At 42.3% G+C, this 57,671-nt stretch carries 55 protein-coding genes (2 of these 55 cut by a window edge); 16 read left to right on the top strand and 39 right to left on the bottom strand.

What is annotated here, in order from left to right; genetic code table 11:
• Together pta and HQQ94_RS14850 are read left to right on the top strand one after the other, a co-directional pair.
• Positions 1–846, top strand: the 3' portion of a protein-coding gene (pta, locus tag HQQ94_RS14845) for a phosphate acetyltransferase (protein ID WP_173295147.1). Its footprint begins 213 nt before the window's first position; 846 of the gene's 1,059 nt are visible here — the last part of the coding sequence; its start codon lies off the left edge, out of view; it ends in the stop codon at positions 844–846.
• Between the two features lie 52 nt (positions 847–898).
• The gene (locus HQQ94_RS14850; protein ID WP_173295148.1) at positions 899–1,660 is read left to right on the top strand and encodes a sulfite exporter TauE/SafE family protein; all 762 of its coding nucleotides are present in this window, start codon (positions 899–901) and stop codon (positions 1,658–1,660) included.
• Here HQQ94_RS14850 and HQQ94_RS14855 read toward each other — a convergent pair.
• Positions 1,643–3,454: a cobalt chelatase gene (locus tag HQQ94_RS14855; RefSeq protein ID WP_173295149.1), complete on the bottom strand. Its 1,812-nt coding sequence runs from the start codon at positions 3,452–3,454 to the stop codon at positions 1,643–1,645. The genes HQQ94_RS14850 and HQQ94_RS14855 overlap by 18 nt on opposite strands.
• Positions 3,455–3,458: 4 nt before the next feature.
• On the bottom strand, positions 3,459–4,427 hold the full coding sequence (locus HQQ94_RS14860; protein ID WP_217274044.1) for a MoxR family ATPase: 969 nt from the start codon (positions 4,425–4,427) through the stop codon (positions 3,459–3,461).
• Between the two features lie 267 nt (positions 4,428–4,694).
• On the opposite strand from HQQ94_RS14860, the gene xsc reads away from it, so the two are divergent.
• The 8 genes from xsc (at position 4,695) to HQQ94_RS14900 (ending at position 12,865) form a co-directional block, all read left to right on the top strand.
• Complete coding sequence (gene xsc / locus HQQ94_RS14865; RefSeq protein ID WP_173295151.1) at positions 4,695–6,506, top strand: sulfoacetaldehyde acetyltransferase; 1,812 nt, start codon at positions 4,695–4,697, stop codon at positions 6,504–6,506.
• 68 nt (positions 6,507–6,574) lie between these two features.
• Positions 6,575–6,733, top strand: coding sequence for a hypothetical protein (locus HQQ94_RS14870; RefSeq protein ID WP_173295152.1), 159 nt, complete (start codon positions 6,575–6,577; stop codon positions 6,731–6,733).
• 160 nt (positions 6,734–6,893) lie between these two features.
• Complete coding sequence (locus tag HQQ94_RS14875) at positions 6,894–7,310, top strand: nuclear transport factor 2 family protein (protein WP_217274045.1); 417 nt, start codon at positions 6,894–6,896, stop codon at positions 7,308–7,310.
• Between the two features lie 39 nt (positions 7,311–7,349).
• Positions 7,350–8,789 carry an FAD-binding oxidoreductase gene (locus HQQ94_RS14880; RefSeq protein ID WP_254304066.1) on the top strand — a complete coding sequence of 480 codons (1,440 nt, stop codon included), beginning with the start codon at positions 7,350–7,352 and terminating at the stop codon, positions 8,787–8,789.
• Positions 8,790–8,903: 114 nt separating this feature from the next.
• On the top strand, positions 8,904–9,911 hold the full coding sequence (locus HQQ94_RS14885; protein WP_173295154.1) for a TRAP transporter substrate-binding protein: 1,008 nt from the start codon (positions 8,904–8,906) through the stop codon (positions 9,909–9,911).
• 123 nt (positions 9,912–10,034) lie between these two features.
• Positions 10,035–10,586 (top strand): TRAP transporter small permease, encoded by a 552-nt coding sequence (locus tag HQQ94_RS14890; protein ID WP_173295155.1) that lies wholly within the window; start codon positions 10,035–10,037, stop codon positions 10,584–10,586.
• Positions 10,587–10,588: 2 nt separating this feature from the next.
• Positions 10,589–11,929 (top strand): TRAP transporter large permease, encoded by a 1,341-nt coding sequence (locus tag HQQ94_RS14895; protein ID WP_173295156.1) that lies wholly within the window; start codon positions 10,589–10,591, stop codon positions 11,927–11,929.
• Positions 11,930–11,983: 54 nt separating this feature from the next.
• Positions 11,984–12,865 (top strand): cache domain-containing protein, encoded by an 882-nt coding sequence (locus HQQ94_RS14900; RefSeq protein ID WP_173295157.1) that lies wholly within the window; start codon positions 11,984–11,986, stop codon positions 12,863–12,865.
• Between the two features lie 84 nt (positions 12,866–12,949).
• Here the strand turns inward: HQQ94_RS14900 and HQQ94_RS14905 are convergent, their stop codons facing one another.
• Positions 12,950–13,312: a nuclear transport factor 2 family protein gene (locus tag HQQ94_RS14905; RefSeq protein WP_173295158.1), complete on the bottom strand. Its 363-nt coding sequence runs from the start codon at positions 13,310–13,312 to the stop codon at positions 12,950–12,952.
• A 177-nt stretch (positions 13,313–13,489) separates the two neighbouring features.
• On the opposite strand from HQQ94_RS14905, the gene HQQ94_RS14910 reads away from it, so the two are divergent.
• Complete coding sequence (locus HQQ94_RS14910; RefSeq protein WP_173295159.1) at positions 13,490–14,302, top strand: transporter substrate-binding domain-containing protein; 813 nt, start codon at positions 13,490–13,492, stop codon at positions 14,300–14,302.
• A 598-nt stretch (positions 14,303–14,900) separates the two neighbouring features.
• Here the strand turns inward: HQQ94_RS14910 and HQQ94_RS14915 are convergent.
• From HQQ94_RS14915 to HQQ94_RS14995, 17 genes are all read right to left on the bottom strand, one after another.
• Positions 14,901–15,656, bottom strand: a complete 756-nt coding sequence (locus HQQ94_RS14915) for an enoyl-CoA hydratase-related protein (RefSeq protein ID WP_173295160.1) — start codon at positions 15,654–15,656, stop codon at positions 14,901–14,903.
• Between the two features lie 174 nt (positions 15,657–15,830).
• The gene (locus tag HQQ94_RS14920; RefSeq protein WP_173295161.1) at positions 15,831–16,730 is read right to left on the bottom strand and encodes a hypothetical protein; all 900 of its coding nucleotides are present in this window, start codon (positions 16,728–16,730) and stop codon (positions 15,831–15,833) included.
• A gap of 75 nt (positions 16,731–16,805) precedes the next feature.
• The gene (locus HQQ94_RS14925) at positions 16,806–17,237 is read right to left on the bottom strand and encodes a hypothetical protein (protein WP_173295162.1); all 432 of its coding nucleotides are present in this window, start codon (positions 17,235–17,237) and stop codon (positions 16,806–16,808) included.
• Positions 17,212–17,628 carry a hypothetical protein gene (locus HQQ94_RS14930; protein WP_173295163.1) on the bottom strand — a complete coding sequence of 139 codons (417 nt, stop codon included), beginning with the start codon at positions 17,626–17,628 and terminating at the stop codon, positions 17,212–17,214. The genes HQQ94_RS14925 and HQQ94_RS14930 overlap by 26 nt, the downstream gene beginning before the upstream one ends.
• A 12-nt stretch (positions 17,629–17,640) precedes the next feature.
• Positions 17,641–18,972, bottom strand: a complete 1,332-nt coding sequence (locus HQQ94_RS14935; RefSeq protein ID WP_173295164.1) for an EscN/YscN/HrcN family type III secretion system ATPase — start codon at positions 18,970–18,972, stop codon at positions 17,641–17,643.
• 80 nt (positions 18,973–19,052) lie between these two features.
• Complete coding sequence (locus tag HQQ94_RS14940; RefSeq protein WP_173295165.1) at positions 19,053–21,107, bottom strand: EscV/YscV/HrcV family type III secretion system export apparatus protein; 2,055 nt, start codon at positions 21,105–21,107, stop codon at positions 19,053–19,055.
• Positions 21,104–21,466, bottom strand: coding sequence for a type III secretion apparatus (locus HQQ94_RS14945; protein ID WP_173295166.1), 363 nt, complete (start codon positions 21,464–21,466; stop codon positions 21,104–21,106). The genes HQQ94_RS14940 and HQQ94_RS14945 overlap by 4 nt, the downstream gene beginning before the upstream one ends.
• A 123-nt stretch (positions 21,467–21,589) precedes the next feature.
• On the bottom strand, positions 21,590–24,814 hold the full coding sequence (locus tag HQQ94_RS14950; RefSeq protein WP_173295167.1) for a SicP binding domain protein: 3,225 nt from the start codon (positions 24,812–24,814) through the stop codon (positions 21,590–21,592).
• A 5-nt stretch (positions 24,815–24,819) separates the two neighbouring features.
• The gene (locus HQQ94_RS14955) at positions 24,820–25,008 is read right to left on the bottom strand and encodes a hypothetical protein (protein ID WP_173295168.1); all 189 of its coding nucleotides are present in this window, start codon (positions 25,006–25,008) and stop codon (positions 24,820–24,822) included.
• Between the two features lie 320 nt (positions 25,009–25,328).
• Positions 25,329–26,360: a TyeA family type III secretion system gatekeeper subunit gene (locus tag HQQ94_RS14960; RefSeq protein ID WP_254304067.1), complete on the bottom strand. Its 1,032-nt coding sequence runs from the start codon at positions 26,358–26,360 to the stop codon at positions 25,329–25,331.
• A gap of 50 nt (positions 26,361–26,410) precedes the next feature.
• Complete coding sequence (locus HQQ94_RS14965) at positions 26,411–27,070, bottom strand: type III secretion protein (RefSeq protein ID WP_173295169.1); 660 nt, start codon at positions 27,068–27,070, stop codon at positions 26,411–26,413.
• The gene (locus HQQ94_RS14970; RefSeq protein ID WP_173295170.1) at positions 27,067–27,750 is read right to left on the bottom strand and encodes a type III secretion system domain-containing protein; all 684 of its coding nucleotides are present in this window, start codon (positions 27,748–27,750) and stop codon (positions 27,067–27,069) included. The genes HQQ94_RS14965 and HQQ94_RS14970 overlap by 4 nt, the downstream gene beginning before the upstream one ends.
• A gap of 40 nt (positions 27,751–27,790) precedes the next feature.
• Entirely contained in the window at positions 27,791–28,513 is a 723-nt protein-coding gene (sctJ, locus tag HQQ94_RS14975) for a type III secretion system inner membrane ring lipoprotein SctJ (RefSeq protein ID WP_173295171.1), read from the bottom strand.
• Entirely contained in the window at positions 28,510–28,896 is a 387-nt protein-coding gene (gene sctI / locus HQQ94_RS14980) for a type III secretion system inner rod subunit SctI (protein WP_173295172.1), read from the bottom strand. Before sctI ends, sctJ begins: the two co-directional genes overlap by 4 nt.
• On the bottom strand, positions 28,886–29,194 hold the full coding sequence (locus HQQ94_RS14985; protein ID WP_173295173.1) for an EscG/YscG/SsaH family type III secretion system needle protein co-chaperone: 309 nt from the start codon (positions 29,192–29,194) through the stop codon (positions 28,886–28,888). Before HQQ94_RS14985 ends, sctI begins: the two co-directional genes overlap by 11 nt.
• Positions 29,195–29,246: 52 nt before the next feature.
• Positions 29,247–29,459 (bottom strand): type III secretion system needle filament subunit SctF, encoded by a 213-nt coding sequence (sctF, locus tag HQQ94_RS14990; RefSeq protein ID WP_173295174.1) that lies wholly within the window; start codon positions 29,457–29,459, stop codon positions 29,247–29,249.
• A gap of 10 nt (positions 29,460–29,469) precedes the next feature.
• Positions 29,470–30,168, bottom strand: a complete 699-nt coding sequence (locus HQQ94_RS14995; protein WP_173295175.1) for a helix-turn-helix domain-containing protein — start codon at positions 30,166–30,168, stop codon at positions 29,470–29,472.
• Between the two features lie 325 nt (positions 30,169–30,493).
• On the opposite strand from HQQ94_RS14995, the gene HQQ94_RS15000 reads away from it, so the two are divergent.
• Positions 30,494–31,279, top strand: coding sequence for a hypothetical protein (locus HQQ94_RS15000; RefSeq protein ID WP_173295176.1), 786 nt, complete (start codon positions 30,494–30,496; stop codon positions 31,277–31,279).
• Positions 31,280–31,317: 38 nt separating this feature from the next.
• Here HQQ94_RS15000 and HQQ94_RS15005 read toward each other — a convergent pair whose 3' ends face one another.
• The 14 genes from HQQ94_RS15005 to HQQ94_RS15070 all read right to left on the bottom strand — a co-directional run bounded on the left by HQQ94_RS15005 (position 31,318) and on the right by HQQ94_RS15070 (position 43,157).
• Positions 31,318–32,448 (bottom strand): hypothetical protein, encoded by a 1,131-nt coding sequence (locus HQQ94_RS15005; RefSeq protein WP_254304068.1) that lies wholly within the window; start codon positions 32,446–32,448, stop codon positions 31,318–31,320.
• Positions 32,449–32,487: 39 nt separating this feature from the next.
• Positions 32,488–32,973, bottom strand: coding sequence for a CesD/SycD/LcrH family type III secretion system chaperone (locus tag HQQ94_RS15010; RefSeq protein WP_173295177.1), 486 nt, complete (start codon positions 32,971–32,973; stop codon positions 32,488–32,490).
• Positions 32,974–33,038: 65 nt separating this feature from the next.
• Complete coding sequence (locus HQQ94_RS15015; protein ID WP_173295178.1) at positions 33,039–34,673, bottom strand: hypothetical protein; 1,635 nt, start codon at positions 34,671–34,673, stop codon at positions 33,039–33,041.
• Between the two features lie 51 nt (positions 34,674–34,724).
• Positions 34,725–35,108 (bottom strand): secretion protein, encoded by a 384-nt coding sequence (locus HQQ94_RS15020; protein ID WP_173295179.1) that lies wholly within the window; start codon positions 35,106–35,108, stop codon positions 34,725–34,727.
• 139 nt (positions 35,109–35,247) lie between these two features.
• Positions 35,248–35,850: a pathogenicity island effector protein gene (locus HQQ94_RS15025; protein ID WP_173295180.1), complete on the bottom strand. Its 603-nt coding sequence runs from the start codon at positions 35,848–35,850 to the stop codon at positions 35,248–35,250.
• Between the two features lie 12 nt (positions 35,851–35,862).
• Positions 35,863–37,323 carry a type III secretion system translocon protein gene (locus HQQ94_RS15030; protein ID WP_173295181.1) on the bottom strand — a complete coding sequence of 487 codons (1,461 nt, stop codon included), beginning with the start codon at positions 37,321–37,323 and terminating at the stop codon, positions 35,863–35,865.
• Complete coding sequence (locus tag HQQ94_RS15035; RefSeq protein WP_173295182.1) at positions 37,313–37,783, bottom strand: SycD/LcrH family type III secretion system chaperone; 471 nt, start codon at positions 37,781–37,783, stop codon at positions 37,313–37,315. The genes HQQ94_RS15030 and HQQ94_RS15035 overlap by 11 nt, the downstream gene beginning before the upstream one ends.
• 10 nt (positions 37,784–37,793) lie before the next feature.
• Complete coding sequence (locus tag HQQ94_RS15040) at positions 37,794–38,594, bottom strand: secretion protein EspA (protein ID WP_173295183.1); 801 nt, start codon at positions 38,592–38,594, stop codon at positions 37,794–37,796.
• Positions 38,595–38,634: 40 nt separating this feature from the next.
• Positions 38,635–39,231: a secretion protein EspA gene (locus HQQ94_RS15045; protein ID WP_173295184.1), complete on the bottom strand. Its 597-nt coding sequence runs from the start codon at positions 39,229–39,231 to the stop codon at positions 38,635–38,637.
• Between the two features lie 39 nt (positions 39,232–39,270).
• Positions 39,271–39,663 (bottom strand): hypothetical protein, encoded by a 393-nt coding sequence (locus HQQ94_RS15050; RefSeq protein WP_173295185.1) that lies wholly within the window; start codon positions 39,661–39,663, stop codon positions 39,271–39,273.
• Positions 39,664–39,879: 216 nt separating this feature from the next.
• Positions 39,880–40,068 carry a hypothetical protein gene (locus HQQ94_RS15055; RefSeq protein WP_173295186.1) on the bottom strand — a complete coding sequence of 63 codons (189 nt, stop codon included), beginning with the start codon at positions 40,066–40,068 and terminating at the stop codon, positions 39,880–39,882.
• Positions 40,069–40,088: 20 nt separating this feature from the next.
• A complete protein-coding gene (sctD, locus tag HQQ94_RS15060; RefSeq protein ID WP_173295187.1) occupies positions 40,089–41,294 on the bottom strand; it encodes a type III secretion system inner membrane ring subunit SctD in 1,206 nt (401 codons plus the stop codon).
• Position 41,295: 1 nt separating this feature from the next.
• Positions 41,296–42,771: an EscC/YscC/HrcC family type III secretion system outer membrane ring protein gene (locus tag HQQ94_RS15065; RefSeq protein ID WP_173295188.1), complete on the bottom strand. Its 1,476-nt coding sequence runs from the start codon at positions 42,769–42,771 to the stop codon at positions 41,296–41,298.
• Positions 42,768–43,157, bottom strand: a complete 390-nt coding sequence (locus HQQ94_RS15070; RefSeq protein WP_254304069.1) for a hypothetical protein — start codon at positions 43,155–43,157, stop codon at positions 42,768–42,770. Before HQQ94_RS15070 ends, HQQ94_RS15065 begins: the two co-directional genes overlap by 4 nt.
• Positions 43,158–43,443: 286 nt before the next feature.
• On the opposite strand from HQQ94_RS15070, the gene HQQ94_RS15075 reads away from it, so the two are divergent.
• Positions 43,444–46,236 carry a two component system sensor kinase gene (locus tag HQQ94_RS15075; RefSeq protein ID WP_217274046.1) on the top strand — a complete coding sequence of 931 codons (2,793 nt, stop codon included), beginning with the start codon at positions 43,444–43,446 and terminating at the stop codon, positions 46,234–46,236.
• A 34-nt stretch (positions 46,237–46,270) separates the two neighbouring features.
• Here HQQ94_RS15075 and HQQ94_RS15080 read toward each other — a convergent pair whose 3' ends face one another.
• Complete coding sequence (locus HQQ94_RS15080; protein ID WP_173295189.1) at positions 46,271–46,912, bottom strand: two component system response regulator; 642 nt, start codon at positions 46,910–46,912, stop codon at positions 46,271–46,273.
• Positions 46,913–47,279: 367 nt separating this feature from the next.
• On the opposite strand from HQQ94_RS15080, the gene HQQ94_RS15085 reads away from it, so the two are divergent.
• On the top strand, positions 47,280–49,913 hold the full coding sequence (locus HQQ94_RS15085; RefSeq protein WP_173295190.1) for a parallel beta-helix domain-containing protein: 2,634 nt from the start codon (positions 47,280–47,282) through the stop codon (positions 49,911–49,913).
• 172 nt (positions 49,914–50,085) lie between these two features.
• Here the strand turns inward: HQQ94_RS15085 and sohB are convergent, their stop codons facing one another.
• Together sohB and HQQ94_RS15095 are read right to left on the bottom strand one after the other, a co-directional pair.
• The gene (gene sohB / locus HQQ94_RS15090) at positions 50,086–51,117 is read right to left on the bottom strand and encodes a protease SohB (protein ID WP_173295191.1); all 1,032 of its coding nucleotides are present in this window, start codon (positions 51,115–51,117) and stop codon (positions 50,086–50,088) included.
• A gap of 152 nt (positions 51,118–51,269) precedes the next feature.
• Positions 51,270–53,669 (bottom strand): VolA/Pla-1 family phospholipase, encoded by a 2,400-nt coding sequence (locus tag HQQ94_RS15095; protein ID WP_173295192.1) that lies wholly within the window; start codon positions 53,667–53,669, stop codon positions 51,270–51,272.
• 265 nt (positions 53,670–53,934) lie between these two features.
• On the opposite strand from HQQ94_RS15095, the gene HQQ94_RS15100 reads away from it, so the two are divergent.
• Complete coding sequence (locus HQQ94_RS15100; RefSeq protein ID WP_173295193.1) at positions 53,935–54,672, top strand: YciK family oxidoreductase; 738 nt, start codon at positions 53,935–53,937, stop codon at positions 54,670–54,672.
• A gap of 68 nt (positions 54,673–54,740) precedes the next feature.
• Here the strand turns inward: HQQ94_RS15100 and HQQ94_RS15105 are convergent, their stop codons facing one another.
• Positions 54,741–55,652: an exo-alpha-sialidase gene (locus HQQ94_RS15105; protein WP_173296669.1), complete on the bottom strand. Its 912-nt coding sequence runs from the start codon at positions 55,650–55,652 to the stop codon at positions 54,741–54,743.
• 148 nt (positions 55,653–55,800) lie between these two features.
• A complete protein-coding gene (rluB, locus tag HQQ94_RS15110; protein ID WP_173295194.1) occupies positions 55,801–56,670 on the bottom strand; it encodes a 23S rRNA pseudouridine(2605) synthase RluB in 870 nt (289 codons plus the stop codon).
• 940 nt (positions 56,671–57,610) lie between these two features.
• Here rluB and HQQ94_RS15115 point away from each other — a divergent pair.
• On the top strand, positions 57,611–57,671 hold the 5' end (the start) of the coding sequence (locus HQQ94_RS15115) for a DUF1778 domain-containing protein (protein ID WP_173295195.1). It continues 209 nt past the right edge of the window; 61 of the gene's 270 nt are visible here — the first part of the coding sequence; it begins with the start codon at positions 57,611–57,613; its stop codon lies beyond the right edge, outside the window.

Consider the following 57,671-nt stretch of genomic DNA (forward strand, 5'->3'; position numbering starts at 1 on the left):
GACCCTGCTCACTCACCTCTGATTGATGAATTTAGTCAGGCACTTTTTGCTAAAAGAAAGCACAAAGGAATGACCTTAACCACCGCACAGCAAGAGGTCCATAAACCGCTGTGCTTTGCTAATCTCTTGGTGGATCTCGGCTATGCCGATGGCTCTGTGGCAGGTGCGGTAAATAATACTGCAGACGTGGTTCGTAGTGCGATTCAAGTGATCGGGATTAGCCCTCAAGCTAAGTTGGTGTCGAGCTTTTTTCTAATGATCATGTGCCAGCCATTTCATCAACTTAAAGGGGGGATCATTTTTTCTGATTGTGGGCTGGTTATCGACCCAAACGCCGAAGAGCTGGCTGACATCGCTATGGCTGCAGCTCGCAATGCTCAAGCCTTACTCGGTGAAGACCCAAAAGTCGCCATGTTGTCGTTTTCGACCAATGGTAGCGCTAAACATTCAGCCGTCGATAAAGTGGTCAACGCCTCAAATATTGTCAAAGCGGCCATGCCTAACTTAGCCATAGACGCTGATGTTCAACTCGATGCAGCAATTGTTGCCGATATTGCCGAGAAAAAAGGCCCTAATTCCAAAGTGAAAGGCCAGTCAAATGTATTAATATTTCCCAATCTAGAGGCCGGTAATATCGGTTATAAACTGGCTGAGAGAATGGCTCAAGCTCTCGCAATTGGTCCTCTACTCCAAGGATTAGCAAAACCTGCCAATGATCTGTCTCGTGGCTGTAATGCCAACGACATCTTTTTAGTCATTGCGGTAACGGTAGTACAAGCACAAGCATTGACACCTGTAACGCCAAGAGATCAACTGACACCTATCGCAATACCATTACACTCGTGACACCAACTCAAGATGCAGAGTTGAGCATATTATATCATCAACGGAGAGAGCGATGACAAGTACCGTAGTTTTACTGTTGTTAATCATTGTCGTCGGTACTTATTTTCAAACCGCTACGGGCTTTGGTCTGGGGATCATCGTCACCGGTGCCACCACAGCATTTGGACTGGCAGACCTTAATTTTATCGCTGCTGTGGTCAGTTTAATCACGTTAGTTAATTGCGCGTTTTCTCTACCTGGTTGCCTCAAACAACTAGATTGGCGCGCCATGTGCGCTGCTGGAATCGCGGTATGTCCAGGGGTCATTATTGGGGTGGTATTACTTGCTTACTTAAGCGATTTTGCAACTAACATACTGCAAATTTTACTCGGGATTATGATCATAATCAGTGGCGTAAGCTCGATGCTCAGTGCAAAAAACCGTGAACATCAATCTCGTAGTCATGACGCCAGTTTTTTCGTCAGTGGCCTTGCATCGGGCTTTACTGGTGGCTTATTTGGCATTGCGGGACCACCACTGGTCTTTCACTTTTATCGTCAGCCTTTTTCCATCGTCACTATTCGTAACATGCTACTTATGTTATTTGCCTGCATTTGTGCAATTCGCAGTGGCTACCTCGCATTTTATGGTCTCCTCACCGATGAGATCTTAATACTATCAGTATTCGCTATCCCATTAGTTTCTGTTACCACTTTACTGGTGCGGCGTTTTCCGCCAGCTTTAAGCCCCCAGCACATGCGCTATGTGGTGTTTACTTTATTAATACTAATTGGCGGGCATCTGCTGATATCAGGTCTATGGTCTCTGCTGTAACTTGGTGATCATCTCAATCACCTGAGTAAACATAGCCGCATTAAGCGCCTGTGTTAGATCCATGCCCAAATTGTTAGGATAATAAGGACTCAAGTCAATTCCCACCCCTAACCCCACGATATCCACCCCAGCTCTTTGTTGCTCAGCAACTACCGCTTTGAGATGATTATCGAGATAATACGTATCGTTTGCTTGATTCGTTGCCGTATCCATAGGGCAACCATCAGAGATCACCACTAAAATTTTGCGTGTAGACTCCTGGGTTAACAGTCGCTGACAGGCCCATTGCACCGCTTCTCCATCTATTCCTTCGCGAAATAAATCCAATTTAAACATGGAAGCCAACCCCAATCGTGCACGCCTCCAACTTTGTTTTGCGTGTTTAAAGATCAAATGCCACACTGGATTTAAGCGGCCAGGATCCGTTGGACAACCTTGCCTGCGCCATTGTTTCAGTGCAGCTCCCCCATTCCAAGCCCCAGTGGTAAACCCTAAGACTTCGGTGGCGGTACCCGCCATATCAAATGCACGTACTAAAATATCAAGTACTGTTGCCACTTGCCTAATATGCGTCTTCATCGAACCTGAACAATCGACTAAAAAACTCACATGACAATCAATGTTAGGTTTAGCATCAGCTTGATAGAAGAGGGCTGTCTCACTTGGTGAGCTAATTAATAAAGGTAAGCGTCCGCCATCGATATACCCTTCATCTCTCGATGATCGCCAATCATCAACTTTAAGTCGACTCAATCTGGTTGAGATTTGACGCGCCAATTGATTAATATTAATTTTCTGTTGCGCAACCAGCTTATCAAGCTGATCCCTATATTCCTGCAGTAACTCAATACGAACGAGATTAGCAGGAAATATCACCTTATCAAATTGAGTGGTAAACACCTGATAAACCTGACTCGCTGCAACAAGAACACGACTGGTACCCGTATTGACGATGGGAAATTCAACACTCTCATGGTTCTCAATTTCAAGTAAAATCGTAAAACCCTTGACCACTTTATCACGATTATCTCTTTGTTCATCAGCCGTTAATTCGCATGATTCCACTTCAATCATCGACTCAATAATACTGGCAATATCCAGTGCATAATCCCCATACAGGCTTTGATCATGTCGACTTTGACGTAAACCAGATAGTTGGGTACCTATGGAGGTGGCAAGCGCCAAACGCGTGTGTTCTATCACGCTTTCTGTTTCAGCAAGCACAGCTTGAGCCATTAATTTTGCTCTACTTACCTGCCCTAAGGTATAAAGCAGTATACCTATCGCTGTATTGGTGAGCCCTGAATAATAGAAACTCTGTGACCAATGCGTAAATAAGCTATCAACATTGAACCTCATTCCAGGCCATTGTCTTGGGATCAGGCTTTCCACTCTAAATTGCTCTAACATTTCATACACGAGTGCCGCTATTTGCGTGGCAGGTTGGCGACTCTGGTGCACATTAAGATCTGAATAGAGCAGCCTTAATGACAATGCATCGATTCTGCCTCGTGGATCGGGGGCTAATGTTACTGCTATGGGGGGTAAATTAACCTCTTTTTCCAGTTCATGGCATGCAGTCTTTGACCAATACACCTGTATATGTGGCGCATAAAATGGCATGACACGCGTATGGCTATAAAGTGTAAAATTACGATACGAATAAGCCATTGGTAAGCCCGTTTGAGCATCACATTGACTGCTGAAAGTGTTTAGCAAAGCAGTGGCCACTTTATCCGTTTTTTTAGCGTGTTCTTCACGCTGAACAGCATCTACTATATTGAAAAAAGTCATTATCTTACTCAATTAAGCTCAATTCTTGTGTAAAACACCGCTGAAAATATTCAGCAACTAGCCCTTTCTCTTGCTGTTCACATTTATTCAAAAAAGACAGCCTAAAGGCCAAATGAAGATCATCAAATATGTCATAATTCTCTGCCCAAGTGATCACTGTACGAGGCGACATCAAGGTAGACAGTTCTCCTGCAACAAAGCCTTTTCTGGTCAAGTTAGCTAATGACACCATTGCATCGATTAAACTTCGACACTCCCCTTTTAAATTAGTCACTTGATCTAATACCATGCTCACTTCCTCATCCTGAGGTAAATAGTTAAGCGATGCTAAAATATTCCAGCGATCAATTTGCGCATGGTTCAATACTTGGACACCACGATACATACCAGAAAAATCCCCTTGCCCTATGGTATTGGCTGTCGCAAATAAACGAAAATCGGCATGAGGAGAAATCACTTTATTCTTATCTAATAATGTCAGTTTTCCATCCCGCTCCAAAATCCGTTGGATCACAAACATCACCTCTGGCCGTCCAGCATCATATTCATCAAAAATAAGTGCGATAGGGCGCTGAATAGACCAAGGTAAAATCCCCTCTTGAAATTCAGTCACCTGCTTGCCTTCTCTAATGACGATAGTGTCTTTACCCACTAGATCTAATCGACTGATATTGCCATCTAAATTAACCCGTAAACATGGCCAATTGAGTCTCGCAGCGATTTGCTCTATATGCGTCGATTTGCCTGTGCCATGCATCCCTTGCAACATGACACGTCTGTTATGCTCAAAACCGGCCAAAATAGCCAATGTCACTTCTTTATTAAAGTGATAACCCACATCAATGTCTGGCACATAAGCATCGGGATCCCTAAAGCCAGTAACCACTAAATCAGAATCTATGTTAAAGACTTCACGCACACTAATCTCGACCTTTATTGGATGCACAATTGATGTATTTATGGGCTCATTCATTATATTTAATCCACTCAACATTTAATTTTAAATGACATGTTAACTCTTCTCATTCTGTCAATTGATGGAGATAAACCAGTGTCAATACTTACTTGCTGACCATGAAACTAACACGTAAAAACAAAAATCAGAACAAAAAGTACCATTTTATAAAATAATTGTTTGACAGGATGTTTTATAGCTCATAATGTAAGTGCAGTTCAATTAGTGGAACCTTTCATTCCATAAAACAAATTTATTTGATAAGCATTAGAGGAATTACTCATTATGAGCAAACAAAATGACCGAGCTGTTGTTGAAGGTCCAACTATGATGACCCCATCCGAGGCCTTCGTAGAAACTATGGTCGCCAATGATGTCACAAATATATTCGGTATTATGGGATCAGCATTTATGGATGCCATGGATATATTTTCTCCAGCAGGTATCCGCCTTATTCCCGTCGTACACGAACAAGGTGCAGGCCATATGGCCGATGGCTTCTCTCGAGTCTCTGGGAATCATGGTGTAGTGATAGGTCAAAATGGGCCAGGAATAAGCAACTGTGTCACCGCCATTGCGGCTGCATATTGGGCCCATAGCCCTGTGGTGATTATCACACCAGAAACCGGCACGATGACTCAAGGATTAGGTGGATTTCAAGAATGTAATCAACTTCCAATGTTCCAAGAATTCACTAAATATCAAGGGCATGTTACCCATCCTAATCGTATGGCTGAATACACGGGCCGTTGTTTTGATCGTGCATTAAGCGAAATGGGTCCCACTCAACTTAATATTCCACGGGATTATTTCTACGGTGAGAGCACGGTAGAAATCCCTAAGCCTTCACGCCTTGACAGAGGGCCTGGTGGAGAATCTAGCCTCAATGAAGCAGCAGATTTACTCGCTAAAGCTAAATTCCCAGTCATTATTTCCGGTGGCGGCGTTGTCATGGGTGATGCCATTGAAGAGTGTAAAGCCCTTGCTGAACGCTTAGGTGCTCCCGTGGTCAATAGCTATTTACACAACGATTCATTTCCTGCGAGTCACGAACTGTGGTGTGGTCCTCTAGGCTATCAAGGTTCAAAAGCCGCCATGAAGTTAATCGCTCAAGCTGATGTGGTTATCGCATTAGGTTCACGCTTAGGCCCATTTGGCACCTTACCTCAACATGGCATGGATTATTGGCCAAAAGACGCAAAAATCATTCAGATAGATGCTGACAACAAGATGCTAGGACTCGTGAAAAAGATTTCTGTCGGCATTTGTGGCGATGCAAAAGCCGCTGCCATCGCCCTTACTGAGCGTCTTGCTAAACGTACCTTAGACTGTGACGCTACCCTTGCCCAACGTAAAGATAAGATCTGCACAGAAAAAGCAGCTTGGGAAAAAGAGCTAGACGAATGGACTCATGAAACGGATGCATTCAGCTTAGACATGATTAAAGAAAATGCCGCAGAAACCCCTTTCTCTGGCGGCGAATATTTACACCCTCGTCAGGTATTACGTGAACTTGAAAAAGCCATGCCTGAAGATGTGATGGTCTCTACCGACATCGGTAACATTAATTCCATCGCCAACAGTTATCTCCGCTTTGACAAGCCAAGAAGCTTCTTTGCGGCCATGAGTTTTGGTAATTGTGGTTACGCCTTCCCAACGATTATCGGGGCCAAGGTTGCCGCGCCAGAACGCCCAGCAGTCTCCTACGCTGGTGACGGAGCTTGGGGAATGAGCTTAATGGAAACCATGACCTGTGTGCGTCACGATATCCCCGTTACCGCTGTCGTGTTCCATAACCGTCAATGGGGTGCAGAAAAGAAAAATCAGGTCGATTTCTATGACCGCCGCTTTGTCGCAGGTGAATTGGATAACGAAAGTTTTGCTGAGATAGCACGAGCAATGGGCGCGGAAGGCGTCACCGTTGATCGCCTTGAAGATGTTGGACCCGCCCTTAAGAAAGCCATCGATATGCAGATGAATGAAGGTAAAACCACCATCATAGAAATCATGTGTACCCGTGAGCTCGGTGATCCTTTCCGCCGTGATGCACTATCAACCCCCGTTCGTCACTTGGAAAAGTATAAAGATTTCGTCTAACCCTTGTCGGAGTGAATCTGGCTCATTGATTGGGCCAGGTAGTTTTTCCATTACAAGGTCATCAATTCATGAGCACAAAACAACTCTCTACACCGCTGAATACATTCAGCAACGTGCAACCTGAATTCATGCTATGTGGCGTTATCAGCGCAGCAGTGATGGCCATTCCATTGACCTTATTTAATCGTAATTGTCATTGCTATTTTTTTAACCATTTTGATATATAAAAATATACCACCAACAAGATAAAAAATAAGTACCCCCTATTTTAAGGAGTTTCACCTTAGTAAATAGGTCTTATATTGATAAAAAGTATCAAATACGATACAAAATATTTCATTATATGGAATACAGTTCACACAATTATGATGTTTGGAGTAAATTAACATGAATAATCAGGAAGCTAATACAATGAGTAATCAAGAAACCCTCGCTTTTTTAAACACCTTTTCTCAAGCATGGAATGATCACGACATAGATGCATTAATGAACTGCATGACAACCGATTGTGAATTCCATGCCATTGCAGGTGCTGACCTTTTAGGGGCAAGCTTTTATGGGTTTGATGACGTTAAAACTGCATTTCAACTCGCATGGAAGAATTTCCCTGATGCACAATGGCTAGATGGCGATCACTTTATTAGTGGCGACCGCGCTGTAACAGAATCTACATTTTGTGGCACCAAAGCTGACGGTACGCGAGTTGAAGCACGTATGGTGGATATATTTACGCTACGTGATGGCAAAATTCAGGTGAAAAATGCCTTCCGTAAAGATCGCCCTTCACTGACAGTGTCCGCTTAATCGCGCACGCTTTTTCTGCACAACGCATTAAGGATGACCATGAGCATAAACCTCAAACAAACAAGCTTAAATCTAAAAGCAGGGATGAGTGCACAGGATCCATATAACCCGCAATATGATCCCTTAGTCAATGCCAACCCAGGACAAGGGCAAGATTATGCCCCAACGTATTGGATTGGTACCGCAGGAGAAGCTCCTGAGGATGATGGCCCTATTTTGGGTGACACCTCAGCCGATGTGGTCATTGTCGGCTCAGGCTATACCGGACTCTGTGCTGCTATCTATCTTGCTGAGCATTATGGCATCAAAGCGACAGTATTAGAGGCTAATCGGACAAGTTGGGGCTGCAGCACCCGTAATGGTGGTCAGGCCCAGTGCGCCTCAGGACGATTAAAGCGCTCTCAATGGATTGAACGTTGGGGGGTTGATACTGCACTGCGTATGCACCAAGAATGCCTCGATGGCATGCAAACCTTTAAAGATCTTATCAAAGACATTGATTGTGAGCCGCAAGTTGGTGGACATCTTTATATCGCTCACCGTGATAAAATGATGCCAACATTGGAAAAAGAAGCGTCTTTACTACGTCAAACCTTTAACTACGATGCGCAAATCTTAGATGCATCAACCGTTAGAAATCAATTCGTCGGGGACACTGAGGCAGCTGGTGCGATGCATGAACCTGAAGGGATCGGGATCCATGCGGGAAAACTGGCCTTTGGCTACCTAAAAAAAGCCCGCGCATTAGGTGTCAAAGTGCATCCTGGTAGTCCAGTCATTGACTGGAACACGCGCAACGGCGTACATTACCTAACCACCCCTGGCGGCATTGTAAAAGCAGCAGCGGTTGGGATGGCGACCGGCGGCTACACCTCACAGGGTCTGCACGCCAGTACTAAAAATCGCTTGTTACCTATTTTATCTAATTCGATCGTGACTCGACCTTTAACCAATGCAGAACTTGATGCTTGTAACTTTAAGACACATCAAGTGCTCACTGATACCCGAGTATTGAGGCATTATTATCGTCTTTTACCCGACAATCGCGTTCAAATAGGTAGCCGTAGTGCGATCAGTGGTCAGCATGCACCCAAACAAAAATACCAACAGTTTCTGGAGAACGACTTAGCCAAAAAGTTTCCTGCATTAAAAGGAATACAAATCGATTACTCTTGGTGGGGCTGGGTGGATGTCAGTCATGACATGATGCCACGCATCTATCGACCCGATCCTAAAGAAACTATCTATTACGCCTTAGGTTATGGCGGTAATGGTGTGATGTATTCCGCCCAAGCAGGTAAGCGACTTGCACAATGGATTGCAGGAGAAGAGACCCAGATTGATCTGCCCATATTTCAATCTAAGTTACCCTTCCCGAATATTCGTGAGGCGATTGAATCTGAAACATTTGCCCCCTTTAGAAGAATGGGCCAACGATTTTTGTACAACTGGTATCACCTTAAGGATGAAGTCCTTTAAGTGAAGATATACCGCAATTACCTCCCTATGCAGGATGATTGATATGGAGGTAACTTGTCGATAAGCATAATATTTTTAATTCGAATCTTATAATTATGATAACAGGATAGAACTATGAAATTTATTAAAGGCGTCGTTGCGCCACTCATCACCAGTGTTAGTTTATTTGCCATCCTACCTATGGCTTCAGCTGAAACCTTCAAGATGGCAGTAGGGGATGCCGCAGGAGGCACTCAATGGGAGCTTGGGCATAAGTTTAAAGAGCTTATCAGTGACAAAACAGCAGGGAAAACCACCGTAGATCTATTTCCTAATGGTCAGCTAGGTAATGAACAAGATACCGTCAACAATGCCTCCATGGGATTATTAGACTTCTCGATTATCGCCATTAATAACGTCACCCCTTTTTCTCCTAGTGTCGGCTTATTAACCATGCCTTACGTCATTTTAAGTGCCGAAGAAGCAAAAACATTAACTCAAGGTAAAATAGGCAAAGAGTTGATTCAAAATACCATTAAGGATGCGGGCGTGCGTATTGTGGGATGGGCATACTCAGGTTTTCGCGTTCTAACCAATTCTAAGCGTCCGATTGAATCACTGGCCGATCTCAAAGGACTCGTGATCCGCGTTCCCCGTAATGAGATCATGATGTCGACATACCAAGCATGGGGCGTTAACCCAACACCGATGGCCTGGTCAGAAACCTTTACAGGCCTTCAATTAGGTGTGGTAGATGGGCAAGACAACCCTTACATGACCATCAATGCAATGAAGTTTAATGAGGTCCAAAAATATGTGACCAATATTCGTTATATTTTCTCCATCGAACCTCTCATCATCAGTGAATCGATTTTTCAAGCTCAAAAACCCGCTATGCAAGCCATTATTTTAGAGGCTGGCAAAGAAGCCACAGACTATAGCTACTCCTTTTTACTCGAGTCTGAAGAAAAAATCCGAAAGTCATTAGTTGCCAAAGGCATGATTATCTCCACACCGAGTAACGGTGAAAAGGAATGGATAGATGTCGCGACGAAAAAGGTCTGGCCTAAATTTTATAACAGCATAGGTGGAAAAGTGAAACTTGATAATGCCTTAGCGACCTTAGGTCGCACTGCTAATTAACCTTAGATGATATTTATTGAGCCAAAGATTAATACGAATACCAAGTAATAATTGACATGGCGAGTGCGAATATTAACCATCATTTTGTTCGCTTTAATCAGAGTTGTTTATTGAGGACAAAATATGTCTGCTAAGCATTTTTTTATCAAGCACATTAATAATATTGAAGAATATTTATGTGCTTTGTTGTTAGCTGCTTTTGTGATGATACTGTTTGCACAAATTGTATTACGACAACTGTTTCAGTACTCCCTTCCCTGGGGAGATGAAGTCTCAACCTATATGTTCGTATGGTTTGCTTATTTAGGCGCTGTTGTTGCCGCTAAAATGTCGGCACACAACCGGGTGACATTTCACTTTAAATGGTTTCCTCCCATCGTTAAAACGGTGAGTGAAACCATAGCTGATCTTTTATGGGTTGGATTCAATCTCTTTTTCGTTTATCTAAGTTATGATTTTGTTTTTAATAAGATGAATCTCTTTTGGAAGTCACAAACAACGGGAATTCCAATGAAGTACTTTTATCTTATTTTACCCATTGCATTCACATTAATGTCGGTAAGAATACTCTTGAATCTATATTTGAAATTATTTAAAGGGATTGAAGCCCTCGATCCTGAAACACAAGAGCTGAAAAAAATTAGCCTATCCGCTGCCAAGAAAAGCGAGGTATAACCATGGAACAATATCTCACTGTGATCTTGTTTGGTGGTTTCATCATCATGCTCATTCTAGGAGCTCCTATTACAGTATCGTTAGCAGGCGCTGCCATGGCTGCCTACCTGATACTTGACAAAAATCCTATCGCAATGGTTCAGATAGCATTTACTTCCGTGGGTAATTTTCCATTAATGGCCTTACCCGCATTTGTTCTGGCTGGCGCCCTCATGGAAGCGGCTGGGATCTCCAGGCGGCTTGTTGATATTGCCGAGCATTTAGCCGGTCCTATCACCGGAGGACTGGGGGCAGCGACCATCATTGCCTGTGTCTTTTTCGGATCAATATCTGGATCCGGGCCAGCCACCACTGCTGCCGTCGGCATGCTAATGATACCCGCAATGGTTAAACGTCACTACGATCGCAGTTACGCTTCAGCTATCACAGCAGCTTCTGGAGGACTTGGGATCATTATCCCACCGTCCATTCCCTTGGTTATTTTCGGCATTTCTTCCATGGGACTCCAGCCACCGACTGAAGCAATTGCCTTGCATGGCCCATTTGCCAGTGTCTCAATTCCTAAACTCTTTATTGCTGGTATCATTCCAGGGCTCATTATCGCCTTAAGTTTAATTGCGATGAACTACATCATCTCTAAACGTGAAGGCTATAAAGGGTTAACCGACAATTGGTCTTTCTCTGAAATAGGCTCTGTCTTTCGCCGTGGGATTTGGTCTCTACTCGCGCCAGTACTTATTTTAGGTGGCATCTATTCTGGCATTTTTACACCAACTGAATCGGCCATCGTCGCGGTAGTTTATTCACTTTTTGTGGGTTTTTTTATTCACAAAGAAATGAAAATAAACAATGTTTTTAAGTCACTAACTACCACAACTTGGATCACAGGTCGAGTCCTACTGATATTGTTTGCCGCCACCGTGTTTGGCCGTCTTTTAGTCGAACAAAGAATTCCAGCCATCATTGCAGATAATCTGCTTCACATGACTGACAACATGTACCTAATTTGGATCTTGATGATTGTCTTCTTGCTATTTGTGGGGATGTTTATGGAGACACTGGCAGCGATTATGATCATCGTGCCTGTTATGCTACCTATCATGTATATGCTAGGGGCTGATCCCACCCATGTAGGGATTGTGGTCGTGTGCGTACTCTCAATTGGGTTCGCTACTCCCCCCTTAGGAGAAAACATTTTTGTGGCTTCTGGGATTGGCGGCTCCAGTGTCGAGCAGATCACCTCCCGCATCCACCCCTTTGTATTAGCCTCGGTTATTGGTGTCATATTTATCGCCTTCTTTCCTCAATTGACACTTTGGCTTCCCTCCTTAGTAGGCTACTGATGATTATGATGAGCATACAAAATTTGATTATATTTATATTTTTAGGAATGTCATATGAATACTCAGTTAAAAAATAGCCTACTAACTGCCAGTTTAGTGCTTACCTCAACAATGTCCACGGGGATCACTCACGCAGATAATAATATGTATGTTACTCATATCGAAACCAAAGAAGAAGTTAGCGCTAAAGAGCTGTTAACACGCGCTATCACACATATAAAAATAAGTGGTGGTGAGGCTGTCAATGATTTCAGTCACAAAGAAGAATTTATCAATGGAAACTTATACGTTTTCGCACTGAGTATTGATGGACGTTTTTTAGCCAGCGGAGGTTCGTCGTCAGTACTCGTCGGCGACACTGTATTAGATATTTTTGACATGTATGGTAAATACTTTTTCCGTGAGATGATCCAAAAAGCCGAAAAAGAGGGACAGGGATCTGTCGAATATCACTGGAAAAACCCAACCGACAGAACCGCTTCGCCTAAAAGAACCTTATTCCAACGCGTCGGTGACATCATTATTGCCGTCGGTTACTACCCAGTCAGAGCCAATGCTTTCCAAGCTAAAGAACTCTTAGGACGTGCCACCGTTGAAATGCATAAGAATTTAAAATCAGCCCTGTATCAATTTAATAATCTCGATGGCCAATATGTGAATGGTGACCTTTATCTCTTTGTTATAGATATCAAAACCAAATTATTTTTAGCACACGGCGTCAGTCGAAGCTTCATTGGTCAATCTATTGATACAGTCTTGGATGATGTAGGCAAAGACGCTACTCATGACATGCTAGAAATGGTGAAACATCAAGATTCAGGTGAAATAAGTTACCTATGGACCAATCCCATCACCAATGAAAAAGAGAGAAAACACACCTTTTTTAGCTCAATCGATGATAAATTATTAGGAGTAGGTTTCTACACTCCAGATTAATCATCCCCATCAACACCAAAGACAGGAATAAATTTTAACCATGTATTCCTGTCTTTTAAACACTCATGCATTCGTGTTAATGCATTAGTGTTGATGTTTCATAAATGAACTCTTCACTTTTATTTTACCCTTCTCAAAAGTAAATAAATCACATCCCTCTAGCGCTATTTTAGTTCCATCAGATTTAGTGGTAATAAATGTCCACTGTGAACAGCCTCTGTTACCTTGAATGAAATGACTTGCATTATCAAAGTGCACATCGGGCATCATTTCCCACACTGATATAAACTTAGCTTTAACCGCCTCACATCCTGAATAACGAGTACCGTATGTCTCAGGCCCACCGCCTGTTTCAAAAATGCAATCTGCTGACATAAAAGACATAATTTTATCAATATCGTGTTTATTCCACGCATCAACATAAGCCTGAAGATCATCAATATTCATATTTTTATCCACTTATACCATTAACGAAATAACCAGTAGGTTTTAGTATAGCAATTGCACAGATAAGCGTGATAATGGTATCCCCCCCTGAACTCTGCTTAAGCAGTATTTAAAAAATATCACAATATTTAACGCTAACATCTATTCTTATTTGTATACACTGTAACTGAGGAAAACATGATGAAATGGCTAGGTTTAGGTCTAATGTTAACTCACTTATTTTCTTTAGAATCAAATGCTTCAGAAAAAAACTATACTGATACCATAATAACAACCAATAAAAAAGAAAACAAAGCTAACACACTTAATCCAATAATCATCGCGTTTAATATAAGAGTTCCAATTTATCTTGAGCCTAAAAGTGGTCAAGATCACCCAGAAGGAACCGTTGGGACACCAGCATCTCAAGCACTAAAAAATACAAATTTAAACTATGAATGGCAAAATATTCCTTTTAGCCGTGTTATGAAAATGATAGAGGGTAATATGACAAAAATATGTAACCCGAGCTTATTCAAAACAGAAGAAAGACTAAAATTTTCAAAATATAGTAATATGGTGTATCAAGACAAAGAAATTCTGATTTTAAGTTATAAAAATCACCCAACATTAAAAGACAATCTAACATTAGAGCAATTACTCTCTAGTGGAGACTTTAAGTTACTTGCTAAACAAGGTTATTCCTACGGTAATAGATATGATGAAATCATCAAACATAATGAAAAAAATAATGTCACTAGAGTCATTACTGGTAACTATGAAATTATTAAAATGTTACTCAAAAAAAGAAGTGACTTTATGTTTATCGACCCTACAGAATTAGATGGGATTTTCATTGAAACTGATATCACTCCTGAACAAGTACAGACTTACTCTATAAAAGATGCTCCTGAAGGAAATAAACGATATTTTATGTGTAGCAAAAAAGTCAGCAATGAAGAAATAAACGAAATTAACAAAGGATTAAAAATAAACAGACTCAAAAAATAATTATATTATTTATTGTAAATAGAGCATGTAAATAATTCTGTGTAAGTGATCAGGTAACAATTATCTTGTAATGACTTCCAACAGTATCGAGGATCCCCGTCTTATACCCGTCACTCCTTGAATTGGCTTTTCGAAACTTTCATATGTGCTAGGTGGCAACCATTCATACTTTGCTTTTTCCCACAAAATTTCAATGAAAACAGATGTTCAACATGCTGAGAATATTCATCTGGGTAATTAGGCGGTAAAAACAGCGATACACCTGCTTTTCCTACCACAATGATTTACAAAGCAACGATTTACAAAGCAATGATTACTTCAATCAGCTATCGGTTGAAGAGACAGCGAGGATAGAACATAGATTAAACACGAGAGAGCCTCGCTGGGATATTATTCACCTTATGACATATTTATGCAGCATTTGATAATAATACAATTCCCTCTATCAGGTCAAAATCATTATATTTTTGCCTGACAGAGGGCTGTCAACTTCAAAAACCTAAGGCCTTTTACGGAAAACCGATAAACATGATGAGTGACAGTGTAAGTGTTATGGTTTGTCTTTGACTTTGACTATCGTGCTCCCAAAAAATCAGCTTTAATCATTGATTATATTACTGTTATTTAAAAAAGCTTGGAAGCGTATTTTAGCTTCATCACTTTTCAACCTTATTCCAAACTCATTAAGCTCCATTTTCATCTGCTGGCGAACCAATTCTTTATTGGGTCGTAACAGCACTCGAGTCGCTTGAAGTGCTTGAGGTGGCTGACTTGCGAGTTTTATCGCTTTAGCAAGTGCATGCTCAAATATGTCTTCATCTGATATCACATCATTAATGATATTCAATGATTTAGCTTTTTGTACATCGAAACTTTCACCGAGTAGCAATAGCTCTGAGGCTTGTTGTAAACCCATAAGCTGAGGTAATAATAAGCTGGATCCAGCTTCTGGTACGAGAGATAAATTAATAAAAGGTAATTGAAATTTTGCCGATCGAGAGGCATACACCAGATCACAATGAAGTAGTAAGGTTGTGCCTATCCCAATAGCTGCACCAGTGACTGCTGCAACAATAGGCTTAGTTAAATCGAGTAAGGTGAAAAGAAATCGAAAAGCGGGATGTTGTTCATCTAAGTGGCTAGCAGTTAAAAAGTCAGCAACATCATTTCCTGCGGTAAAAACATTTGATTGCCCTTTGATTAAAAAGGCATAAATTGCATTATCAGACTCACCTTCTATAAGATGCTCTGTCATGCAAGTGTACATCTCAAGACTGAGTGCGTTGCGTTTTTCTGGGCGATTAATGGTAATTATTTTAACGCCTTGCTTATCTTGAACTTGAATTTGACTCATCTCGTTATGTCCTATTAGGCAAGGGAGGAAATCGACAGTGTTCAATGCATTGAACTACATTCAAACAAGTGTTTAATTTACTCCTCTTGATGTCAACCTTTTTTTCTTTAACCAAGTAAAAGATAAATAGCCAGACGGATTAACAAGCCAACATAGTTCGGCCGTTATTCCGCCCTAATTTTCGACATTAGAATGAGTACTATTTATCTGTGCTAACAGTTCGGTGCCACTGCGTAATAAGCTGGCAGTACCGAGTAAATTTGATTTACCATCATTTTGAACGCAAAGCCTCACTTCTCCGTTTAGCGCTAACAACCCTGTAAGCTTTTCCCCCTGCATAATACCACCTAAATGTGATAGAGGCAGTCTTACCGTGGCAATTTCAGCCAACACAGGCGAATACATAAATTTCATGTCTGTACACACAGCCTCAATCATGAAGCTTGTCTTACCTCCTTGATTTTCATCCACTAATGTCACTTTCGCTAAGGGACCATTACACCACAAAAGTGCTTCACCGCGTTCTATTCGCACGTCACCATCAAGCCAAATACCAGATCCAATTGGTGGTAGTTGAGGGACATCGGCTGTTTGCTGGCTAAATCCAGCCACTAAAGACACACTAACGTCAGCAGACTGACCCGCAAAGGGTGACCAATTTTCCACAATACTTTGCCATTTCTCTTGGGGCCAATCTATCAAGACACAGCTAATGTCACCCACCTCTGGGTGAGTAAAGGTTAACACAGGGTATATTTGAGGCAATAAACTACAAGTATCAGGGTCAAGTTCGAGCTGACTTAAGAGCCAAGGCACATCAGTTTCTAGCATTGCAGTTGTCACACACGCTAAAAATTCACGCGGTACATTGTCAGGTTCTGGGATCTCAGTGAGCATCAATACCCACTTTTGCCAGTCTTGTGCAGAGCACCACATTCCACCGCCTAAAGAGGACGCTTCACGACGCCAAAATACCCCGTCTCCACCCATCTGTTTTAATTCTATTCGGCAAGCTTGTTGCGCCAAGCCTCGACCGATTATTTGGCTCGCTTTTAGTAAAGTATGCATTGTCATTATTCACCCTCACTCAAAATCAAATACTTAACACCCAATGCTAATCACATTCAAGCACCACTCTCATGTCAGCAGCTATACTGGCATCAACTCCAATGCAATATGACATCGTCTACCCACAAGTACTTGTGACAACTTAGGAATTAAGCCAGTTAGTATCTGTGACTGACGTTCATTTTTTGGGGTTATTTGTAACCGGATCCCCTGACTTTGATAGCTCGCTTGGATCACTAAGCCCATCATTGGTCCGTTAAGTAATCGATAGCTCAGCATATCTCCTTGCCGGATCACTTCAGCATTTCCTTGACGGCACACTCCCCCCTCACGGCTTAGTACAGCCTTGGTCACTGCTGAAATGGGCACTTTTCCTTGTCTACTTTCTGCTTTGTTGTCACCTGTCAAACACATTTCAAAACGGCGACGAATATCAGGATCTGACTCGTGACGAGCTTCGACCGTGGGTAAACTGGTCTTACGTCCCCTATCTATCTGTAATGGATGATTCATTAAACACCGCCTGTAATTTTTGCTGATTTTTGCTTAATCGTACAATATTCACCCTCAGTTCTGCCTGAGTCAACGCCAGCTCATCAGCTTCATTCTGCAAAGTGACTAAGGATTCAGCTAGCGCTCTCTCCTGTTGATAACCCTTTGCCAAGCTCAGCTTAAATTTCACTACTTCATCTGGACTCAAAGATACTTGAGGCACTGCTTGGTGTGTTAACTTAGCCACCAGCTCATATCGTTCCGCACGAACGTGATGCTGTTCTTGGACCAATAAATGACTCGCATGCTGACTTTGCACCAATTGCCGTCTCAATTTATCCTCTCTATCCGCTCGGATCACAAGTAAGCGCTTAAGCATCGCAATGTCACATTCCTCTACACTGAACTCCATGGCATTTCCCTTTTATTTTGCAGGCAGTAAAGCCGTCAATTGCAGCAATGTGTCCTCATAAGGCGTGAATTCATCTACCGATTGGCACAAGAAAGCGGTAATAGCGCCATGACGAGCTACCGCCTCATCAGTTTCTTTATCTTGACCTTCTACATATTCACCGACTCGTATAAGCAGTTGCACTTCTTTATATAAAGCCAATAGCTGTCTCATCTTAGCCCCTAGATACCTTTGCTCAGGGGTCACAATTTGATCCATCACACGGCTAACACTGGCGTTAATATCAATGGCGGGATAATGCCCCGCGCCCGCCAATTTACGCGATAACACTATATGACCGTCGAGTAAGGAGCGTACCTCATCAGCGATTGGCTCATTTATGTTATCTCCTTCAACCAATACCGTATAAATTCCGGTAATGCTTCCTTTTTTTGCAGGTCCAGCCCGTTCAACCAAGGCTGATAAATGGACAAAAACACTCGGTGGAAAACCATTAGATACCGCCGCTTCTCCTGCAGCTAAACTGATCTCTCGCGCACTACGCGCAAAGCGGGTAAGTGAGTCCACCATTAAAAGTACATTTTTACCTTGATCACGAAAATACTCGGCAATCGTAGTAGCCGTTAACGTGGCTTTCATTCGCTCAAGTGGTGGTCTGTCAGAAGTTGCCACCACCATTACTGTTCTCGATCTCGCCTCTGGCGTTAAGTTATATTCAATAAATTCGCGTACTTCACGTCCACGCTCACCGACTAAAGCGAGCACAATCACATCTGCCTGACAATGTGACGCAATCATGCCTAGTAAGGTGCTTTTACCGCCACCTGCCGCAGCAAAAATGCCGATCCTTTGACCGACACCACACGCCAGAGCGCTATCAATAGCGCGGATCCCCATTGGCATAACAGTATCAATCAAACTGCGGCTCAAAGGATTGGGCGCACTGCCGACATTGGGTCTAAGCTCTGTTGCCCTTAATGGGTAACCATCCATTGCCACTCCCAATCCATCCACCACTCGCCCAAGCAAGCCGTCTCCTAACGGGACTTGATGTCCATGGCCTAAAGGTTCAACAAGGGCGCCTGTTTGCAAACCGGTGGTGACCTCAAAAGGAGACAAGATAGCGTCATCACCTTTAACGGCAACCACCTCTGCAGTCAACTCATCACCAATGCGGCATAGCTCACCTTGATGGGCGCCAGGTAATGTTGCTCGAACCAAGGTCGAATCAATCTCCTGCACCCGCCCGAAATAACGAACGGGGCTCACCATATCGAGTTTCTCATTAGCGAAAAGGTTAACCTTGAGTTGTGAACTCACAAATTCACTGTCTGGTAACTTCATTTAATCAACTCCTTTGGCTCAACATCAATAACGGCATATAATGCTATATCAACAAAATCGAATATTGTTATAACAACCACTTAGCTCACCATCGCGGCATCTAATGCATCACCCACAAGGTCAACATGGCCTAACACTTTAATTTCAGCTTCATCCCCCAGCTCCTGAAACGAGAGTACTGGTGTTGTAAAGAGTTCTCGTTCGACAATTTTTCTTAAATAGCGACGAACATCTAATGAGGTCAATAACACACAAGATTGTTGCGGAGGTAATTGCGCCTTTATAGCCGATAAAATCAAGTTACTTTGCTCCATATCCAAAGCTGAATATGATCCCGCAGTAGATTGACGTATCGATTCACGAATTAAATTCTCAATTCCTTCACCGACCATGAGTACGGAGATCCACCCTTGTGGCGTCGCAAATTTGCGGCGAATATGACGCCGTAACGCTATTCGTACATATTCAGTTAACATAATGACGTCTTTTTCTTTTGGCACCCATTCCACTAAGGTTTCAAAAATGGTGCGAAGATCGCGGATCGAAATCCCCTCTTCCACTAAGCGCTGCAGGATCTCAGCCACTTTCCCAACCGACAGCAAACGCTGTAATTCTTTAACGAGTTCTCCATATCGGGCTTCCATCGCATCCATTAAATAACGTGTTTCCTGTACCCCGATAAACTCACCGGCATACCGATCAATCACTTTACCCACAATATAAGCGGGCAACTGCTCACCACTGTACACGGGTAAATCTTGACTTTGGGCCTGTTCAAGCACATTGCCTTTAATCCAATGAAGTGCTTCACCACTAAAGGGAAGCGTTTCAACGCGGCTTGGCAAAGTGGCAATAGACTCAATTAAAAGTGACTCTTCAGGATCAAGCTGAAGTTGTAATACTGGTTCTTGATAAAGCAAGACATCACATTGACCCAAGTTACCTTTATTGGCTATTTGCAACTGTATTTCCGGTAAAGGAACCCCAAGCTGCTCAAATAGCTGCCAGCGTAAACGTTGCAGGGAATCCTTGACGCCTTGACTGGGGACATCTGCCCCAAGACAAAGCATCAATGGAACGGCGCCAGGTGACATGCTGTCTCCTCCTCGCTCAATCGCACCTGAGTTCTCTGAAAAATGCGCACCGTCACCTTGTTCATTGGCACTCTTTTTATGAGTTAACCACCAAGAAAAAGCAAAGGTGGTAGCACCTAATGAAGCAAAAACAAGAAAAGGAAAACCGGGAATAAAGGCAAAAATAAACATCACAATCCCGGCCATCTGTAAAGATGAGGGTTGACGTCCCACTTGCATGACAAGTTCATTCGCCAAATTTTGACGTTGCTCACCCGGTACACGTGTCACAATAAGACCAGCGGTGATCGAAATAAGTAATGATGGAATTTGTGCAATCAAACCATCACCAATGGACAATACCGCATAAGTATTGACCGCTTCAGACGCGGACATATTATGTTGCATCACTCCCACAGCAATGCCGCCCAAGATGTTAGTCATAATGACAATAATACTGGCAATGGCATCGCCTTTTACAAATTTCATCGCCCCATCCATGGCACCATAAAGTTGACTCTCTTTCTGTACTTGTGCCCGTTGACGCTTAGCCTCTTTGGCATCAATAATCCCCGCGCGCATATCACCATCAATGCTCATCTGTTTACCCGGCATGGCATCCAGTGAAAAACGCGCACTCACCTCAGCGACACGCTCAGACCCTTTCGTGATCACGATAAACTGCACAATCGTGATAATGGTAAAAATGATGATCCCTACCACTAGGTTGCCACCCACCACAAAATTACCAAAAGTGTAGACAATATCGCCCGCATCATGTTGTAACAAGATCAAGCGACTGGTACTAATCGTTAACGCTAGACGGTACAGGGTGGTGATCAGTAATAGAGATGGGAACACCGAAAACTCTAGCGGATCACGAATGTATATCGCGATCATGAGCAATATTATCGATAAGCATAAATTAATGGCAATCAGTACATCGACCAAGGCGGTGGGCAGTGGCAGGATCATCATAAACACCGCCACCATCAACATGGCACTGAGAATAATATCGTGCCTACCAGCGGCCTTACTTAACCAACGACTGATGAAGTTCATGATTGACCTCCAGTAGTGACTTGATTTAGAAATTTTTGCTGCTTTTTACACAGGTGATACCAGTCATGAGCTTGACTGTTCGATGGGCATTGACAGCTAATCATCAAACGATTTTTGACAATAAAAATCCTTTGAGGGATCCCCATAAAAGCTTCAGGATGCCAACGAGAGAGCAGAGGTTTCAGCAAGATCACTTCAGACTCTAGCAACCAAGAACTCATGAGCAAACGATCATCAATTGACTCGAGTAAGATCCCAAAGGGAGGCCAATGGCACTCGATACGATCTGCTAAGCTGACTGGCCAATGATTGACCAGCCTGAAAAATTGCTCAAGATTACGTACAACTTGTAGATCCATACCGAACTCCCGCGATTAACTCTCGGGATCATCATCGCCCAATCAGCAAAAAACGGGTATCAGGTGAACACCTTAACTACCCGTTTATTGATTGAACATCACTCGAATAAAGCAGCTTGTACTTTATGCTAACGCTGAGTCAATTTCAGCCATACAAGCTTCCAACGCATTTGTCGATATCCCCAAACCCGTTACTTGCTTGTTTGCTTTGTTAATCAACTCTCGACTTTGCGTTGCTAGCAGCTCTTTCAATACCTCATTTTTCATATCCGCATATTTGACCATTGAGTCTGAAAATCGCTCAGCTTGCTTATCTGGAGCAATATCACTCAGTTCTGTGGCTAACCTCGTGACCAACACAGATTGATCACTCTGAAATGAATGGAGTCCAAGTAATTCCCCTAGGGATTTCACTCCCTCTTCGGTAGACACGATTTTATTGTTACCAAGACGTTCCAATGCTTGCTCAATTCTCTTCATGGACATCTCTCGCTTTACTTTTCGGGCAGTGTCACCCATGCCCAGAAAATGGCTACCCTGTAAGCTAGAGCATAAACTTTTAGTGATCCCAACTCCAATTACAGCACCACAGATCACTAGTCCTACAGCAGTTATCATACCTAGACCACCAGAGCCTAAAATAAGCAACGCTGCTGCAATAGCACTGGTCGATAATACCGCGCCCGCCACGACAGTGGTGAGCACAGTGAACACTTTGGCACTGGGAGTAGCGTGTTTCCATGCATTAAAGGCACCAGATATCAAACGCTTCGTTACTCCGACGTTGCCCACTGCAAAACAGTCGCGTGCAATCGTGCCGACTTCTAACAGCGCCTGACGCTGTAATATGTAACTGGAAACCGCTCTTCCACGCGCTGCGAGCCCGCCATCGGATTGCATGCCTTTTATAAGAGCATTCACCATCACTTCAGTACTTCGGTGATCGCGCATTTCATTTGCTAACTGCTGCTCTGTTCCTGTTTGCAGTAAACCACCGATTAAAGCAACAACTGGTGCTGCCATGTCCTCTACAGGGAACATCATGGTAAACACACTCGCTAAAATGGGGCCACCAGTCACTGAATTCATCGCCCCTTTACTCCCACCGACAACATAAGGTGCCATTTCAGCGGTATGCAACAAGGCTATCATCTCTGGCGTCATGGAAATATTCGCTTTATCCGGTAACTCCTCCCGAGTCCCGTTTAAAATATCATGGACTTGATTTTGTACCGTACCAACCTGCCATACTGTTTTGACAGTATTAACCAATTCTGAACCAAAAGTGTCTGGATTGGCCATAATAATGTTATATGTCTGAGTTAAATTGCCAGTCAATTCTCTGGCCTCTACCTGATGCACCATCGACCACTGATGCAAATTTCCTAAGGCACTTGCTATCTCTTTAGGTGACACCAATGACGCAGCGGTAGACATTGGATTGAATGAAGATTTTGAATCCTTAACCGTCTTAAGCAACGCAAGATAAGCCTCAGCCATATTGCTCATATTATTTTTCGCCAGCTGGCGCTCAAGGATGAGTTCTTTTATACTAGGTCGGTACTGAAGCGATTGATTACCAACAAATTTTTGTATAACCCAAGTCTGCCAAGCATCGACACTGCTATAATCTCCTTGATCTGGATACCCGCCTTTACTTTGCGCATCAAAAGTCGCTTTTTTAAGCTTAATCAAATCAGTTTGATAATCATTATCAAGTTGTAATAATTGATTTATAATTTGTTTTAATTGATTTTTTTCTTCCTTATAAGCACGAAGTTCAGGTGACTTCAATTCTGCTAGCTGTTGAGCGAGATCATTAGGGTAAAGATCATTAAGGTATCTCTCACGATTTAATACCCTTTCGTTCAAAATGTGTTTTTGTTCAGTTAAATGACGAACCTCATTATTATTGGCGCGCAATTTAGGTAAAAAATCGACATATTGCTGTAAGTTGATCTTGGCTCGCTCACCTTGAGTCTCCTGAGCATATATCTTCAACTCTTGATGCATCACAGATAAACGCTTATTGTGATTCCCCGCAATCACTAATGTATCTTCTGCTTTTTGCATCTTATCTATCGCACTGAACAAATTGGTATTAGCATCATGTTCAAGCTTGATATTGGCTAATAACACATTCAATTGTTCATTGAGTTTTCCATTGCGCATCCCCTCAGGAAGAGCATTAATGAGGTGTACAACCTTACCATAATATGCTTCGTACATTGATTCGCGTTCGCTCATGAAGCTGAGGTAGCCGACCTTGTTTTGAGTAATCTGGCTTGCCAACCTCAATTGAGTAATATCTTGGTCCAAATTAATGTTCTGTCGATTATTCACACTAAGGCTTATCGCACTCAGACCTCGATGCCAAGACAATTGGTGTTGGGCTTGAAGCACACTTTTAGTCAGTCCTGCAATATCGGGGTTAGCCACTTCTTTAAGCTCTGCTGCAATCCCATTAACCAGATTAAGATCGTCAGCGATAACAGCGAAACCAAACATTAATTGAGCCCCCTTAGCCACCACCTCTTGCCCGACAAGATAAAGTAGGGATGCATACGTCTCATCTTCGGCTTCTGTATTATCCGGGTTTTCACGTAAAATATGGCTCAAACCCGCTGCACTGTAACGCATATCACTTGATTTGGCCGTCAGCTGAAGGGCATCCTCTAGGCTCTCTATTTCAATATCATGCAATCTCTTGGCTTCAACCAGTACCTTGTTAACAAACATTTGTGCGATTTCGGTTTGGGTTAAACGTTGGTGAGCGATGCTCTGATCGATTGCATTAACGGCTAATTCAACAGAATCATGGTCAAAATGCTCAACAAGTTGAACTAAGGTTTTTATATCAGGTAAAGCCTCACTGTTGTGCGCTTTCCCCTCTTGAAAAAAAACGTCAGCCAGATGTGTCTGCATCGCTGCTTTAGGCAATAAGGTTATCGCACTCAATGCCTGAGGACCCCGATAAGAGGAAACATGTTCAGTTGCACGAGTAAAAGGGGCAAACATTCTATAACAGCTCAGTAATTGAGGGCCCTCTAACTTGACCTGTAACGTTGCAGGTAACGCATCGTGAAAGTCTATTACGTCTTGGTGCAATTGCGCCGTATCGGATAGCAAGGTTGACAACTTAGGCATGACAGCGGTTCTTTTCTCACAAGACTCTCGTTGTGTATCAACTGATTTAGCAAACAATACCATGTCGTCCCCGTTCTCTTTTGGTATCGCCGCCAGTGACTCTTTCAACACTCCAAGCGATTGCGTTAATGCACTGCACTCTGTTTCAATTTTTGCTATCTCAGCAGAAATATCTGAGGGTTCAAGCGTAAAGTGACTCACTGAGGCTAAGCCATTAAGTTAAGATGTAATGTGAACTTTGCTGATAAGTGATTCCATGCTTCCACATGATGTTGTAACACTTGCACCAGCTCTCCCTCTGAATAAATCGTCAGCGTGCCTTGCCCATTATCGATAAGGCTCAGCCGCTCATTAACCTTCGCTGTACCACTAAACGCACTCATCTCTATGGCCATGTTTATCCCCTACACCCGTATTAATACTTAACGGTTACTGATTCGCTAACGTGCGCCAATACACTTTCGTCGTGGTCTAGCAGCTAACCTATAAATTCAATAGTTTCATCACTCGTTGCAGGCATAGGTCGGCTCATTAAGTACAATAAAGGATCTGGCTCATAACTCATGCAGCCTATGCTTTGCTCTGCCAATCTCATGTTGAGCTGTCAACAACTACGCCACTATTTACGCGGTTTCATCAATATCGACGTATTCATAGTGAACTTTTAGACAATAGATACCTATCAGGTATACACCTTAAATGCACTGTTTATGCACTACTCCTGATCCCCCCATTCATCTAATAAACTCAGCATAGCCTCCTCGACATGTTCTTTTTGCTCTGGATCACGAAAACAATCTAATGGCACCATCCCAACTAACTCTCGCCAGCGTCGTAGAAAACCTAATCGCCTTGCCGAAAGTAATGGTAAGCATTTTATCTGCTCATCTAGCCATTGAGGGTAAACCCAAGCTTGTTCAATTAATCGCAACGTCACCTTTAACACTTCATCGCCTTCTAGGTGAGTGGCTCGCCCCAGAAAATGGCAATGTTCCTCTAAGGTCATGAAAATTAATAACCGACGTAAATCATCAACTACAGCAACCACCTTGACCATATTACGAGCGGCACCTTCATCGTTTAATGGTCCTGACAAAGCCCGTAAAAGCACACGGATCCGCTGACGCCTATCTGGCAGATCTTTGAGCATATCAAACCACTTAGCCAGTCCTGCCTCGCCCCTAGCAGCATGCTGATACATCTGCCTTAATCCCTGCAGCCCCAGTTGATCTAAAGGCAAACCTTCCATTGCGGCAAATAGAGCAATTTCTGCGCCTTCTTGTGCTAGAAGCTCATTGAGCGCCTGCTTAAGTTTCTTCATCGCTGCGTCACCAAGCTTGCCAGACATCACTAACGCCATCATCAGGAGCATCATGCTGCCACTGTTCATCCCTAACTGTTTTAATTGAAAAAGGATTTTATCGCCATCACCTAAACTGGCAAATTGCTCTACCAGTTTATTCACTGTGGTTGACTGCTCTTGTCCCAACTGCTGCATTAACTTTTCTAACGCGGCAAATCTTGGATCTTCAGGTTCCTGGCTCAAAGTGATTTTTTTGAGGTGACTGCTTAAACCTAAACTTAATCCTTCCATGGTCTCTTCCAATGCTTCAGCGCGCACTGATGCTAACTCTGCCGCTGCCATCGCGATAACATTATTTGCAGGACTTATCTGGGTCTGAGTGCCATGAACTTCCTGTGACTGATGAAAATCTAACGAACTTGCCCCATCAATTCTGACCATCATTTCACTCCTCAATAATTAAGTAACCTGAACTCGGAATATGCCACAAAAGGTTAAGCGCCAAGGTTTTGCATCAAAGCCTCACCGACAAAAGTCTCTAACAAGAGGTTAAGATGCTCAGTCAAATCAATGCTTGCCGTTAGGGATGTAGAACTTAACTCTGCTTGACCCGAAGATAATCTTGATGATATTTCCACCTTTAAACTGCCTTCAAATGCCAACTTCATCGCTTGATAATCCTCAGCGGCCACCTGTAAAACCACCCCATCTTGACCAACTCTATCACTCACCTGCGTTGTCAATCGTTTAATGAGAAATGGGGAAGGATTTTGCTCTAACGTCCAAGCTTTCAATACCATTTTAATCTTCTCTGCAATACTCGATTGCAATGTTTCCAGCACAGCTTGGGTTAATTGCGTTTCATCAAAATGCCACTTAACGGCCTCTGCCACAGCGTCAGCTTTGGCTTCTTTATGCCATTGAATCGATGCATCTTCAGCTTGCTGCTGTGCTAATGCTACAATCTCTATTGCTCGGTTCTGAGCTGAATCTCTCTGCTTACGAGCTTTTTTGATTGATTGGGAAATTCTCTTTCTGGCTTCTTGTTCTAATGTTGCAACTGACTTCGCCCTATCCATTTCACTGGCACTCACCCATTTATGACTTTGACGTTGCACACGACACGTCTGCACATTGATTAAAAATGGATTCATAATAAACGCTCCAACCTCAATAACCATCTCGGAATATCCACTTCATCTGCAACCCGATATGCCAATATATTTTCCGGTGATAATCGCTTGGGTGTCAATGTCAATGCTAGGGCTAACCACAGTGGGTCTTCCTTCCATTGCCGTTCAACTAAAGCAATACCGACCCCCATGGCTTGTTCAACTAGCTTATCGGGCGCAAGAATAGGTGTCTGCTGTTCAACATTTAGTGTCGGCCTTTGAGGCCACATAGCCCACGCTTGCTGGATTTGCACCGGTGTTAACACACAAGCCAGTGCATCACGATATTCACGTAACGATAAATATTCAGGCACATTGAGATAAAATAAACCTAGTACCGTCACTATCGCTTCAATTTTAAAACGTATATCCAACATTGTTAGCTGCTGACACGTCAATTGAGTTGGTAACACCCTCACTGATAAGCCATAACGCTTCACCACTAACGCCTCTATCTGTATGCCTAATTGAGTATTAGCCTGATATTTATCCTGCCAAATACCCAAATCCAATGTTGTCCACCAACTCGGATGCATACTTGATACAGGCTGGTAAACGAGATGATTAAATGCCTTTAATTCGACATTCATTAATGTCTCTATCGTCAATCCTCTTGATGTGGCTTCGACAGACATATCCGCTTCTGGTACCGCTTGAATCATGGCTTACCCCTCACTGAGTTCATAACTAAATCACTGCTATTTACTTACGTCTCATCCACCACATACCACCTATACTCATCAAAAATATCCCTGACAAACTGATCACAATAGGCAACTTATACTGTTCCACCTTCGCGGTGATCTGATCCACACTGCTCGATTGCGTCGGTGATGTGATCGGTTGGTAACGATAGCTAGTCGCCTGAAGGTAAACACTGATATGCTCAAAATCTAAACCTGGCACCGCATTTTGAATCAAACTTTTAATCTGATTCTCAGAATTAGATAAATTAGCCTGGGGTGAATATTTTATATAAACTGAGGCCGACTTATTCTGGAGAACTTCTCTGTTAGTATCCGGTGCAGGTTCTGCAATAGAAACCCGTGCGCTAATCACACCATCCATACTCGATAAAGTACGTTCAAGCTGTTGCTCCTTAAGGTAACCCATTTTCGCCTCTTCCTGCGCTGGTGATGTCACAAGCTGTCCAGAAGGAAACAAATCTTCAATATTGGAGAAATGAGGCTTAGGAAAACCATTTTGACGCAACAACTCTACGGCATTGATAAACTGATCTTTTTCTATTTTCAAGCTCACCTTACCTGACTTTTGATCCGCTTCTGCCGTGGCATCAATATGATTTAGCATTAATAGTGCCACCATCTGATTAGCGTCGTCCTGAGGAAGATCTCGAAAAAGATCGACTTTACATCCGCTGAGCATCAGCACTAAAAATAACAACGACCATTTAAGATATTTCATTGCATATTCACCAATTTATTTATCGACTGAGATAAGGAGCCCGCTGTTTTTGCCGCAAGGTCGACCTCTATAACGGCTTTCGCCATCAACATTTGGCCACCTAACATGGCTTCTGGTGAGGGAGCGTAACTCACACCTGAAGTGCCGAGGATGTTCTCAGCTACGGTTGGCTCAATGGCTCCAGACTGGCTGGCCATATTAGCCAAAGGCCTATCACCACCAGCCTGTGTCACCAAGTTAGTCGCCTGAGTAATCGCAGGTGTACCAAGTTGCATAAATTGAGAAAATTTATCAGCTAATCCAGCATCTTTATCGACAGCTTCTGGCTTAGTAGCTTGCTTTGCAGCAACCTCAGCTAACTGACTAACGGTGTTAATTTCCATTTTGGCCTCCGGTTAACAGATGACAAATTAATTCATTGCGTCCAACGACAGGTCCCATACCTGAAAACAATAATTGCAATCCTTGCGCGGCATCACTGTGGCAAAGTTTAAGCTCACGAAGGGCCTTTGCTGGTTCATTTAAAGCAAAATAAATCACACTGGTACAAATTCTTCTATCTTCATCGTCTCCAATAAGTTGAGGGAAAATAGCCAATAAAGCATACGCCTGTTTATGTAAACCATGGTTCGATGCGGCAATGGCCACTTCTACCAATAGCTGCTTATCTTCACTGTTCATATACTTCCCTCTGATATGCCATAAAAAATACGGTAACTAGCCTATCTATTCATTACATTTTAGAAATGATCCCTTGGATCATGTCTTTCATCGTCTTTATCACTGCACTTTCCATATTCACAAAACTTGAATATTGCTGCATCGCAAATTGAGCCTTCATCATTTTTTCTGGATCATTCACCCCTCCAGACATCTTAGACTGAGCCTCTTGGGCAGATCTCGTCGCCTGTTGAGACATCTGATTAACCATTGCACTTATGTCCATATAAACCTCCTTAAGCCACTGCGGAACGCATCGTAGTTGGACAACACAGATAACGTTTCTTAAATGCGTCAGTAAAATGAGAGTGATGACTAAACCCACTGTCCAGCGCGATATCTGTAATTTTTTTGTCCGTTGTAATCAGTTGTTGACGCGCATAAATTAAGCGCTGCTCTAACAACCACTGTTTCGCTGATACCCCATAATTTTTATAGAATAAGCAATTAAGTTTACGCACCTCTACCCCCAAGTTTGCTGCAAATGTTGCCACAGACCAGGGTTGCATAAAATGTGCTTCCAAATAATTGATCACTTTATTGTTATGTGCTAAAAAATAACGTAAAAGTCCAGAAAAGTAGTGTTTATCCATACTTAGGCAATAGATAAAAATAAACTTCATTAATAACAATCTATTACCATTAAACTGTTCGATAATATTACCGAGTTCACTAAATACTGGTATCACCTTAATGGGGGCAATGTTAAGGGCTTGGCTATCATCATTAGGCCCGAGCAAATCCATCACTTCATGATAAAGGGCGTGTAACTCTCCGGGATAACAAAATAGATTTAACCAACTTTTACGATCTGCCATCGACACACTTGCCTCATCTGTCGTGATGACCAATTGGTCACCATCAACGTCTATGATGTCACCTTGATAATGTATTTTGCCTGCTTGTCTAAACAAGATAATTTGTATCTCACTCATGTAGCTAACCCCTTACTGCAAACTATGAGTTATTGTCAGGCATAGACAGAGGCATTGACATCAGGTGTTAACCTGAGATACGCCTGCCTAATATTGATAAGATGAGCCATAAGTTAGCTTGACACCTTAATGTTGGCTATAAAACAAACAAAAAATATCAGCGCGGTGCGTACTTATTCAATAAACAATTGATTTTTGGTATTTAAGTACGTAAAAATGTGACTAATAAATAGCTTAGATACTATACTCAATACCAAATCATGACATTGAATATATTAACAATATCATCATGCTCATAAAAGTTAACTCTGGACTCTTATTTATTATGAAAAAAGACAACAAATTAATTTTTATTTTTATTTTAATTTTACTCTTTACCTCAGACCTACAGGCGCTTACTTTTGAATACAATAAAAAAGAAGAAGTCAAAATAAACATTGGTAGAAGTGAAGACTCTAACTTAGCAAGAATATATGAATGTATTTATTATCGAATACTAAAAAGTGACGAATTCAATGTCATTTTCAACTACCGACCAACTAAAAGATCAATCAGTGAAGTTTCTTATGGAATAGCTGACATAGATGCAGGAAGAATTAGTCGGATAGACAAATCAAAGTACAGCGACACAACAATAAGAGTTAAAGAGTCAATTTATAAAGACAGATTTTCTTTATTTTCAAAATCAAAAATAAACATCCCAGTAGATGGTTGGGATGCCATAGATTATTTAATTAAAGAGTTAAATATTACCCCCATATTTATCAGAGGGAACATTACGGTTAAAGTAAATACATCTGAAGAAACATATGCTAAAATATTTCCATCGAATGATTTCACTCATGCAATAAACAACTTAAATAAAGGAGACAGTAGAAATAGAACAGTTTTGATCTCTTCCGCTAGCCAAGTTGATTACTGGTTAAAAAAACTTAACATTGAAAACATCATTGAAATAAAAAATCTTGGTGAACATACACTGTACCCAATAGTCAGTAATAATAAAAAACATCTAGAAAGATATATTAACAATGGCCTTGTAAAAATGAAATCACAAGGGGAATACGATAAGATATTATCCTTAGTTAATAAAGGGCTGCCCTGTAAATAAGCACACCCCTCTTTTAATTAACATTAAAAACACATAAATTAAATAATTTCCGTGCTGACTATCGGTAGGTTATTAGATCCCAAGGATGACGGAGATAATACTTGTTGTAATGCCTTTAACTGCTGCGTAACATCGGTTAGTTCTAATTTCGACTCGCTAACAAATCGATTAAATTGTTTCAGCTGCCGCTCCATATTGGTTATTTGACTTTCTTTTTGCGCCAATTCCCCTCTCAACACCTTAGCCTTATTTTGGTGTAATTCACTCTGCTTTTCGCGAATTTCTGCATCAAATAACGCTGTTTTAATTTTAGCATCACTCTGCTGCAATCGTCTCTTAAGTTCACTCATCACCTTTTCACCCTGTAGCCCTTTTAACTGTTCTCCTTTAGCCTCAAGCCCTTTAGCAGACAAGTTTTTATGCTGTGACTCCCTTGTTAGCTGACTCTTTTTTTGATTCGGCCCTATCTGAGATACATGGGCTAAACCATCAGCAATGGGCCCTACAGACTTACGTGCCATATTGACTATATTCACCGTCCCAGCAATATTATGAGGTAATGATACTGGTGCAATAACCGCACTCCAAATGGTCCCTATCGTTAATGCCACCCTAGAGGTAATGGAAGCCGCCTTAGCCCACCATTGCGCCTTATCATCAGCAACACCCATTTTCCCTAAAAGCACATTTACACCATTAGCAATAGCGTCACTTCCCATGGCCAATCCATCACCTCTCCCCGCTTTCCCTCGCCAATCAGCAAATGCACACCCAGCATCCGCTACCGCCAATGTAAATGCCACGCCCGAAGCGATAAGTAAAGGTAACCCCGCGCCCCCCGTCAATACGGTTGCGGCAATTGATACCCCTAGCGCAGTACCACTGAGCGCCAAGGACCCCAATTTAGCAAAGAAACCAGATTTGGCAATATCTACACCTATCTTTTTAGCTTCATCACTTGCCTTTATCGCCTCATCTCGCGTCTGCTGCGCCTTACTGCAAATATCGCTCACCAAACTCGTATTCGCTTTTTGTAAGGGCACTTGCTCAGGAGTAAAGCTGGCAATATCACGCTTGGATACCGCCTGAGTCGAACTGGCTAAATCTAAATGTGCTAACCTGGGAGAAAGCGACACTTGGCTCATTCCATAACGAACAGAACCTTCCATAACACACCTCGCGTATAAATATGTAATTAACAGAATTAATTATGAGTGATTAATCATCTCTAACAGTGCTTGAGCCTGCACACCAACGCCATGGTATTCAGGTTTGCTATAACTTTGTTTTATTGCCATTTGCAAAGCCTCTATCGCCGCAGCCTCTCCATCAAGACTTAATAAACATTGGCCGATACGAAAACTGGTACTGGGATCGCAAGCATCCATCGCTAATGCATAACCATAAAATATTAATGCATGTCGACATTCACCTAACCATTGAAAGCTCGATGCTAACGCCAGATGAAAGCGGCGATCCCAGGGTTGATGCATCACTAAGTAAGTAAAATCCACAATCGCTTCAGCAGGTAGCCCGGCTTGATATTTACCTAAACCTGAATCATAGACACGCTCTAAATCCTGACTTGATAATCCTGCCAGCTCAGCTAAGGTTTTTTGCTCTACTAATGCGAGTTGGCACGCAGCCTGAAGCTGTTCAATGTCTATATTTGGGGTAATCTCATGCTTTTTCATTTCAGTTTCCTTAATATCTCGTTTTTAACTAGCCTAGAGTAAAAACGATTACAAAGTATTACTATTCAGTTCGTTAAAAGTAGTGCTGGTAAATGACCAGTAAAATGGAGGGTTACAGGGGCAAAATCTCGCCCCTTAGCACTATATTGACTGTCTAACTGGACAATATCCTTATCATCTTGAAGATCGTAAACTTTCCCATTTTGACCATCAAGCAGATACACCTGATCCGATTTAATCTGGAGTAGATTCATTGCGTGAGAATGAGTACTTCCACTTATCGGAACTGAAATAATCGCACGACTATCAGTAACTGACTCCGATTTTAATAGTGCTGACAATGATTGCGCTTGTGTTAACCCAATAGTACAGCTACGAGTGGTCGTTTGAGTCATCACCCCCTCTTTCGTATCTGCTGCTTCCCAAAACTGTAAAGGAATCGTTTCATCTTGTTGCTTACCAAGGATGAGTTCCAAATTGGCATCGACCGCTTTTGCGCATGTGATACAGTTGCGCAGGACTATCGCACCTGAATTACGTCCCATCATGTAATCAAACGCATTATTTATTCCACCTTTTAGCTTGTTTGGGTTCACTTTATCCGCTAGAAACTGCAATCCTTTACCCACGTCTTCAGATACAAGTTTTAAGCAAGTATCGCCTATCGTTGTCGTTTGATGTTGAGCTAACCCACGATAGAACATCTCCTTATCGGCATAGACATCAACAGGTAAAATCTCAACATCTAACTCATTACTACACACCATGAAATCATCAAGATCATCAAGATCTATTTGTGAAGGTTCAGTTAAATTAAACAATGCACCTAAACTGGTGTTACCGACCTTTGCCTGATACAAAATACGTGCAACGCCCTCATCTTTCATCCCTTGAGCACCAACCATATTAAGTAGCTCAAGACGCGCGGGAGTCAAAGCATAACGCAGTGAATTCTCGCTGCTACTCAAGAATCCTTTCGCAACTACAGCACGTAAATGTGGATAATCATCACTTGATAGTGCATTTTTTAGCGGCTCAGCCCTGAGCTCTCCATTTGTCGGCGCTCTATTAGATAGCACCAAGTGAATATCACCGAATGTGGCAATAAATTTGGCGGGTTCGGTATCATGTGCTTCAATACCAGTAAATTTCTGCGCACTAAATCCTGGATCATCTAATCTCTGTCGCAATATCTCTCTCACTTCGCTATCATCAGACATACATTGAATATTGCCTTCAATATAATTATCAAGTGTTAATGCCGCTGACATTTTTCTAAGATCGTCACTGGCAACCATGGTCCTTTTGACTGCACACACCTGATAGAACTGACTACCTACATCACTGGCAGGCGTTTGATAAATACAGTGTCCATCTATATTCAGCGACATCGCCCACTGTTCGCCATTATCGTTAACATCCATCGAAAATTTCGGCTGGTGTTCCTCCATTGCTAAACTGCGTAAAGCTGAAAAACGCTGTGCGATATGAGCATCCGTTAAATGACCCGGTTGAGATATTTGATGATAAAGTTGCGCTATCGCATCACGTTTTACGCCACCTCGGCACCAATCAACAATTTTATCCAGTAAGCCCATTTTACTGGCATCACTCAATGTATTAGCCGTCAATACATGTTTTAGACGACTCTCATGAAAATGATAAGAATGTTGACTGTTTATTGCGACTTCTACTGACATAGCACTTACCTCTTTATTTCCATACAACGAAAATCAAATTTTCCAATACCACTAATACACCAACCAAGTGGCACCATCTTGATTGACCTCTTTGGCGCCTTGGTGCAATAAAACATCATGTAACACCTTGCGAGCACGTCGCTGAGCAGGCAGCCCTACATCATAAATAACCATGCCACGCACCTGCTGAATTTGACTCACTTTACGACGAATTATTTTTAATTGTTCAATCACTTGCGATACCGCGCTGTCGATTCCACTGGTATTTCCTTTGCTGGTAAAATCACAAATCGTGAGGGTATGCTCATCGACGCGATACACCATTGACCAGTGGGGGTTATCCCAACGTTTTCCCCACTCAAATTGACTGGATTCGAAATAAGCAGGACGGACTTCTATACCTTTATTGGCTAAATATTGTGTGACGGGATCCATAATGAATTCCTTATGACTCAAGTTAATTATTCAGATTAAAAACAAAAGGTCCTAGCCTAATGAATGAACTAAACCTAGTCCCCGAAAAATGAGGGGTGGATGAGACGGGGCCTAATGGCCTTGCCTCAATCAAGCCCTTTTAGTTATGCACTGCCGAACTAATACGACCATGCAGCTCCACCAACTCTTTAATTAAGGCCCGCATCTGCTCAGAGATTTGCTTGGCCTTATCATTGAGCTCATTGGCACCTTTTAAATAACTCTGCGCATTGCTCGCCTTAAACTCGCTTACAGTACGCTCAAGTTCAGCTTCTTTACTCATCCCTGCAGCGACCATTTTCCCTGTGCCTTCAATCCCTTTACTGAACTGGCTCGTCATATGGGTCGCGGCGTCACCAAATTTTCCAGATAAACCAACACCTGCCATCCCTATCACGCCACCCGCTATCTCTAACGCCCCCGACCAAATCGCTGACTCACAAGCCTTACTTATCGCGGCACGTTTATCATCCATGGAGGCGACCTGTACATTCCAGCCTAATTCCTGCTGCTTAACATTGTAATCTTGTAATACGTTACGTAATTTTTTAAACATCTCTGCCAATTTCAACATCAAATCGTTAATCTGAGAGATGGCATCCATACCGTTACTACCCGCATTGTCATTGAGTTCATCGACTTGATCTGTGCTCTTAGGTGCCGCTACTTGGCTTTGGCCTGAAATATTAGTCATGTCTGTCATGGTAAACCTCACTTATACTGTTGAACCTGCAATTCTTGCCTGTATTGCGCCAGTTTGACTTATCGCTTTACTGGCACCCTCTAAACTATTACCCTGCTTATCAATTAGGTCCTTTACCGACTTCATCTGCTGCTCTTTGGCTTTGTCATACCAGTCATAACAAAATTCGACAAAGTTCTGTTTCAAAATCAATTCCTCAATCTCCTTCTGCAACTTCGCTTTTTCTACTGCTATGCTACCTGCTGTGATCATACTGCCAGCGCCCGCGGTGGCACGTACGACATCCAAAGAAGTCACGACACAAGCCTTAATGGCGGTCTTAATCACCTCGTGACTGACCTCTTTTACCACTTGCTTAGTGATCTCTTGGGCTGTGACCTCGACTCCTTTTTTAATCGCTTGCTTGCCGACTTCTTCAACTGAGCGAGTCACCAGCTGCTCGATAGCTTGCTTACTAAAGGCGTCCATTAGACCACTGGCGAGTTTGCGCCCGCCTTGTTCTGCCGCTTCCTTAAGCCCTTTACCTAAATTGGCTATCACTTGATCGCTTACCTGCTCGGCAACTTGTTTACCCACCTCTTTGGCAACACCACTCACCGCCTCGCTAGAACCTTTACTGATCCCATCAACCAACTGGGGTGCCGCTTCTTTCATCACGGTTTCGGTGCCTTTAGCAATCGAACGTGTCGCCGAAATTGCCCGACCCGCTTGGAAAATATCAAGTGCCATCCCCACCATTTCACAGCCCAATTGCACCTTACTGGCAACATCGATAACGCTTTGACATTTCGCCTTATCTGCACCACATAAAATAGCCGTTTCTGCCGCCGCCTTGACCATACCTGCCACACCTGCTGACAGGTAAGCCGCACCACTGGCAATCTCCATTCCCCCACCAACCACATCACCAGCAGCAAAACGCAGCGCACCTTCGACGAGCTTTATCGCACCATAAATGGCTTCAACAGCCCCCACAATCCAATCAAAAACGGCCCCAAAAACTCCCCCCTTCTGCGCCTTATCAGACTGTTCTACCGCCTTCGAAAGCTGCTCCTGATATTCCTTCACTTTTTTATCACGAAGAAATTCTTGGGTATCGGTCATAATCTTGTTGGCTTTCATGGACGAATTAGCCGTGTCAGCGAAGGTCGATATACTCAAGTTTGCCGCCATCAACACCATGGCATCCATGGACGCTTTTTCCAGCGATGTAAGTGAACCCGTCTCAAACTGTTTACCGCTGCCTTTACTGGTTTTATCCTCAAAAAAAGGCGTTAAAATACGTTGTAATGCCTTTTCCGCCTCCTTCATAGTGACAGGTCCCTGATGATGCGCGGTATGCTGGGTTTGCCTTAATGTCACAGGTCTAGACCAATCAGGTAAAATGGCTTTCGCCACATCTTGAGCACACGCAGCACCATAAGTAGCGTTCAGGGATTCGGTCCCCCTTTCTGCAACACTGTTAATTGACATGAGCAGGCTCCTTCGTCAATGCCGCTAATCCTTGCTGCGCACTCGCAGCAATATCATCACTTTCAGCATGACCCTGACACCAACGTAAGCTGGCATTAAAGCTTTTCTTTGCATACTCCTTGTTACCCAATGCCAGATAACTCAAACCGGCATGGTAAGCGGGTAAAGGATTATCAACCTGAATCATTCCCGCACGGCCTAAACAAAAAATAGCTTCTTCGTGTTCATGCAATTGCTGACAACATATCCCGAGTGAAAAACAATAGTCGTAGTTCCAGTGATCAATCCGCATCAAAAGATAGAAGAGCCGTTTAGCTCCTTGGTGATCTCGACACGCCATCAATTGCAACGCATATTGATACAAGGTGTTAAGATCACCTTGCTCCACATCAGTCAACATTCGTAGAGATCCGCCTCGCTGAAGAAAATGTTCAAGTATTTCAAATTCTTGTTTTTTCATCTTTGACTCCTTAGCGTACGTTCTGAGCAATCGACTTATTCATCTCGGCTAACATGGTCTGCATGCTATTAAGTAAACTGACGGTCACATTGTAGGTCTGCATAATTTTCTGCAGTTGCAGTTGTGACTGTGAGACAAAATCTGATGCACGATTTGACACAGACTCTAATGCCGCTTTTACCGCTTGCAGCTTACCTTTATCTAAGCCTCCAGCGGCACCGAGCGCCTCAGCAATTTTCTGCATATGGGCCTTACTGATATTGTGCCAAGATTGACCACCTACTTCAGCTAGCCCCCAGATATAGTCACAACACCTCTTTCCATCAACCTTAATCCCTTTGGCGTCCATATAGTTGACCACATCTTGCCAACTCCTCGACTGCATTCCTTCTGGACCGGATTCAGTAATTTTACCTAGTAGTTTTTTAAGATAAGCGGCCGAAGGTTCATTGTGACTTAGATAATCATCAATACTCATACCATCAACTTTAAACCCATTGTCGCTCATGTACTTAACAACATCAGGTGGTAAATTCGCTGTTGCTTTATCATCCCCTTTAGAGACTTGGGCTATGGCCTCATCAACACGATTTGCCATATCTTGGGCTGTACGAGACACATCGGCTTTACGTTGCATTTGACCATACTTAGCATCCGCTAATTCTGACAATAAATTCATAAATAGATATAACACTGCAATACCGCCTGAAAGTACGGAATCACCTCGGGATGCGATCTGATTCTTCACATCTTCAGGCGCCTGAGAATTACTGATACTGGTACCTTGATTTGAGACATTACTCATATCCATAATAACTACCTCCAATAAAAATTCAGATTGATGCTCAGCGTTAACGTATGTTCTGGGCAATTGATTTATTCATTTCAGCCAGCATGGTCTGCATACTATTTAACATGCTAACGGTGACATTGTAGGTCTGCATAATCTTTTGCAGCTGCAACTGAGATTGAGAGACGAAGTCTGATGCACGATTTGACACCGATTCCAACGCCGCTTTTACTGCTTGCAACTTACCTTTATCCAAGCCTTTGCCATCAGGATCATTCTTTTGCATGTACTTATCGATAGTCATCCCATCAATTTTAAAACCGTTATCATGCATATATTTTTTCACTGCATCAGGAAGTTGTTCCACCGCTTTATCATCCCCTTTAGAAGCAGCGGCAATCGCCTCATCAACTTGGTTAGCCATATCTTGTGCTGTGCGAGATACATCAGCCTTTTGCTGCATCTGACCATATTTAGCATCGGCAAGTTCTGAGAGTAAATTCATGAACATATAGAGAACAGCTATCCCACCTGAGAGTACCGAATCGCCTCTGGCAGCGATTTGATTTTTAACATCATCAGGCTGCTTAGAATTAATAATGCTGGTTCCTTGATCAAAAGATGAGTGCTGCACTGGATTATATACTGAAGTAGTCATAATAATTTCCTCAATTAATTATTGATACAAAATAAGAATTCACATTATAAATAATTTCTTATTTTTTTTAACTTTAATCGTGTTTTCTTTTATTAATGAAACATCATCGATAGAAGACATTAATTCATTTTCATTATCTTCCGTTGACTCTATTTCTCCTAAAAAATTAAATTGTTGCTCTAAAACTTTAAAATGACTTTCAAGTTCATTAACTTTATTCATTACTTTTCCTTGTTGTAATTCGAATCCTTCCGGAAATGCATTCTTTAACTTAATTAACTTTGCCATAGCATTTTGATCGTTTGGTGAACGTTCTACTAATTGATTTATCTCATTTTGTAAGTCCTGAAACTCTTTAAGCTGTAGACCTAATGCCATTTTACGTTGCTGAAGGTCATTCATTACTGATTTTATATCGCTGAACATATCCATAACAATCTCCTTAACTTTCATACTAGTTATTTTTAAATTTTACATATCGAAAAAATGGATCTGACCTTTTAAAGTTTAATTAAATACTTTATTTGACGATGGGAATATCCATAAGTACTTAATTAAATATTATACTCATGCTTTTGTTGGGTATATCATAAAAAACACATTTCAAAAGCGAACTGGTCTGACCTTTACAGAGTGGTTAATTTATTACTATTTATAACGATGAAACAAAGTCTCTATTACCTCTTCAGCTGAATCAACCGCATCTAACAAACATTTTCTATCACTTACTTTTAACGCATATACTTTATCTCTGATAGCATTCAATTGTATTTTATATTCATTATTATTTTTACAACCGATTTTAATATCATCTTCTAATTGAGTGATCCTTGACATATCGACCTCTTAATAGCTCTCTAAAAAATTAATGGAAGATGAACTAATTCACCACCACGACTTAAATCCAAACCATGTACATTCATGTAATCAATCACGAATCCATTCGCTAATTTACTGCCAACAGATAACCTAGTGCCGTTGACTAATTCGATGAAGGGAGATTGCGTATTGCCTCCATAGCTTACAACTGACGAACTTAACATATTAGTCAGTTCGTCATGGACCGGAATATTTTGAAAAACAAACTTCAACCCACTGAGGTGACTTTTATCTAGCGCACTGGTGATCTCCACCACTTTTTTCTCTGTCTCTTTAGTCATTTTACCCGTTATCACAATGGTATTTTTTACCTGTGTAATCATTAAACCTTCAAGTAATTGTTTTTGTCTAAGTTCGCCAATTAGAGGCTTTAATAGACTATCAACCTGATTCGACACCTGCCAACTAATAAGGCCTGGCAAATTGTTAAACGTATCAACCGCTTTATCCCATGCAGTACCAGAACTAATAGCCCCTGATATGGTCACGCTTCCCAACTTATCCCCAAGTTCAACAACCGCGTCAGGAAAACCGTTTTGAGCCAATACATTTTTGACATTGCTGATCAATTGATCGCCACATTGGGTATGGTCAACAAATAGAATATTTTGACTTTTCAAATCACTAAAAAATCCAGAGATCTGTTGTGCATCGTGGCAATATCCACTTAATGTTGCGACGCCAGACGTTGACCAAGTGACGTTGATATCATTGAGACCATCTTGAATCAACTGTTGCGATAACCACTGATGTTGTGTCAACACCGCCTTTGTCTGTGAACTGGGTGCTAAGATCACAGTGAACAAAAGCAATAACGTCAAGAAAGACATAAGCAGAAATACCCAGTAAGGTTTGGTCACCTTGGATCCCAACCGCTTAGGGATTATCCGCATCTTCAGTTCATCATCGACTTTCCCTATCACAATTGAAATATTATCGATTTCAATTACTTGATATAATGGCAATGTGTCTAACTTAACCACAAGTTTACCCTCTACCCAACTTGTGACTTTACTTCGACAATGCACACCATCCTCATCGATAAACAAATCCAATTGTTGTGCCTCTAGCAATGTTGCTAGAACATCACCATCAGGACCGATACTCATTTTACCTAAAGGCAAACAGAGCTCTCTTCCTTCGAGTGGACCCTTTAACCATAAAAGCTTGTATATTGAAGACATATTAATCTCCTTGGTTAACCGGTTCCGCTTTGATAAGGAACAAACGCATCACACTTTGAGTACTATGATCTGTACTTCTGAATAAGCCACCTAACAAAGGAATATCACCCAATAACGGGATCTTATTTTGTGTTGTTTCATCTCTATCCTGCACAAATCCACCAATCAACAGACTCTCACCCGATTTTAGTGTCGCTTGGGTCGATATTTCAGAATTCTCTACTTGAGGGATCGGCTCACTTTTGCTCACCGCCTGACTCTGTCGACCATCCTGGATATTTAAATTCAACATCACTGCTTGGTGACCTGCTTCATCGATCAATCTGGGCGTCACTCTTAATAATGAGCCAGTTGTGACAGACTCCAATTTAGCCACTTTTTCTCCCTGTACCTTGGTGTAAAAAGTAATATTTTTATCCAATATAGCCTGAACGTTATTCAGAGTAACAACAGAGGGCCGAGATAATACCTTAGCCTTAGAGTTTTGCTCGAGTGCATTTAACTTCACCATAAAATTACCGGTATTGCCTATCACAGTAGAAAAGTTACCGTTACCGTTATCACTATTGAAGCTCACAGAACCACCACCCAATTTAGCTGATGCAGACCAATCAATCCCCAGTTTTTTAAAGTCACCTGCGACAACATCCAAAATAGACACTGACACCTCTATCATGGTGGGCTTGGTATCAAGCTGCTTAATCAACGAACCATAGGTCGCCATATCACGGGCACTTCCGCGTACTATAATGGCATTTCGACGAGGATCGGCAGCAAAAACGGGACCACTATTACTGCTTGTCACACCTGCCGTTGCATCTGCAATTTGTGTCCCTTGATCCATGTCTTTAAGCACTGTCACGAGTCCCGGGATCTTGACTGACTGACTACGGTATTGGTAAACAGAATCAGTTGCTGAAGCATATTTAAGAGGATAAACCCGCACAGCTTCTTGGGTCTCTGAAGTTTTTTTAGCGCTAGCATCAAGTTGCTCAGTCAGCTTAGTCACACTCTGAATGCACGCTGGTACGCCCGACACCTGCAGCCCACTGATCCCTGCAACAGATTTAATACTGCAAACCCCGACATCAAGCACACCTGCAGACGTAAGATATTGGCTCACTTTAGCAGCCGGTAAACTTGTTAATGATATGACTTCATTAGTGATTTCACTTGCTTTATACACATACAACACCTCATTGTTGTAATACCAAACTAAGCCATAACGATGACTTAACTCTTTGATCACTTGTTGAGGAGCTTGGTCTTGAATAGTGCCAACATATTTATCGGTGATCTTGTCACTAATCACCACTGGCACACCATAATTACTGCCGAAGTCTTGCAAGACCGACGCTAATGAAGTACCACGACTGATCATCACAAAAGGATCACCTTGCCATTGAACAGCCGTTAATGGCATCGCTTGAGCTAAGGTAAAATTAAAAAGTAATAACAAGCAGATAAATGTCTTCATGCTGTCCTCCCAATAATGGATGCTCGATAACGATCAAATGGTTTAATTAAATCTTTTTCGATAAACCGTGCAATCGCGAGTTGAAAAGCCACCGCTTGAGACAGTTTTTCATCATCTTGATTTTCATCGTAATAGCGCCATAATAACCAAGTATTATCTCTGTATTGTAAACCGTAGTCTCTGGTTGTTTCACTGGCAGCCAATACTAAGCTTGTCTGATTTATCCAATCATTAGTTACATCTTGTGGTACATCTAATACTATAGCGACTGAGGCTGAACCGTGTTGTTCAACAACATAAGCTTTTCTCTCGGCAAGTAACCATTCATTACGACCTTGATGTGAGTTTGATATGAGAAATCCACTGTTAACTAACCTACCTATCATCTCGACGACCACCTTGCTTACTCTATGGGATCAGTATGTGACAATAGAGATTTTTCGCCCATCAGGTAAACACCTTAACTGCCTCTAGCGAAGGTCTCATGCGATGAAATCCATGGAAGCATGTTGATATGATGATTGAACTAAATAAAAAGATGACATAGCAAAACAAAAAATGATGCCCTAAAGTTGCCAAAACAGCCTGACAAAGGAATTAATGCAAGCACCCCATTTTTAGGTTATTTTCTAACACAAGCGATGGTTATTTTCAGCACTACATGGACAACATATGATACAGATTAGATGGAAAGCATCACTGGTGACTAAGCTCACGGTCTCATTCACAGCAGTCCTTATCACTCTTTGGCTCATGATTGAATATCAGTCATACAGCAATGCCTTTACCCGCACCTTAGATCGCGCACTTATCGCCTATAGTGAACTCAGCGATCTCAGATCTCAGGTTAGTAATAATCTGTTTACCGATGCCAGTTATGATGCACGACAGCTCGATAAACAATTACATCAATTTTCATCCATAGATAAAGTGAATGCTCAAGAAATAGTCGCTCATTATTTTCCTTTTCCTGACAGTACAGATCAAACAAAAGATACTTTAAGCATGTGGGTAGCTCAGACCTTTGGTAATGCAGGCCAACACAGGTATTTAGATAGTTTTATCTATAAACCTCATAAAGGTGTCTCTATCTATGCCGACTCTAATGCCGACGAAGAATATTTTCACATCAGACTAAAAGAGATAAAGCAACTGGCAAGCCAACCTTCAATTGATGGATATCGTTGGGGAGCGCCAATATTCAATAAGAAGTCGGGTAATTATCATTTAATTTTTAGCTACTCCAGCGAACCTAATAACCCAGATTCTTCTCAAGTCGGATTTGGAATCAATTTGGTCTCACTAATGTCATTAAATAATTCTCTTGGCCGAGGAGATATCAGCTTTTTCATGACACCGACAGGTGAGCTATTTTCAAATTCAATATTAAATTTATCACCTGATACTTTAGCGGCACTACAAGATGAATTTAACAATCCGCATCAATATACTAATAAAAAAATCCCACACGCATTGGGCAATTATTATGTCATTAAAGAAAATATTAATGGCCCTGACTGGCAACAAATAACTTTGATTTCAAAAGATTTTTTACAAGATATGGCACTCATGCCATTCTTTACTGAGCTACCTTGGTCTTTGTTATCTTTGGCCGTTATGGCGTTTGTCTTACTGAACGTTCTACGCATCAACCTCGCCAAACCTATTGGCCATTTTGTCAACATTATTAACAGCGATATTCAACCCACCTTCGAGCGACGTCTCCCTGAAGAACGAAATGATGAACTAGGTCAAATAGCCAGAGCCTATAATCACCTGCTCGATACGGTAAAAGAAAACTACGATGTACTCGAGAAAAAAGTGGAGCAGCGTACCCATCAACTCGCCATTGCAACCCAAGATGCCGAAAAAGCGAATGAACGTAAAACTGAACATTTGACCAATATCAGTCATGAAATTCGAACTCCACTCAATGGCATAACAGGCTCATTAGAATTACTACGCAATACGCAATTGAACACAAAACAAATGGATCTTAGAGACACGGCCTATAACTGTGCCAATTCACTGCTCGCCATTATTAACAATTTACTCGATTTTTCCCGCATAGAAGCCGATCAAATAGAATTAAATTATCAACGCTATCCTGTCATGAAATTAGCCGACAATGCCATGCTAACGATACAAAATAGGGTGGTAAATAAACCTATTTCACTCCAATGTATTATCCATGCCAATGTGCCAGAAACAACACGATTAGATCCCTTAAGAGTCAGGCAAATCTTAGTCAATTTATTGGGTAATTCAGCTAAATTTACCGAGAAAGGACATATATTATTACGCATTGAAGTCGTTGAAAATCACCTTTACTTTAGCGTGGAAGACACGGGTGATGGCATCACCATTGAAGATCAGCAACGTATATTTGAGCCCTTCGCCCAAAGTTGTCATCACCAAATTGGTACTGGACTTGGTTTACCTATTTCAGTCAAACTCGCACAAAAAATGCATGGAAGACTGACAATGTTCAGTACCTTAGGCAAGGGCAGTACCTTTATTTTAGATCTGCCTCTTACTGAAGCCAGTGAGCCCCCCGTCTTGCCATCAGCTCCTATCATCGCTCCGCTCGCTTTGCATAAGCAGTTATCACAATGGGGAGCAACTCCCATTGAAGGGGATAATAAAGCACTCAGTCACCCTGAGCTGGCTCACCTACCCGCTCGCCTCTGGCAACGTTTGCATGAAATTCGCCATAACTTACCTCAAAAGCAGCGCAATCACTCTCTTATCTTACTCCCTTGGCGATTAAAAATTCTCTTGGTTGATGATGTCGAAACCAACCGAGAGATTATCAGTAAGATGTTAGTGGAATTAGGTCAACAGGTATTCAGTGTTAACTCCGGAGAATCTGCATTAAAAGAAGGCGAGAAGCATGTATTCGATCTCGTGCTAATGGACATACGTATGCCAGGATTAGATGGGTATCAAACCACTCGAAGATGGCGTGAAAGCGAAGCGATATTAGACACTGACTGCCCTATATTTGCGCTAACAGCAAACGCAAATCCAATGGAACACGACAGTATTGAGACGGCTGGGATGAACAGCTATTTAACCAAACCAGTATCATTAAAACAACTAAATGGAGCGTTAGAAAAAGCGGCAGATTTACAGCTAGATCGCGATATGCCACTGATGATAAATAATGATATCAATACGCCAATGATTGAATACTCCAATACCAATCTCAAGCATAGACTCATCGTCCATTTAACAGATATGACAACCCAAGCAAAACAACATATCACTGACAAAGAATGGGAAAACCTGAGTGATGTACTGCATACGATCAAAGGGAGCGCAGGACTTGCTGGGATGAACGCGATTTCCGACATTGCAGCTGATTTGGAACTCGCTCTGGAAGCTGAATCCTGTCTCGATTTAGCAGCCTTGACCCCGCTAGATGCATTGATTCAGGCATTGGCTTCACAGTCCAATGTCTAAAAATGTGTGCTGCCATGTAAGAGGTTGAAACAGACTATGATAATCGCTGAGCCCAATGCATTAACTCAGCCACATTATGTGCGTTGAGTTTACGCATTAAATTCATTCTATGGGTTTCAACCGTTTTCAAGCCTATCACCAAATCCTCGGCAATGTCGCGATTACGCCTTCCCTCACAAATCAATTTTAAAACCTGTTGTTCTCTGGGAGTCAGCATAGGCATATCACCATCAACAACACCATCTAAGGCCTCTATCTGCTGTTCATCTAAGCTTGGATCGATAAAAACTTTGCCTTTACTCACGCATTTTATGGCCGCAATAAGGGTACTTTTGGGGCTGTTTTTAACCACATAACCATTTGCACCGACATCCAAAGCCTCACGCGCACTTTTCTCCTCAATCGTCGCGGTTAACATAATGATCATCATTTTAGGCCAACGCTTACGTAACTGACGAATAACATCAAAGCCACTCATGCCCGGTAATTTAAGATCCATAAACACAAGATCAGGTGTTAATTTCAAACATTGTTCGTATACTGCTAAACCATCTTCAACAAATCCCACTAATTCCAATTCTGGATAGGGCGCTAAGCAGCTACTTAAACCATCAAAAATCAATGAATGATCATCTACCACCAATATATTTATCGTTTTGTACTGGCCAAATGCCATAGCTTATCTCCAAAAGATAATACAAGTTACCTATGTTACAAAATAGCTGACAGAAAACTAATTTTGGTCACAATTATCAGCATAGTGAAGGGCATTAAGGGATCTTGTCAAGCTTGCCGATAGTTTATCAGAAATAACACCTTATAAAAGGCTATAAAATCTCATAAAAGTAACGCATTATTTTTGTTAACAGAATGTTGACTCAACAATGCCTTGTCGATATGGTAAGTCTGTATAATTAATACTCAAACACCTCAGGTTTTTCTTTCTGAGTTCCTAATACCCTTGAGTAGGGTAATGATTAAGCAGGCTCATTCCTTTGTGCCTAGGGATATCAGCGGAATAATCAATATAAACTGGAGATACTATGCTAAAAAAAACATTATCATGGTCAATACTCACGTTAATTACCTGTGCAAGCTTACTATTTCTCAGCGGATGTTTATCAGATGATGACAAACTGATTATAAAAGGCAACTCCACGATTCCAAGCACAACCCCACACTTTCCAAAAGACGCTATCATGATCAAAGCTGGAGAAAATTTGACGATCCGTATTCAAGAGGCCTTGATTAACGCGCAAAGCAATGACGTTATTGTACTGCCTAAAGGTCACTTTAAAATAGCATCAAGTCTCTTGTTCGACGGTGATGTCGATGGTGATGGTTATATGGTAACCAACATCACCATCATGGGATATGGTATGAATGAAACCATATTGGATTTTTCAGACTCACTCTCAGGCGATGGTATATTCGTCCAAAATGCCGCTAATATTACTATCCAAGACTTGTCTGTTAATGAAGCAAAAAATAATGGGATTAAACTCAAGAATACCAACGGAGTCATACTCAGAAAACTCGCCACTGTCTGGGAAGGTGAACTCGATAAACACAATGGTGCTTATGGACTTTATCCCGTCGAGTGTGCAAACATTCTGATTGAAGATAGCTATGTAAGAGGCAGCGCCGATGCCGGAATTTATGTCGGTCAATCTCAATACATTGTGGTTCGCCGCAACATTGCCAAAGAAAATGTGGCTGGGATCGAAATTGAAAACTCACACTATGCCGATGTTTATAATAATCAAGCTATCGGTAATACTGGTGGTATTTTAGTCTTTGACTTACCAATCAATAACCACAAATACGGGGCTAGTGTTCGTGTTTTCAATAATAAAATTTCTAACAATAACACTAAGAACTTTGCTAATGCATCAGCTAATCCAGCTGGGGTGCATATTGTTCCACCGGGAACCGGAATTATTGTGCTTTCTACCAGCGATGTCGAGATCTTCAACAATGAAATCACTCACCACGATACTATGGGGATCGCGATCAGTAGTTTTTTTATCGCAGAACCTGATATGAATGCCTTTGTCGCTAACTATGGTCAGACAAATCAACCCATTGAAGATGGTTGGCGACCCACACCCCGTAATATCTATCTCCACGACAATCTGATCACTGATTATGGCAAGCAACCCAATGGCCACCTGATCGACGACATTATCAAAGCTTACATGTTTACTCATGGAACATTTCCCGGCGTGCTCTATGACGGGTTAGGTGAAATGTTATCAAATAACGGCACCGCTGCGTATTTAGGCTTACAAGAGATGCCATTCGCCGACGATGGTAGCGATAATATTTGTTCGACCAACAACGGTGATGTCTCATTTGGGCGACTGTATGCCAACGACAATGTTGATATTACTTACCCTAATGTGCTTTATGAAGCCACTCAAAATGAGATAATGAAATGTAGTCAAGTCCGTCTACCCACACATACGGTCACATTCGCAGATAACATCTTTGGTTGTGGCATTGATGACGAGGTCGCCGGTTGTGACGGGCAAAATACAGTCAGCGGCACTGGGGCAATAGATGAAGGGGAAGCGCTGTTCCTCGGTGACGGAGAATTAACGCTTTGTGAGCCCATAGGCGAACAAGTCAATTGGCAGGCGCTATTAAGGGCTAACTGCCCAAACCTAGCTGACTATAACCTATTTTTAAACAACTCAAACCCAACGGCAGATGCAAATTCTGGCGGGTTACCTTACGATCTCAATACTCAACTCTTCACTGACTATGCCAGTAAATACCGTTTTATTTTTGTGCCTGAAGGTGAAAAAGCAAACTACTCTTCCCAAGAAAGCATGGATTTTCCTGTAGGCACTGTGATCACTAAAACCTTCGCCCTGCCTGCGAATACTAACGCACGCGGCATAGATAAAGAGGACATGATTGAAACACGCTTACTGATCCACCGTTCAACAGGTTGGACTGCGCTACCTTACCTCCATAATACTGACAAATCCAATGCCATTATAGCGAAAGCTGGTGCGATTCAAGCAAAACAAATTACACATAACAATAAAGTACTTAATTTTAATTATCTTGTTCCTAGCATGAATCAATGTAAACAATGTCATCAGTTTAAAGCCTCAAATCACAGCCCAGCTATTTTTGTCCCTATTGGGCCTAAAGCACGTCATCTGAATAAAAACTATACCTACACTGACGGAGCCATGAATCAACTGATGAAATGGCAGCAGGCTGGCATACTACAAGGAGTCCCTGATGTCACCACAATCAGTACTGTGCCAACCTACACAGATAAAGAAAAAAACGATGTAACGACATACTCAGATACCTTATTAATGAACACGGCAAAAGGCTATCTGGATATCAACTGTGCTCATTGTCACCGACCAGAAGGTAATGCCTCTAATACCGGCCTCACACTTGAATACTGGCGAGCATACGGCGATGGTTTTGCACACGGTACCTGTAAATCTCCGGTGGCTTATGGTGGAGGATCCTTAAGCTATGATGTCGTTCCCGGATCGCCGCAAGACTCTATCTCTCACTTCAGAATGGATACCAATACACCGGGCGATCGCATGCCAGAAATTGGACGTAGTTTAATTCATGATGAAGGTGTCGCACTTATTCACGAATGGATAACGCGACTGCCTATGGCTAGCTGTTCACCTTAGTGGGCACTATGTTATCAAGGGTAAAAGTGATGATTGAGACCTACAGCACACTGCGGGTGCATATCGGTCACTCGCGTTTTAGTGTCAACGGTATATTCACAAACTCGCTTCTTAGACACCAAAAAGCCTACGTAATGTAGGCTTTTTTTCATTCACATACTCGGCGGAAATGCTAGCCTAATATTTGATTTTTCTCAGCCATTTTATTCAACACAGCATTGCAAGATAACGAAGCGGCATGCGCGATTTTATCGGCAAATGTTTTCTTTAATTGATATCTGACTTTAATAACAGTCCGCTCTTTAGCTAAATTAAGAATGACATCATCACTGGTCGAAATCCCATCGATTAACCCAAGCTCAATTGCTTGCTGCCCATACCAATGCTCACCTGTAGCCACTTTAGCTAAGTCTAAATCTGGGCGATATTGTGCAATAAAACCTTTAAATAATTCATGAGTCTCTTCAAGTTCTAGCTGGAACTTCTCACGGCCTTCATCGGTATTTTCACCAAATATGGTCAAGGTACGTTTAAAATCACCCGCCGTATGCTGCTCATAATCAATATCGTGTTTTTTAAGCAACTTATTGAAGTTTGGCACTTGCGCCACAACACCAATCGAGCCAACAATAGCAAATGGCGCTGCGTACACTTTATTCGCCACACACGCCATCATATAACCGCCACTCGCAGCCACTTTATCAACGCAAATAGTCAGCTGGATGTTAGCCTGACGAAGACGATCAAGTTGGCTTGATGCTAAGCCATAACCATGAACCATACCACCGCCACTTTCAACGTTAACAATGGCTTCATCACCAGGCTCAGCGATGGCAATAATCGCACTGATCTCTTCACGCAATGATGACACTTCATTCGCATCGATGCTGCCTTTAAAATCGACCACAAAAGTTCTTGGTGCTAATGCCTGCTCTGTTTGCTCTTTCAATGCCTTATCTTTGGCTTTTTCATCCGCCTTTCGTTGCTTTTCATACGCTTTAAATTGAGTTTTGCTATACAACTCTTCTTTTAGATCATGTTGCAGGTCTTTCAGCTCTTCTGAAATATTGGTTAATTTAAGCTCACCTTTACCCCCTTTTTGCTTAACCGCAGAGGCCAGTACCACAACAACCACCACAATGATCGATAACACGACCGTGATAGCTTTAGCGAAAAACATGCCATACTCGTACAAAAATTCCAAAATATGCTCCAGCAAATCAATCTTGTTCAATCTAAAAAATGATGGTTATTCTAACAAGCTTTAATGCAATAAGAAAACGAACAATAAAAAGAAACCCAGCCAATGCTGGGTTTTACCTACATTTACCTATTACACAGATTACGGCTTCCTTATTACCCTGCTGGCACAGAGCAAGGTTTAATCACACTCTCATCACCAATCGTAATACTGGCACTGCCCTGACTGGCCGTTTGTGCATAACCGGCTACTTGTGCTTGCATCTCAATCGTAGCGGCTGCGGAGCCTTCGGGATTAATAAGCGAACTGTGATCGCCTTTAGTAAAACGCACTGCACCTGAGCCTACTGAGGTGCTCGAAATACAGGCTAATTCAAGATTATCAATCAAAGGCTCTGTGCCTGATAATGGGTAGTTATCAACACGGCTAGGTAAGACTTGATCCGGTAAATTTGTATCACCACCGTCACCGACCACTTCAATCAAGTGAACCGGCAGACCAGTCGCCTTTAACATGGCAGCATGGTTAATCGGATCGGCACTGTCCAGTGCCGTTTGCACAGCAAAGGCAAAGCTCGGTAAAAATCCGGCATACACAGCTTCAACCAGTGCAGCGTATTGTGCTGTATCTGGTGCATAATTTTCAGTGTTAGCCGCATCAACCAGCTTTTGAAAATCCTCACTTGCTGTCACTTCTGACAATAGCAAAGGCCCAAATGTTTCTGAGCCAATAAAGGTACCTGCTAACCCACCCGCTGGCGCGACTAAAGAAGCAGCGTTGAGCTTATACACATAACTTAAATCAGTGCCTGAATTAGGATCTGGCAGCTCAGTGTTAGCATAAGCCGAGAAGTTAGTGCTAACAATGCCGCCTAAGCTTAAACCTTGCACGCTGATATTATTGATATCAAATATCTGTGGCTGAGCAGCTTGCCCAAGTGCGCCCGCTAAACCTGTTAATGAAGCGCGCAGGGCAAGGTGATCTAAGGTTGCCTGACGAAAATTATCACGAGCCGTTAGCGTACTATCGATATTAGTAAAAACTAGTGAATTACCATTGACAAACGCCGAGCCAGCACTTTTATCTGTTGCTGAGACTTCATAGACACCATCATTGTTCGCATCATAAGAGCGTTCACCATGAAGCGGCATATCGATCGCAATAGTAGCCACCCCCTTAGATGCATACATGTCTGCATAGGCAAGAGTCTGCTCTTTGAGGCCACTAAGACCATGCATGGCTATCGTCGTCGGCCAGCCAGCAGCTGGCATGGTGCCAACATTCGGTATGGAAATAAGCACCTTGATCACTTCTTGCCCTGTCGGCTGAGGAATAGGATTAAACTTGGTCAGGTGTTTGGTTTTATCGGCCGCATCGCCATCATCTAACAACCAGGTTTTTCCAGCTAACAATGCTGGGTTAGCAAGTGCTGCATTAGGATCAATCCCATAAACTGTGGCTTGTGCACCATAATGTTGTTGGCTCATAGTGCCTGTTTGTAGCGCCAATAATACCGCAACAGGACTATCCCCCAAGGCATGCCAATAAGTACTGATCCCAGAACACTGAGTCGAATTACAGCTCCCATAGGTTGGCACAGTCAGATCAGCAGTATACAAATCGGCGACAGTTAACCCCGCCGCCTGCGCCATTGTCACGCCTAAAGGATGCGGAACTGGCACTGATATTGAAGGTGCAAAGGGGCTTTGCGGACTAGGGTCAAGCATCAACAACTGCACAGTCTTATACACATCGGTAACTGATTGTGTCGTGAACAAACCTGTATAACTTAAGGTGTTTGCATCGACACTGTGAGCTTGAGCTAAACCTTTCTCATAACTATTAACTAAGGTTTGCAACGACAATTGCTCTACCGTTTCAAGCGGCAGTGTCTCAATGTCTAATCTCACGCTGTTATACGTTGATGAAGCAGCCACAGATTGCCCCGCTGAATCGACAACAAGATTAGTGGTGGCATAAATATAAGACTGATTGGATTTTAATGGCTTGAGGGGCACGATCGCGATGGTATTGCCCACGGCTTTAGCAATAAAATCGACCCCAAATTGCAATTCATCGCCGACTTTACACGCTGATGCTGAAGGCGCAGTTTTACACTCTGCATCCGATGACAACGGACCGCCAACGGTGGCCTCAAACATTCTCACCGCACCTGGCTGAAACACAGAAGCGACATCAAGGAGCAATACAGTGCCATCAAGATCCGTTGCAAGCTCTACAGTGATTGAAATAGGTGCCACTGTCGACCAACCGTCTAATGCTCCGATGACTATTTGGGGATCGGTATAATCGCTACTGCCATCATTCAACTCATCGGGTAGTTTAATGGTGCCGTCGAGCGTCCCACTAAACAACAGATCATTAGGAGTAGGAAGTGTGCGCTTAGCGGGATCCTTATTACCTGGATCAAAAGCGATATGAGAAACTGGCGTTAACGCCTCAACCTTGTCACTTAATTCTTCTACGCTGTCCCCACCACACCCTGTCAGCCCAAGCGCAGATGCAACCGCTACACCTAAAAAGAGTCTTTTCATCTTGTTCCCCAAATCTTGTTATAATAATTTTTTGTTTTCACCAAAGAATTTAGTCACAATAGGCAATCATAGTGTGACCAAATAGGACTTTTATCAGTCCCTACCTTAGCTTAAGTTAACGTAAATACATTGGCTTAGCTACATTTTTGTCACAAGCAACCACGAAATGCACAAACAATGGTTAATCATTTGTTTGAAACAAGTGTGCATCATTTCAGTGACTCTAGAGGTGGCGGGCTTTTCCGCCAATAGGAAATATTGACTCATGTTGGAATATCAAGCTGCAAAAGATTTGCTGATGAATAAAACAATACTCGTGACGGGCGCTGGCGACGGTATTGGCCGCGCCGCTGCAGTGGCGTTTGCACAGCATGGTGCAACCGTTATTTTACTCGGTAAAACCGTTAAAAAATTAGAAGCGGTGTATGATGTAATTGAGCAAGCGGGGTACCCAAAGCCTGCTATCGTCCCTTTAGATCTACAAGGTGCGACAGAACAACACTATATCGACATGGCTGAGACCATAGAACAGCAATTTGGCCACCTAGACGGACTCCTGCATAACGCCAGCATATTAGGTGTACTTGGGCCATTTCAACATATCGCGATGGATTCAGTCCAAAAGGTAATGCAGGTCAATGTTATTGCAGAAATCATGCTAACAAAAGCCCTGTTGCCTGTAATGAAAAAGGCACCATTGGCTTCATTGGTATTCACCTCAAGCAGTGTTGGTCGCCAAGGAAAAGCCTTTTGGGGGGAGTATGCTATCTCTAAATTTGCCACTGAAGGCATGATGCAAACACTTGCCCATGAATACGAAGGTTCAAATGTTCGGGTGAACAGTATCAATCCTGGTGCCACTCGTACCGGCATGCGCGCTAATGCTTACCCAGCAGAAAACCCACAAACGCTTAAAGCAGCAGAAGACATTATGGCTGCTTATCTTTACCTCATGGGTCATGACTCTGTCGCTGTTAATGGGCAGCAAATTAACGCTCAGTAACGCGATTCAAACACGACAAAAGGCACATGCTTCTTGTCGTGTTTATTTCAAATACAATACCCATTAGATTACATGTCAATGACAGCGAAATAAATAGCCGTTTTCCCCTCATGGGATGAATAATAGCTGATCTTTAAACGCTCTTTTTCTAGTACGACACCGGCATAACTGGTATCCCCGCCGGAAGGCAGACAAAGCAACTCTATAATGGTTAATGACTCCTCATCGATTTCAACCACACTGGTGCGAACTTTATCGTCATAAAGACGCACGATAGCGTAATGGTGGCCTTGGTAATAAAAGTTCACCGGTCCACCTATTCGCTTGTCTAACGCCTTCCACTTCCAATCTTGATAGGGAGGTTTAGAAGATCCCAATAAAGCCGCCTCTTCAGGTTCCCAAACTGGATCTCGTCTAAGTAAACAATGTACATTATCACCTTCATCAAAGATTAAATCAGACTCATTCACATAACCTTGCTGATTCAAATATTGACATTCTCTGCTAAAGCAATAACCATCGACACTTTTATACAGGCTAACGTAACCTGCAGGATCTGGAAAATATGAGAGCCCCCATAACACGTTATTATGCGCTGAAAGTCGCCATAACCAATCATTAGGCTGAGCGACTTCGACCGGAATAGACCAAGACACCCCATCATCTGAACGCCAAAGGTAAGACTGCCTCATCTGTTTAACACGTGAAATAAAACTTCCCAGTCCTAAGAGCAACAGCTCCCCCTCATACACTAACAATTTACCATCTCGCAGATCAGCATGAGCCATCTGCATTAAGACAACTGACTCCCATGTGTGACCTTCATCAAATGATCGAATCACTCGCAGTGAACCATCATCTGACACATGGGCGCTGCCTTCGCGAAACACACAATAAAGCTCATCGCCAAAGCGCACCATATCAGTAAACGCGTTGTGCTCTCCTTGATCCCAAATTTTATCCACCGACACTAATTTCATCATGAAACCTAGTAGTTAGTCTTAACTTATTTATAGCATGGCATGGGATAAGTAACCGTTTTCTCATCGTAAATGGCTAAAAAAAGACACAAAAAAAGGCCGCTTTAGCGACCTTTTAATCATGACGTTTCAACTTAAAAATGCATGATTAACTACTGCGTTGGCGTGTATTTTTACTGGCATTGGATTTATGCTTATTAACAGCACGTTTAATCTTAGCGCTCTTAACTTTAGCACGGGCAACACTGTGCTTGTCAGTGCCCAACATAGTGCGGTTTTCATTATCTAACCCAGCGGTTTTTCTTAAATAATTGACCTGCTCTAGCTCCAACTCAACCCAACCTCCACGAGGCAGTGACTTTGGCAGCTCAATCGTACCGTAACGGATCCGAATAAGGCGGCTGACTTGGACTTCTTGAGACTCCCATAAACGGCGTACTTCACGATTACGGCCTTCAGCCAGTGTCACATGCCACCACTTATTCATGCCTTCACCACCCGCAGCCTTAACTTTATCAAAATGGGCTGGGCCATCTTCTAACGTCACACCTGTGCGAAGTTTTTGAATACACGCATCATTGACTTCACCAAATGTACGCACCGCATATTCACGCTCAACTTCATTAGATGGGTGCATCAAGCGGTTAGCCAGCTCTCCATCTGAGGTAAATAATAATAAACCAGAAGTATTAATATCCAGACGCCCTACAGAAACCCAACGTGAATCACGCGTTTTAGGTAGGCGATCGAACACGGTTGGACGACCTTCTGGATCTTTACGGCTGCAGATCTCACCTTCCGGCTTATGATAAGCAATCACGCGACAAATAAGATCATCTTCGGACTTAATTGAAATAGCACGTCCATCGATTCTAATTTTAACATCGCCTTCGACGCGATCACCCAAAGTGGCTATCTCACCATCTATACTAATTCGGCCTGCAGCAATCCATGCCTCCATCTCACGACGGGAGCCATGGCCTGCACGGGCCAAGACTTTCTGCAACTTTTCACTCATTAGTAAACTCTCTATTAATTTCAACCTAAAATTCAAGTAGTTAGGCTTGTTACATAAGGGCGGGATTTAGTCTGTGTATTCAATTATGTACACATAGCTAAAAATGTCTCTTGAATGGTGTTAGTTTACAGAAAATGTTTCGTATTCGCAAAGAAAGGACTAGATAGAACTTATACCTATTTATACCTGCACATTACTTTACTCAGCTTAGGCACCAATACTAGTGATTAATAAACATTTAGGAGCGATAAATTTTATCCGCAGTTCATGACGCCTCTTCGAATAAAGATTGATCACATTTTTACTCTTCAATTTGGGCTGAGTTGGTATTTAGTGGAGCGATTGGAAAACTAATCTTCATGGTTATCTATCGCCTCCAGTGGCTGCCGTGTAGGACACACCAATGTCGTGGTAACAGGATGTTATAGAACGACGTATGTGCAGCTACTTCAGTGAGACGCCGCAAGTACATCTGACCGCCACGGACGGTGGAAATGCCTAATTCCAGTATGGAACTGAATAGGCCAGTGAGCTCTACCAAAACCAATAACGTCCATGTTAAACGGCCAGTTCGACATCAATGTCTCTCGCTCATAGAGTTTCACTTTGTGAAACTTCGCCCTGTTTTGTAAGCTCGCAGCCGCAGCTACACCCTTTAAGTAAAGCAAGTGTGTTTCTTCGGTTTGGCCTTGCAGGTTAGTTTTCTGGCTTATTTTTGCCCCTTTATTCGGTAGAGTAAATACTCATTCACATGATGTTAATGTGCGTTTTCCATACTAAAAGTTATCTGAATTCAGCTCCCGACGAATTAATGCGTCTCAGTGTCGCATCGAAATAATTATTTTTTAAAATCCGTAATCTTTCCGTACAAGTTGAATGTGTTCAATGTTTGAACTATAATCTATGATGTTACGGAATATGTCCGTACACTGGAGGAGTTATGGCAACAGCACGTTTAGATATCCGTCTTGATGAAGAGATAAAAGCGAAAGCTGAAAAGG

The sequence above is a fragment of the Shewanella sp. VB17 genome (assembly GCF_013248905.1).
GTDB lineage: Bacteria > Pseudomonadota > Gammaproteobacteria > Enterobacterales > Shewanellaceae > Shewanella.

What these genes read in the sequence shown, in the direction of transcription:
- HQQ94_RS14920 (WP_173295161.1), bottom strand. Translation starts at nt 16,730, where the DNA reads ATGACAATGCATACTTTACTAAAAGCGAGCCAAATAATCGGTCGAGGC.
- HQQ94_RS15065 (WP_173295188.1), bottom strand. Translation starts at nt 42,771, where the DNA reads ATGAAGACATTTATCTGCTTGTTATTACTTTTTAATTTTACCTTAGCT.
- HQQ94_RS14860 (WP_217274044.1), bottom strand. Translation starts at nt 4,427, where the DNA reads ATGAATGAGCCCATAAATACATCAATTGTGCATCCAATAAAGGTCGAG.
- HQQ94_RS14965 (WP_173295169.1), bottom strand. Translation starts at nt 27,070, where the DNA reads ATGAATCCATTTTTAATCAATGTGCAGACGTGTCGTGTGCAACGTCAA.
- HQQ94_RS15045 (WP_173295184.1), bottom strand. Translation starts at nt 39,231, where the DNA reads ATGACTACTTCAGTATATAATCCAGTGCAGCACTCATCTTTTGATCAA.
- sctJ (WP_173295171.1), bottom strand. Translation starts at nt 28,513, where the DNA reads ATGAAATATCTTAAATGGTCGTTGTTATTTTTAGTGCTGATGCTCAGC.
- HQQ94_RS14935 (WP_173295164.1), bottom strand. Translation starts at nt 18,972, where the DNA reads ATGAAGTTACCAGACAGTGAATTTGTGAGTTCACAACTCAAGGTTAAC.
- HQQ94_RS14855 (WP_173295149.1), bottom strand. Translation starts at nt 3,454, where the DNA reads ATGACTTTTTTCAATATAGTAGATGCTGTTCAGCGTGAAGAACACGCT.
- HQQ94_RS14910 (WP_173295159.1), top strand. Translation starts at nt 13,490, where the DNA reads ATGATGAAATGGCTAGGTTTAGGTCTAATGTTAACTCACTTATTTTCT.
- rluB (WP_173295194.1), bottom strand. Translation starts at nt 56,670, where the DNA reads ATGAGTGAAAAGTTGCAGAAAGTCTTGGCCCGTGCAGGCCATGGCTCC.
- HQQ94_RS15050 (WP_173295185.1), bottom strand. Translation starts at nt 39,663, where the DNA reads ATGGATATGTTCAGCGATATAAAATCAGTAATGAATGACCTTCAGCAA.
- HQQ94_RS15010 (WP_173295177.1), bottom strand. Translation starts at nt 32,973, where the DNA reads ATGAAAAAGCATGAGATTACCCCAAATATAGACATTGAACAGCTTCAG.
- HQQ94_RS14925 (WP_173295162.1), bottom strand. Translation starts at nt 17,237, where the DNA reads ATGAATCATCCATTACAGATAGATAGGGGACGTAAGACCAGTTTACCC.
- HQQ94_RS14995 (WP_173295175.1), bottom strand. Translation starts at nt 30,168, where the DNA reads ATGAGTGAGATACAAATTATCTTGTTTAGACAAGCAGGCAAAATACAT.
- HQQ94_RS15025 (WP_173295180.1), bottom strand. Translation starts at nt 35,850, where the DNA reads ATGACAGACATGACTAATATTTCAGGCCAAAGCCAAGTAGCGGCACCT.
- HQQ94_RS15015 (WP_173295178.1), bottom strand. Translation starts at nt 34,673, where the DNA reads ATGTCAGTAGAAGTCGCAATAAACAGTCAACATTCTTATCATTTTCAT.
- HQQ94_RS14985 (WP_173295173.1), bottom strand. Translation starts at nt 29,194, where the DNA reads ATGAACAGTGAAGATAAGCAGCTATTGGTAGAAGTGGCCATTGCCGCA.
- HQQ94_RS15105 (WP_173296669.1), bottom strand. Translation starts at nt 55,652, where the DNA reads ATGAAATTAGTGTCGGTGGATAAAATTTGGGATCAAGGAGAGCACAAC.
- HQQ94_RS15080 (WP_173295189.1), bottom strand. Translation starts at nt 46,912, where the DNA reads ATGGCATTTGGCCAGTACAAAACGATAAATATATTGGTGGTAGATGAT.
- HQQ94_RS14880 (WP_254304066.1), top strand. Translation starts at nt 7,350, where the DNA reads ATGAGCATAAACCTCAAACAAACAAGCTTAAATCTAAAAGCAGGGATG.
- HQQ94_RS15005 (WP_254304068.1), bottom strand. Translation starts at nt 32,448, where the DNA reads ATGGAAGGTTCTGTTCGTTATGGAATGAGCCAAGTGTCGCTTTCTCCC.
- HQQ94_RS14945 (WP_173295166.1), bottom strand. Translation starts at nt 21,466, where the DNA reads ATGGATCTACAAGTTGTACGTAATCTTGAGCAATTTTTCAGGCTGGTC.
- HQQ94_RS14970 (WP_173295170.1), bottom strand. Translation starts at nt 27,750, where the DNA reads ATGATTCAAGCGGTACCAGAAGCGGATATGTCTGTCGAAGCCACATCA.
- HQQ94_RS15070 (WP_254304069.1), bottom strand. Translation starts at nt 43,157, where the DNA reads ATGATAGGTAGGTTAGTTAACAGTGGATTTCTCATATCAAACTCACAT.
- HQQ94_RS14875 (WP_217274045.1), top strand. Translation starts at nt 6,894, where the DNA reads ATGAATAATCAGGAAGCTAATACAATGAGTAATCAAGAAACCCTCGCT.
- HQQ94_RS15035 (WP_173295182.1), bottom strand. Translation starts at nt 37,783, where the DNA reads ATGAAAAAACAAGAATTTGAAATACTTGAACATTTTCTTCAGCGAGGC.
- HQQ94_RS15020 (WP_173295179.1), bottom strand. Translation starts at nt 35,108, where the DNA reads ATGGATCCCGTCACACAATATTTAGCCAATAAAGGTATAGAAGTCCGT.
- HQQ94_RS14955 (WP_173295168.1), bottom strand. Translation starts at nt 25,008, where the DNA reads ATGGCCATAGAGATGAGTGCGTTTAGTGGTACAGCGAAGGTTAATGAG.
- HQQ94_RS14890 (WP_173295155.1), top strand. Translation starts at nt 10,035, where the DNA reads ATGTCTGCTAAGCATTTTTTTATCAAGCACATTAATAATATTGAAGAA.
- HQQ94_RS14915 (WP_173295160.1), bottom strand. Translation starts at nt 15,656, where the DNA reads ATGAGTCAAATTCAAGTTCAAGATAAGCAAGGCGTTAAAATAATTACC.
- sctF (WP_173295174.1), bottom strand. Translation starts at nt 29,459, where the DNA reads ATGGACATAAGTGCAATGGTTAATCAGATGTCTCAACAGGCGACGAGA.
- HQQ94_RS14930 (WP_173295163.1), bottom strand. Translation starts at nt 17,628, where the DNA reads ATGGAGTTCAGTGTAGAGGAATGTGACATTGCGATGCTTAAGCGCTTA.
- HQQ94_RS14940 (WP_173295165.1), bottom strand. Translation starts at nt 21,107, where the DNA reads ATGAACTTCATCAGTCGTTGGTTAAGTAAGGCCGCTGGTAGGCACGAT.
- HQQ94_RS15000 (WP_173295176.1), top strand. Translation starts at nt 30,494, where the DNA reads ATGAAAAAAGACAACAAATTAATTTTTATTTTTATTTTAATTTTACTC.
- HQQ94_RS14895 (WP_173295156.1), top strand. Translation starts at nt 10,589, where the DNA reads ATGGAACAATATCTCACTGTGATCTTGTTTGGTGGTTTCATCATCATG.
- HQQ94_RS14870 (WP_173295152.1), top strand. Translation starts at nt 6,575, where the DNA reads ATGAGCACAAAACAACTCTCTACACCGCTGAATACATTCAGCAACGTG.
- HQQ94_RS14885 (WP_173295154.1), top strand. Translation starts at nt 8,904, where the DNA reads ATGAAATTTATTAAAGGCGTCGTTGCGCCACTCATCACCAGTGTTAGT.
- HQQ94_RS15095 (WP_173295192.1), bottom strand. Translation starts at nt 53,669, where the DNA reads ATGAAAAGACTCTTTTTAGGTGTAGCGGTTGCATCTGCGCTTGGGCTG.
- HQQ94_RS15100 (WP_173295193.1), top strand. Translation starts at nt 53,935, where the DNA reads ATGTTGGAATATCAAGCTGCAAAAGATTTGCTGATGAATAAAACAATA.
- HQQ94_RS15075 (WP_217274046.1), top strand. Translation starts at nt 43,444, where the DNA reads ATGATACAGATTAGATGGAAAGCATCACTGGTGACTAAGCTCACGGTC.
- sctI (WP_173295172.1), bottom strand. Translation starts at nt 28,896, where the DNA reads ATGGAAATTAACACCGTTAGTCAGTTAGCTGAGGTTGCTGCAAAGCAA.
- sctD (WP_173295187.1), bottom strand. Translation starts at nt 41,294, where the DNA reads ATGTCTTCAATATACAAGCTTTTATGGTTAAAGGGTCCACTCGAAGGA.
- HQQ94_RS14905 (WP_173295158.1), bottom strand. Translation starts at nt 13,312, where the DNA reads ATGAATATTGATGATCTTCAGGCTTATGTTGATGCGTGGAATAAACAC.
- HQQ94_RS15055 (WP_173295186.1), bottom strand. Translation starts at nt 40,068, where the DNA reads ATGTCAAGGATCACTCAATTAGAAGATGATATTAAAATCGGTTGTAAA.
- HQQ94_RS14900 (WP_173295157.1), top strand. Translation starts at nt 11,984, where the DNA reads ATGAATACTCAGTTAAAAAATAGCCTACTAACTGCCAGTTTAGTGCTT.
- HQQ94_RS14960 (WP_254304067.1), bottom strand. Translation starts at nt 26,360, where the DNA reads ATGATGGTCAGAATTGATGGGGCAAGTTCGTTAGATTTTCATCAGTCA.
- HQQ94_RS14850 (WP_173295148.1), top strand. Translation starts at nt 899, where the DNA reads ATGACAAGTACCGTAGTTTTACTGTTGTTAATCATTGTCGTCGGTACT.
- HQQ94_RS15040 (WP_173295183.1), bottom strand. Translation starts at nt 38,594, where the DNA reads ATGGATATGAGTAATGTCTCAAATCAAGGTACCAGTATCAGTAATTCT.
- HQQ94_RS15030 (WP_173295181.1), bottom strand. Translation starts at nt 37,323, where the DNA reads ATGTCAATTAACAGTGTTGCAGAAAGGGGGACCGAATCCCTGAACGCT.
- xsc (WP_173295151.1), top strand. Translation starts at nt 4,695, where the DNA reads ATGAGCAAACAAAATGACCGAGCTGTTGTTGAAGGTCCAACTATGATG.
- HQQ94_RS15085 (WP_173295190.1), top strand. Translation starts at nt 47,280, where the DNA reads ATGCTAAAAAAAACATTATCATGGTCAATACTCACGTTAATTACCTGT.